This is a genomic window from Streptomyces sp. NPDC029122, assembly GCF_055569445.1.
This window is the reverse complement of sequence record NZ_JBVHWK010000013.1, coordinates 111,155-161,468: the sequence shown is the minus strand read 5'-3', so window position 1 is coordinate 161,468 and position 50,314 is coordinate 111,155. Positions and strand designations below refer to the sequence as shown.

44 protein-coding genes, 5 tRNA genes and 1 pseudogene are annotated in these 50,314 nt (G+C 72.1%); 39 read left to right on the top strand and 11 right to left on the bottom strand.

Going from position 1 to position 50,314, the window contains the following annotated elements; translation table 11 throughout:
• The first annotated feature begins 374 nt into the window (after nucleotides 1-374).
• The 7 genes from ACZ4WZ_RS17770 (at nucleotide 375) to ACZ4WZ_RS17740 (ending at nucleotide 1,826) form a co-directional block, all read left to right on the top strand.
• A complete protein-coding gene (locus tag ACZ4WZ_RS17770) occupies nucleotides 375-503 on the top strand; it encodes a DUF4241 domain-containing protein (protein WP_467891201.1) in 129 nt (42 codons plus the stop codon).
• A gap of 10 nt (nucleotides 504-513) precedes the next feature.
• Nucleotides 514-1,242, top strand: coding sequence for an HAD family hydrolase (locus ACZ4WZ_RS17765; RefSeq protein WP_467891198.1), 729 nt, complete (start codon nucleotides 514-516; stop codon nucleotides 1,240-1,242).
• 87 nt (nucleotides 1,243-1,329) lie between these two features.
• Nucleotides 1,330-1,401: transfer RNA gene (locus ACZ4WZ_RS17760), tRNA-Gln, on the top strand.
• 27 nt (nucleotides 1,402-1,428) lie between these two features.
• Nucleotides 1,429-1,501: transfer RNA gene (locus tag ACZ4WZ_RS17755), tRNA-Glu, on the top strand.
• A 61-nt stretch (nucleotides 1,502-1,562) separates the two neighbouring features.
• A tRNA-Glu gene (locus ACZ4WZ_RS17750) sits at nucleotides 1,563-1,638 on the top strand.
• 22 nt (nucleotides 1,639-1,660) lie between these two features.
• Nucleotides 1,661-1,732, top strand: a tRNA-Gln gene (locus ACZ4WZ_RS17745).
• A 21-nt stretch (nucleotides 1,733-1,753) separates the two neighbouring features.
• Nucleotides 1,754-1,826: transfer RNA gene (locus ACZ4WZ_RS17740), tRNA-Glu, on the top strand.
• Nucleotides 1,827-2,007: 181 nt separating this feature from the next.
• Here the strand turns inward: ACZ4WZ_RS17740 and ndgR are convergent.
• Nucleotides 2,008-2,724, bottom strand: a complete 717-nt coding sequence (gene ndgR, locus ACZ4WZ_RS17735; RefSeq protein ID WP_007266782.1) for an IclR family transcriptional regulator NdgR — start codon at nucleotides 2,722-2,724, stop codon at nucleotides 2,008-2,010.
• A 186-nt stretch (nucleotides 2,725-2,910) separates the two neighbouring features.
• On the opposite strand from ndgR, the gene leuC reads away from it, so the two are divergent.
• The 4 genes from leuC (at nucleotide 2,911) to ACZ4WZ_RS17715 (ending at nucleotide 6,134) form a co-directional block, all read left to right on the top strand.
• Nucleotides 2,911-4,335: a 3-isopropylmalate dehydratase large subunit gene (gene leuC, locus ACZ4WZ_RS17730; RefSeq protein ID WP_467891195.1), complete on the top strand. Its 1,425-nt coding sequence runs from the start codon at nucleotides 2,911-2,913 to the stop codon at nucleotides 4,333-4,335.
• A gap of 3 nt (nucleotides 4,336-4,338) precedes the next feature.
• Nucleotides 4,339-4,932, top strand: a complete 594-nt coding sequence (leuD, locus tag ACZ4WZ_RS17725) for a 3-isopropylmalate dehydratase small subunit (protein ID WP_467891192.1) — start codon at nucleotides 4,339-4,341, stop codon at nucleotides 4,930-4,932.
• A 137-nt stretch (nucleotides 4,933-5,069) separates the two neighbouring features.
• The gene (locus ACZ4WZ_RS17720) at nucleotides 5,070-5,297 is read left to right on the top strand and encodes an SCO5555 family protein (protein WP_007266785.1); all 228 of its coding nucleotides are present in this window, start codon (nucleotides 5,070-5,072) and stop codon (nucleotides 5,295-5,297) included.
• A 144-nt stretch (nucleotides 5,298-5,441) separates the two neighbouring features.
• A complete protein-coding gene (locus tag ACZ4WZ_RS17715) occupies nucleotides 5,442-6,134 on the top strand; it encodes an HU family DNA-binding protein (protein ID WP_467891189.1) in 693 nt (230 codons plus the stop codon).
• Between the two features lie 312 nt (nucleotides 6,135-6,446).
• On the opposite strand, the pseudogene cofC reads toward ACZ4WZ_RS17715, so the two are convergent.
• Nucleotides 6,447-7,109 (bottom strand): annotated as a pseudogene (gene cofC, locus ACZ4WZ_RS17710) (2-phospho-L-lactate guanylyltransferase); the annotation flags it as partial.
• Nucleotides 7,110-7,273: 164 nt separating this feature from the next.
• On the opposite strand from cofC, the gene ACZ4WZ_RS17705 reads away from it, so the two are divergent.
• Genes ACZ4WZ_RS17705 through ACZ4WZ_RS17695 form a run of 3 tightly spaced genes read left to right on the top strand, consistent with a single transcriptional unit; the run spans nucleotide 7,274 to nucleotide 10,230 of the window.
• The gene (locus tag ACZ4WZ_RS17705) at nucleotides 7,274-8,026 is read left to right on the top strand and encodes a lysophospholipid acyltransferase family protein (protein ID WP_467891186.1); all 753 of its coding nucleotides are present in this window, start codon (nucleotides 7,274-7,276) and stop codon (nucleotides 8,024-8,026) included.
• Nucleotides 8,023-9,033: an NAD(P)H-dependent glycerol-3-phosphate dehydrogenase gene (locus tag ACZ4WZ_RS17700; protein WP_467891184.1), complete on the top strand. Its 1,011-nt coding sequence runs from the start codon at nucleotides 8,023-8,025 to the stop codon at nucleotides 9,031-9,033. Before ACZ4WZ_RS17705 ends, ACZ4WZ_RS17700 begins: the two co-directional genes overlap by 4 nt.
• Nucleotides 9,034-9,072: 39 nt before the next feature.
• The gene (locus ACZ4WZ_RS17695; protein WP_467891181.1) at nucleotides 9,073-10,230 is read left to right on the top strand and encodes a D-alanine--D-alanine ligase family protein; all 1,158 of its coding nucleotides are present in this window, start codon (nucleotides 9,073-9,075) and stop codon (nucleotides 10,228-10,230) included.
• Between the two features lie 94 nt (nucleotides 10,231-10,324).
• On the opposite strand, the gene ACZ4WZ_RS17690 is transcribed toward ACZ4WZ_RS17695, so the two are convergent.
• Nucleotides 10,325-10,819 (bottom strand): DUF3515 family protein, encoded by a 495-nt coding sequence (locus ACZ4WZ_RS17690; protein ID WP_467891178.1) that lies wholly within the window; start codon nucleotides 10,817-10,819, stop codon nucleotides 10,325-10,327.
• Between the two features lie 23 nt (nucleotides 10,820-10,842).
• Nucleotides 10,843-11,076: an Lrp/AsnC ligand binding domain-containing protein gene (locus tag ACZ4WZ_RS17685; RefSeq protein ID WP_007266792.1), complete on the bottom strand. Its 234-nt coding sequence runs from the start codon at nucleotides 11,074-11,076 to the stop codon at nucleotides 10,843-10,845.
• Between the two features lie 245 nt (nucleotides 11,077-11,321).
• Here ACZ4WZ_RS17685 and ACZ4WZ_RS17680 point away from each other — a divergent pair, with 245 nt between their 5' ends.
• Nucleotides 11,322-12,302 carry a thiamine-phosphate kinase gene (locus ACZ4WZ_RS17680; RefSeq protein WP_467891175.1) on the top strand — a complete coding sequence of 327 codons (981 nt, stop codon included), beginning with the start codon at nucleotides 11,322-11,324 and terminating at the stop codon, nucleotides 12,300-12,302.
• Nucleotides 12,299-13,108: a bifunctional hydroxymethylpyrimidine kinase/phosphomethylpyrimidine kinase gene (gene thiD, locus ACZ4WZ_RS17675; protein ID WP_467891172.1), complete on the top strand. Its 810-nt coding sequence runs from the start codon at nucleotides 12,299-12,301 to the stop codon at nucleotides 13,106-13,108. Before ACZ4WZ_RS17680 ends, thiD begins: the two co-directional genes overlap by 4 nt.
• Before the next feature lie 129 nt (nucleotides 13,109-13,237).
• Here the strand turns inward: thiD and rpmB are convergent, their stop codons facing one another.
• A complete protein-coding gene (rpmB, locus tag ACZ4WZ_RS17670; protein ID WP_007266795.1) occupies nucleotides 13,238-13,423 on the bottom strand; it encodes a 50S ribosomal protein L28 in 186 nt (61 codons plus the stop codon).
• A gap of 241 nt (nucleotides 13,424-13,664) precedes the next feature.
• Here rpmB and ACZ4WZ_RS17665 point away from each other — a divergent pair, with 241 nt between their 5' ends.
• The 9 genes from ACZ4WZ_RS17665 (at nucleotide 13,665) to mutM (ending at nucleotide 23,624) form a co-directional block, all read left to right on the top strand.
• Nucleotides 13,665-15,317 (top strand): DAK2 domain-containing protein, encoded by a 1,653-nt coding sequence (locus ACZ4WZ_RS17665; protein ID WP_467891169.1) that lies wholly within the window; start codon nucleotides 13,665-13,667, stop codon nucleotides 15,315-15,317.
• 26 nt (nucleotides 15,318-15,343) lie between these two features.
• Nucleotides 15,344-18,568, top strand: coding sequence for a helicase-related protein (locus tag ACZ4WZ_RS17660; RefSeq protein ID WP_467891167.1), 3,225 nt, complete (start codon nucleotides 15,344-15,346; stop codon nucleotides 18,566-18,568).
• Nucleotides 18,569-18,641: 73 nt separating this feature from the next.
• Nucleotides 18,642-19,220, top strand: a complete 579-nt coding sequence (rsmD, locus tag ACZ4WZ_RS17655) for a 16S rRNA (guanine(966)-N(2))-methyltransferase RsmD (protein ID WP_467891164.1) — start codon at nucleotides 18,642-18,644, stop codon at nucleotides 19,218-19,220.
• Between the two features lie 29 nt (nucleotides 19,221-19,249).
• Nucleotides 19,250-19,729 (top strand): pantetheine-phosphate adenylyltransferase, encoded by a 480-nt coding sequence (gene coaD, locus ACZ4WZ_RS17650; RefSeq protein ID WP_388942099.1) that lies wholly within the window; start codon nucleotides 19,250-19,252, stop codon nucleotides 19,727-19,729.
• A 103-nt stretch (nucleotides 19,730-19,832) separates the two neighbouring features.
• Nucleotides 19,833-20,876: a DivIVA domain-containing protein gene (locus ACZ4WZ_RS17645; protein WP_467891160.1), complete on the top strand. Its 1,044-nt coding sequence runs from the start codon at nucleotides 19,833-19,835 to the stop codon at nucleotides 20,874-20,876.
• Between the two features lie 70 nt (nucleotides 20,877-20,946).
• Complete coding sequence (locus ACZ4WZ_RS17640; RefSeq protein ID WP_467891157.1) at nucleotides 20,947-21,657, top strand: YceD family protein; 711 nt, start codon at nucleotides 20,947-20,949, stop codon at nucleotides 21,655-21,657.
• A 2-nt stretch (nucleotides 21,658-21,659) separates the two neighbouring features.
• Nucleotides 21,660-21,833 (top strand): 50S ribosomal protein L32, encoded by a 174-nt coding sequence (gene rpmF / locus ACZ4WZ_RS17635; protein ID WP_003965982.1) that lies wholly within the window; start codon nucleotides 21,660-21,662, stop codon nucleotides 21,831-21,833.
• A gap of 19 nt (nucleotides 21,834-21,852) precedes the next feature.
• Complete coding sequence (gene rnc, locus ACZ4WZ_RS17630; protein WP_467891154.1) at nucleotides 21,853-22,674, top strand: ribonuclease III; 822 nt, start codon at nucleotides 21,853-21,855, stop codon at nucleotides 22,672-22,674.
• An 80-nt stretch (nucleotides 22,675-22,754) separates the two neighbouring features.
• Nucleotides 22,755-23,624 carry a bifunctional DNA-formamidopyrimidine glycosylase/DNA-(apurinic or apyrimidinic site) lyase gene (mutM, locus tag ACZ4WZ_RS17625; RefSeq protein WP_467891151.1) on the top strand — a complete coding sequence of 290 codons (870 nt, stop codon included), beginning with the start codon at nucleotides 22,755-22,757 and terminating at the stop codon, nucleotides 23,622-23,624.
• Here mutM and ACZ4WZ_RS17620 read toward each other — a convergent pair.
• Complete coding sequence (locus ACZ4WZ_RS17620) at nucleotides 23,597-24,001, bottom strand: winged helix-turn-helix transcriptional regulator (RefSeq protein WP_467891148.1); 405 nt, start codon at nucleotides 23,999-24,001, stop codon at nucleotides 23,597-23,599. The genes mutM and ACZ4WZ_RS17620 overlap by 28 nt on opposite strands.
• Before the next feature lie 135 nt (nucleotides 24,002-24,136).
• Between ACZ4WZ_RS17620 and ACZ4WZ_RS17615 the strand changes: the two genes are divergently transcribed.
• Nucleotides 24,137-24,748 (top strand): flavodoxin family protein, encoded by a 612-nt coding sequence (locus ACZ4WZ_RS17615; RefSeq protein WP_467891145.1) that lies wholly within the window; start codon nucleotides 24,137-24,139, stop codon nucleotides 24,746-24,748.
• Between the two features lie 57 nt (nucleotides 24,749-24,805).
• Here ACZ4WZ_RS17615 and ACZ4WZ_RS17610 read toward each other — a convergent pair whose 3' ends face one another.
• A complete protein-coding gene (locus ACZ4WZ_RS17610) occupies nucleotides 24,806-25,693 on the bottom strand; it encodes a CAP domain-containing protein (protein WP_467891143.1) in 888 nt (295 codons plus the stop codon).
• Between the two features lie 132 nt (nucleotides 25,694-25,825).
• On the opposite strand from ACZ4WZ_RS17610, the gene ACZ4WZ_RS17605 reads away from it, so the two are divergent.
• The 4 genes from ACZ4WZ_RS17605 (at nucleotide 25,826) to ACZ4WZ_RS17590 (ending at nucleotide 32,266) form a co-directional block, all read left to right on the top strand.
• Nucleotides 25,826-26,107, top strand: coding sequence for an acylphosphatase (locus tag ACZ4WZ_RS17605; protein ID WP_388942075.1), 282 nt, complete (start codon nucleotides 25,826-25,828; stop codon nucleotides 26,105-26,107).
• Nucleotides 26,108-26,456: 349 nt separating this feature from the next.
• Nucleotides 26,457-26,672, top strand: a complete 216-nt coding sequence (locus tag ACZ4WZ_RS17600) for a hypothetical protein (protein WP_467891140.1) — start codon at nucleotides 26,457-26,459, stop codon at nucleotides 26,670-26,672.
• Between the two features lie 209 nt (nucleotides 26,673-26,881).
• Nucleotides 26,882-30,646 carry an AAA family ATPase gene (locus ACZ4WZ_RS17595; protein WP_467891138.1) on the top strand — a complete coding sequence of 1,255 codons (3,765 nt, stop codon included), beginning with the start codon at nucleotides 26,882-26,884 and terminating at the stop codon, nucleotides 30,644-30,646.
• 186 nt (nucleotides 30,647-30,832) lie between these two features.
• A complete protein-coding gene (locus ACZ4WZ_RS17590; RefSeq protein WP_467891136.1) occupies nucleotides 30,833-32,266 on the top strand; it encodes a sugar porter family MFS transporter in 1,434 nt (477 codons plus the stop codon).
• Nucleotides 32,267-32,309: 43 nt separating this feature from the next.
• Here the strand turns inward: ACZ4WZ_RS17590 and ACZ4WZ_RS17585 are convergent, their stop codons facing one another.
• Nucleotides 32,310-33,296 carry an LLM class flavin-dependent oxidoreductase gene (locus tag ACZ4WZ_RS17585; RefSeq protein ID WP_467891133.1) on the bottom strand — a complete coding sequence of 329 codons (987 nt, stop codon included), beginning with the start codon at nucleotides 33,294-33,296 and terminating at the stop codon, nucleotides 32,310-32,312.
• 79 nt (nucleotides 33,297-33,375) lie between these two features.
• Nucleotides 33,376-34,869: a cytosine permease gene (locus ACZ4WZ_RS17580; RefSeq protein ID WP_467891131.1), complete on the bottom strand. Its 1,494-nt coding sequence runs from the start codon at nucleotides 34,867-34,869 to the stop codon at nucleotides 33,376-33,378.
• A gap of 146 nt (nucleotides 34,870-35,015) precedes the next feature.
• Between ACZ4WZ_RS17580 and ftsY the strand changes: the two genes are divergently transcribed.
• Nucleotides 35,016-36,242, top strand: coding sequence for a signal recognition particle-docking protein FtsY (ftsY, locus tag ACZ4WZ_RS17575; protein WP_467891128.1), 1,227 nt, complete (start codon nucleotides 35,016-35,018; stop codon nucleotides 36,240-36,242).
• A gap of 99 nt (nucleotides 36,243-36,341) precedes the next feature.
• Here ftsY and ACZ4WZ_RS17570 read toward each other — a convergent pair whose 3' ends face one another.
• On the bottom strand, nucleotides 36,342-37,010 hold the full coding sequence (locus ACZ4WZ_RS17570) for a bifunctional DNA primase/polymerase (protein ID WP_467891125.1): 669 nt from the start codon (nucleotides 37,008-37,010) through the stop codon (nucleotides 36,342-36,344).
• A 407-nt stretch (nucleotides 37,011-37,417) separates the two neighbouring features.
• Here ACZ4WZ_RS17570 and nsdA point away from each other — a divergent pair, with 407 nt between their 5' ends.
• From nsdA to ftsH, 6 genes are all read left to right on the top strand, one after another.
• Nucleotides 37,418-38,911: a transcriptional repressor NsdA gene (nsdA, locus tag ACZ4WZ_RS17565; protein ID WP_467891123.1), complete on the top strand. Its 1,494-nt coding sequence runs from the start codon at nucleotides 37,418-37,420 to the stop codon at nucleotides 38,909-38,911.
• A 262-nt stretch (nucleotides 38,912-39,173) separates the two neighbouring features.
• The gene (locus ACZ4WZ_RS17560; protein ID WP_467891120.1) at nucleotides 39,174-40,520 is read left to right on the top strand and encodes an ammonium transporter; all 1,347 of its coding nucleotides are present in this window, start codon (nucleotides 39,174-39,176) and stop codon (nucleotides 40,518-40,520) included.
• Nucleotides 40,517-40,855, top strand: coding sequence for a P-II family nitrogen regulator (locus ACZ4WZ_RS17555; RefSeq protein ID WP_361610247.1), 339 nt, complete (start codon nucleotides 40,517-40,519; stop codon nucleotides 40,853-40,855). The genes ACZ4WZ_RS17560 and ACZ4WZ_RS17555 overlap by 4 nt, the downstream gene beginning before the upstream one ends.
• Before the next feature lie 16 nt (nucleotides 40,856-40,871).
• Entirely contained in the window at nucleotides 40,872-43,304 is a 2,433-nt protein-coding gene (locus ACZ4WZ_RS17550; protein WP_467891118.1) for a [protein-PII] uridylyltransferase, read from the top strand.
• A 227-nt stretch (nucleotides 43,305-43,531) separates the two neighbouring features.
• On the top strand, nucleotides 43,532-45,103 hold the full coding sequence (ffh, locus tag ACZ4WZ_RS17545; RefSeq protein WP_467891116.1) for a signal recognition particle protein: 1,572 nt from the start codon (nucleotides 43,532-43,534) through the stop codon (nucleotides 45,101-45,103).
• 64 nt (nucleotides 45,104-45,167) lie between these two features.
• On the top strand, nucleotides 45,168-47,090 hold the full coding sequence (gene ftsH / locus ACZ4WZ_RS17540; RefSeq protein ID WP_467891114.1) for an ATP-dependent zinc metalloprotease FtsH: 1,923 nt from the start codon (nucleotides 45,168-45,170) through the stop codon (nucleotides 47,088-47,090).
• 40 nt (nucleotides 47,091-47,130) lie between these two features.
• Here ftsH and ACZ4WZ_RS17535 read toward each other — a convergent pair whose 3' ends face one another.
• On the bottom strand, nucleotides 47,131-47,808 hold the full coding sequence (locus ACZ4WZ_RS17535; RefSeq protein ID WP_467891112.1) for a methyltransferase type 11: 678 nt from the start codon (nucleotides 47,806-47,808) through the stop codon (nucleotides 47,131-47,133).
• A gap of 131 nt (nucleotides 47,809-47,939) precedes the next feature.
• On the opposite strand from ACZ4WZ_RS17535, the gene proS reads away from it, so the two are divergent.
• Both proS and ACZ4WZ_RS17525 read left to right on the top strand, forming a co-directional pair.
• Nucleotides 47,940-49,352 (top strand): proline--tRNA ligase, encoded by a 1,413-nt coding sequence (gene proS, locus ACZ4WZ_RS17530; RefSeq protein WP_467891111.1) that lies wholly within the window; start codon nucleotides 47,940-47,942, stop codon nucleotides 49,350-49,352.
• Between the two features lie 202 nt (nucleotides 49,353-49,554).
• Entirely contained in the window at nucleotides 49,555-50,151 is a 597-nt protein-coding gene (locus ACZ4WZ_RS17525) for a hypothetical protein (protein ID WP_467891108.1), read from the top strand.
• The last annotated feature ends 163 nt before the right edge of the window (nucleotides 50,152-50,314 follow it).

Here is a 50,314-nt window from a genome sequence, read left to right as displayed (position 1 = left end):
CCCCTCATCGCTCCCCCCCCCCCCCCCCACCCCCCCCCACTCCCCCCCCCCCCCCCCCCCCCCCCCCCCCCCCCCCCCCCTCTTCGTCCCCCCCCCCCCCCCCCCCCCCCCCCCCCACGGCGTTGCCGGAGGGGGACCCTGGGGTGCGGTCGCCTGCGACCCCTTCATCGGCCTCGGCGGGGGAGGGACGGCGCCCTTCACCGCCGAGGTGGTCCCCGGCCGCTACCGGGCCGAAACGGCCGTGGCCACCGTCATCACCCCGGCGGCCGCCCGCCCGGTGATCCAAGACACGAGGGCCCGCTCTGGGACGCCTTCGAGGAGGCCGGCCACGGCCCCGGCCCGCACCTGGCACGGGTGAGCACGGTCACGGCCCGGTGGCCTTCGGCTCCGGCTGGGGCGACGGCCGCTACCCCGCCTGGACCGGACGGGACGCGGACGGCGAGATCACCTGCTTCGTGACGGACTTCTTCGTCGTGCCCGCGCCCGGGGACGACGCGGCGTAGGCTCGGCGGCATGCCGATCCGCGCCGTGCTGTGGGACATCGACGACACCCTCTTCGACTACACGGGAGCCGACTCGGCCGGTCTGGCCGCCCATCTGCGCGCCGAGGGACTCGCGGAGCGGTACGGATCCCCTCCGGAGGCCCTCGCGCTCTGGCGCAGGCTCACGGAGCTCCACTGGGCGCGTTTCGCCGCGGGCGAGGCCACCTTCCAGGGCCAGCGGCAGGACAGGGTGCGGGACTTCCTCGGGGAGCCCGCCCTGACGGCGGCGCAGGCCGACGCCTGGTTCGACAGCTACGTCGGGCACTACAAGGCCGCCTGGGTCCTCTTCCCGGACGTCCTGCCCGTCCTGGAGTCCCTCGCCGGCACCCACCGGCACGGGGTGCTCACGAACTCCTCCGCCGCCAACCAGGACCCCAAGCTGCGCCACCTCGGGCTGCGCGACCGCTTCGAGGTGCTGGTCTGCGCCGCCGAGCTGGGGGTGAGCAAGCCCGACGCCGCCGCCTTCCTGGCCGCCTGCGAGGCGCTGGGGCTGCCGCCGGGCCAGGTCGCCTACGTGGGGGACCAGCCGGAGATCGACGCGCGGGGCGCGCGGGACGCCGGGCTCACGGCCGTCTGGCTCGACCGGGAGGGGGGCCGGGGGCCCGGTCCCGCCGGTGTGCACCGGATCGAGGGACTTGACCGGCTGCCCGAGCTCCTGGCTGCGGATACCCGTTTTGGAGCACGGTCAGGCATCCGGTAATGTTCTTTCTGCGCCGCCCGGGCGGGCCGAAAGGCCGGACACGGAGGCGCTTACCAAACGAAAGGCCCTCAGGGTCTTGAAGTTCGGTGGGCTATAGTGTAATTGGCAACACGAGGGTTTCTGGTTCCCTTATTCTAGGTTCGAGTCCTGGTAGCCCAGCGCAGTGCAGTAGTAACGCAGTGCTTTGCCCCCGTTGTGTAGCGGCCTAGCACGCCGCCCTCTCAAGGCGGTAGCGCCGGTTCGAATCCGGTCGGGGGTACAGATCCTTCCCGCGGGATCTCCAGGGTCGCTCCCGGAGGTCTTGATGCAGGATCGCTAGGGCCCCCGTTGTGTAGCGGCCTAGCACGCCGCCCTCTCAAGGCGGTAGCGCCGGTTCGAATCCGGTCGGGGGTACCAAGGTCTGGCAGGTCTAGACCATTGGGCTATAGTGTAATTGGCAACACGAGGGTTTCTGGTTCCCTTATTCTAGGTTCGAGTCCTGGTAGCCCAGCGCAGTACCGCAGTAAAGCTAGCCCCCGTTGTGTAGCGGCCTAGCACGCCGCCCTCTCAAGGCGGTAGCGCCGGTTCGAATCCGGTCGGGGGTACAAGAGGAGAGGCCCTCCGCGATCATCGCGGAGGGCCTCTTCCGTGTTTCCGGAGCCGCTGTGGGCCGGCGGGTGCCGGGTGCAAGTGCGGGCCCGGAGGCGCGAGTTCGGACGTGTGCGGCGTCGTACGCGCCCCCGGACCCGGGGGTTGGAGTGGTGGAGGTCTACGGCCGCGGACGGCTCAGCCGGAGCGGCGCAGGGCCTCCGTGAGACGGGCGGCCGCGTCTATGACGGCCTGGGCGTGCATGCGCCCCGGGTGGCGGGTCAGGCGCTCGATCGGCCCGGAGACCGATACGGAGGCCACCACCCGGTTCGAGGGGCCGCGTACGGGCGCCGAGACGGACGCCACGCCGGGCTCCCGCTCGCCGATCGACTGCGCCCAGCCGCGGCGCCGTACGCCGGACAGGGCCGTGGCCGTGAAGCGCGCGCCCTGCAGACCCCGGTGGAGCCGCTCGGGCTCCTCCCAGGCCATCAGGATCTGCGCGGCCGACCCCGCCTTCATCGGGAGGGTGGAGCCCACCGGGACGGTGTCCCGCAGGCCCGACAGCCGCTCGGCGGCCGCCACGCAGATGCGCATGTCGCCCTGACGACGGTAGAGCTGCGCGCTCTCGCCCGTCACGTCACGGAGGTGCGTGAGCACCGGTCCGGCCGTTGCCAGCAGGCGGTCCTCGCCGGCCGCGGCGGCAAGCTCTGCCAGCCGCGGACCGAGGATGAACCGGCCCTGCATGTCCCTCGCCACCATCCGGTGGTGTTCCAGTGCCACGGCCAGGCGATGTGCCGTGGGTCGTGCGAGCCCTGTCGCCGCGACCAGCCCGGCGAGGGTGGCCGGACCGGACTCCAGTGCGCTCAGTACCAGAGCTGCCTTGTCGAGAACGCCGACGCCGCTAGAGTTGTCCATGAAACGATATTCACGTCTCACACTGTGAAACGCAAGTTCAAATTTTCCAAGAACGAGCGAGTCTGTATGTGCGGGTCCACGAACCACTGGGTCCGAGCCGTCGTTCCGCCAGTGGGGTAGCGGGCGATCAGGCGCACCAGATCTCTAAAGAAGCGCCGGCACAACCGGCCGGCCGGAGGGAAAGCGATGGGTAGGACACTCGCGGAGAAGGTCTGGGACGACCACGTCGTCCGGCGCGCCGAGGGCGAGCCCGATCTCCTCTTCATTGATCTCCACCTGCTGCACGAGGTGACCAGCCCGCAGGCTTTCGACGGTCTGCGCCAGGCCGGCCGCAAGGTCCGCCGTCTGGACCTCACCATCGCCACCGAGGACCACAACACCCCCACCATCGACATCGACAAGCCGATCGCGGACCCGGTCTCCCGGGCCCAGCTGGAGACGCTGCGCAAGAACTGCGCCGAGTTCGGTGTCCGCCTCCACTCCCTGGGTGACGTCGAGCAGGGCGTCGTCCACGTCGTGGGCCCGCAGCTGGGCCTGACCCAGCCGGGCACGACCGTGGTCTGCGGCGACTCGCACACCTCCACGCACGGCGCGTTCGGCGCGCTGGCCTTCGGCATCGGCACCAGCCAGGTCGAGCACGTGCTGGCCACCCAGACCCTGCCGCTGGCCCGCCCCAAGACGATGGCGATTACTGTCACCGGTGAGCTGGCCGAGGGCGTCACCGCCAAGGACCTGATCCTGGCGATCATCGCCAAGATCGGCACCGGCGGCGGCCAGGGCTACATCCTGGAGTACCGCGGCGAGGCCATCGAGAAGCTGTCGATGGAAGCCCGCATGACCATCTGCAACATGTCGATCGAGGCCGGCGCCCGCGCGGGCATGATCGCCCCCGACCAGACCACCTTCGACTACCTGGAGGGCCGCGACCACGCCCCGACGGGCGAGGACTGGGACGCGGCGGTCGCCTACTGGAAGACGCTGCGCACCGACGAGGACGCGGTCTTCGACGCCGAGGTCGTCATCGACGGGGCCTCGCTGTCGCCGTTCGTCACCTGGGGCACCAACCCGGGCCAGGGCGCGCCGCTGTCGGCCAACGTCCCCGACCCGGCTTCGTACGAGGACGCTTCGGAGCGCCTCGCCGCCGAAAAGGCCCTGGAATACATGGGGTTGACGGCCGGGCAGCCGCTGCGCGAGATCAACGTGGACACCGTCTTCGTAGGTTCCTGCACCAACGGCCGCATCGAGGACCTGCGCGCCGTCGCCGGGATCATCGAGGGCCGCAAAGTCGCCGACGGCGTACGGATGCTGGTCGTCCCGGGCTCGGTCCGGGTCGCCCTGCAGGCCGTGGAGGAGGGCCTGGACAAGGTCTTCAAGGAGGCCGGCGCCGAATGGCGGCACGCGGGCTGTTCGATGTGCCTGGGCATGAACCCCGACCAACTGGCCCCGGGCGAGCGTTCCGCGTCCACCTCCAACCGCAACTTCGAGGGCCGGCAGGGCAAGGGCGGGCGCACCCACCTGGTCTCCCCCCAGGTGGCCGCCGCCACCGCGGTACTGGGCCATCTGGCCTCCCCCGCCGACCTGTCCGACGCCCCTGCCACCGCCGGAGTCTGAACCATGGAAGCCTTCACCACCCACACCGGCCGGGCCGTTCCGCTGCGCCGCAGCAATGTCGACACCGACCAGATCATCCCCGCCCACTGGCTGAAGAAGATCACCCGTGACGGGTTCGAGGACGGGCTGTTCGAGGCCTGGCGCAAGGACCCGGAGTTCGTCACCAACCGTCCCGAGCGGGCGGGCGCGACGGTCCTGGTCGCCGGTCCCGACTTCGGCACCGGATCCTCGCGCGAACACGCCGTCTGGGCCCTGCAGAACTTCGGCTTCAAGACGGTCATCTCCTCCCGCTTCGCCGACATCTTCCGCGGCAACTCGCTGAAGAACGGTCTGCTGACCGTCGTCCTGCCGCAGGAGACCGTCGACCGGCTGTGGGAGCTGACCGAGGCCGACCCCACCGCCGAGATCACCGTCGACCTGGTCGACCGCCAGGTCCGAGCCGAAGGCGTCGAGGCGGAGTTCGAACTCGACGACAACGCCCGCTGGCGTCTGCTGGAGGGTCTGGACGACATCTCGCTCACCCTTCAGAACGAAGCCGACATCGACGCGTACGAAAGCGGCCGCCCGGCCTTCAAGCCCCGCACGATTCGGCACTGATTCCAGCCTGATCAGCGCTTATTCACCTTTGGGTGATCACATCGGCAACACTGTGCCCCCCGCCTTCCGGCGGGGGGCACAGCCGTATGTTGAGGCCCCGTGAGGCGACAACTCGCCCCAGATGGCACAATCTGTGCATGGAACGCGACAGTCAACTCGAGCTCTACGAACTCGTCGCGGACCGGTTGAAAGAAGCACACGCAAGGGTGCGCGCACTGCAAGTCCCGGAGGGCGTAAGGATGACGCTGTCCCGGAAGCTGTTGGTCGTCACTGCCGCGGCGAAGCACGATCTGGCCGATGCGGCAAGGCGCCTGGACAGGTTGATGAAGGACCTCGACGAGGGTCGATTCCCTGAAGGCGACTGATGCGAAGGAACTCCGTAACGACCTACATCGTTGCGGCACTAGGGTGATTAGCCCGTTTCGTGTTTGATTTGCGGTATATATCCGCCTAACGTGCGAAATAAGCTTGAACACATTCGTTCTGGCGATGTCTCCGAAGGGGAAGACGTGAACAAGGCGCAGCTCGTAGAAGCGATTGCCGACAAGCTGGGCGGCCGCCAGCAGGCCGCGGACGCCGTCGACGCGGTACTGGACGCCATGGTCCGCGCGGTCGTCGCGGGCGACCGGGTCTCGGTCACGGGCTTCGGCTCGTTCGAGAAGGTCGACCGTCCGGCCCGCTACGCCCGCAACCCGCAGACGGGTGAGCGCGTCCGGGTCAAGAAGACCTCCGTCCCCCGTTTCCGCGCGGGTCAGGGCTTCAAGGACCTGGTCAGCGGCACCAAGAAGCTCCCCAAGGGCGACGAGGTCGCCGTGAAGAAGGCCCCGAAGGGCAGCCTGACCGGCGGTGCCTCCGCCACGGTCAAGAAGGCCGCCGCGAAGAAGGCCACCACGGCGAAGAAGACCACCGCGAAGACCACGGCCGCGAAGAAGACCGTGGCGAAGAAGGCCGTCGGGAAGAAGGCCGCGCCGACCGTCAAGAAGACCGCCGCGAAGACCACGGCCGCGAAGAAGGCCACGGGCACGGCGACGGCCAAGAAGGCCGCCCCGGCCAAGAAGACGGCGACGGCGGCCAAGAAGACCACCGCCACCGCCAAGAAGACCGCCCCGGCGGCCAAGAAGGCCACCGCGACGAAGGCGCCCGCCAAGAAGGCGGCGACGCGCAAGGCCACCGCGAAGAAGACCACGGCCCGCAACAAGTAAGGGCACGGTTAGACACGCCGGGCCGGCTTCCCCACCCGGGGAAGCCGGCCCGCGGTGCGTTCATCCCAGGTGGGTGGTGTACGGGCGGTGCGGTCAGAAGGTCTGCAGGGTCACCAGCGTGATCCGCAGCGACGGGCCCTCGCCCTCCGTCTCGATGCGCACCCGCTGCCCGGGCCGCAGCAGCCGCAGGCCCCCCGCGTCGAAGGCGGCGGCCTCGAAGGGCACCGGGGTGCCGTCGTCCAGCAGCACACTGCCGCTGCGGGTCTGGGAGTCGTACGTGTACGCGGTCGCCTGCATACGGGAACTGTATCGGGCCGTGTGCCGCCCCACCCCGAGGGTCAGGGCCGTCCGCAGGTCCGCCCCCGTGTCCACGTCCCGGCGTACGCTCTCCACACCCGCGACGGCTATTTCCACCGCCCCCGATGCCGAATGCCGGGCCCGGGAGGGGCCGCCGAACGAAGGTGCCAATTCCACGTCCGGTCCCGCGGAAAGCAGGGTGGTGCCGATTCCGGCCGCATCTGCCAGAAATGCCCTGGGAAAATGCCCCGCGATATCGAGCACACGTAGCAATTCCGGCGGCCGCAGCGCCGGCAGATCGGCGTTCATCGCGGCCACCGCCGCCCCGGGCCGCCCCGCCCGCACCGCCCGCGCCCCGTGGTCCAGCGCCGCGTTGAGCCCCGCGCCGGGGGCGTCCGGCAGGATCCGCGCTCCCAGCCGCGCCAGCTCCGCGCCCGCCACGGCGTCGTCCGTGACGACCACCACATCCGCGACCGAGGCGCAGGCCAGCGCCCCGGCCACGGTGTCCTGCGCGAAAGCCAGCGCGAGCCCCGGCCGGGACGCGCCCACGGCCGCCGCGAGACGGCTCTTGGCCAGCGCCAAGGGCTTCAGGGGGACCACCAGGCTCCATGCGGCGTTCGTGGCGGACCCCTTCCCTCCGGTGCGCTGCGGCACCCGCCCGACCCATCGGCAGGTCATGACCCGGTCATCACTCGGCCCATTGTCGCCCCCGAGCGGCCGCAGGGGGGCCTCGTGGTGCGAGCGGGGCGTACGGTGTCCTCGACAGAGACCGGACCCGGCGCGACACTTGTCCGGCCCCGAGGTGCCCAAGCCCCGCACCGGTCCTAGAGGAAGGTGTCCGAGTGTCCCGCCGCAGAATCGGCTTCTGGTACCGCCTGGCGGCGGTCATCGCAAAACCGCCGCTGGTAGTGCTCTTCAAGCGGGACTGGCGGGGAATGGACCACATTCCGGCCGACGGCGGATTCATCACCGCCGTCAATCACAACTCGTATCTGGATCCGCTCTCCTACGCGCACTTCCAGTACAACACCGGCAGGGTGCCGCGTTTGCTCGCCAAGGCAGGGCTCTTCAAGGTGCCTTTCGTCGGCATGATCCTGCGCGGATCCGGGCAGATCCCCGTCTACCGCGAGACCACCAACGCCCTGGACGCATTCCGGGCGGCCGTGGACGCGGTCGAGCGCGGTGAATGCGTGGCCTTTTACCCGGAAGGCACCCTCACCCGCGACCCGGAGATGTGGCCGATGGCCGGCAAGACCGGCGTCGCCCGCGTGGCGCTGATCACCAAGGCGCCCGTCATTCCCGTGGCCCAATGGGGCGCGAATCTCGCGATGCCGCCCTACGCCAAGGAGAAGAAGGTCCGGCTGTTCCCCCGCAAGACCCTCCAGGTCCTCGCCGGACCGCCCGTGGACCTCTCGGCCTACTACGACCGCGAGCCCACGCCCGAGGTCCTCAAGGGCGCCACCGAGGCCATCATGGCCGACATCACCAAGCTCCTGGAAGAGCTGCGGGGCCAGAGCGCGCCCGCGCAGCCGTACGACCACCGCAAGGCCAGGGCGCAACAGCGGCGCGACGCCGCGGGGGAGGGCAAGAAGTGACACGTCCCGTCAAGGCCGCCGTGTTCTCGGCGGGTTCCTGGGGCACCGCCTTCGGCATGGTGCTCGCCGACGCCGGCTGCGAAGTGACCCTGTGGGCCCGCCGCCGGGAGGTGGCCGACGCCATCAACACCGGACGCACCAACCCGGACTACTTCCCCGGAGTGGAGCTCCCGGCGAACCTCCGCGCGACCACGGACCCCGCCGAGGCCGCCCGCGGCGCCGACTTCACCGTGCTGTCCGTCCCCTCCCAGACCCTGCGCGGCAACCTCGCCGAATGGGGCCCGCTGCTGGAGCCCGACACCGTCCTCGTCTCCCTGATGAAGGGCATCGAACTCGGCACCGCCAAGCGGATGAGCGAGGTCATCGAGGAGGTGGCCAAGGTCCCCGCCGAACGCGTCGCCGTGGTCACCGGCCCCAACCTGGCCCGCGAGATCGTCGCCCGGCAGCCCGCCGCCTCCGTCGTCGCCTGCGTGGACGAGGCCGTGGCCCGGCGCCTCCAGGCCGCCTGCCACACCCCGTACTTCCGCCCGTACACCAGCACCGACGTCATCGGCTGCGAGCTCGGCGGCGCCGTCAAGAACGTCATCGGCCTGGCCGTCGGCATCGCGGACGGCATGGGCCTGGGCGACAACACCAAGGGCTCCCTCATCACCCGCGGGCTCGCCGAAGCGACCCGTCTGGGCCTGGCGATGGGCGCCGACCCGCTCACCTTCTCCGGGCTCGCCGGGCTCGGCGACCTCGTCGCCACCTGTTCCTCGCCGCTCTCCCGGAACCACACCTTCGGCACCAACCTGGGCCGCGGAATGACCCTGGCCGAGACCATCGCGGTCACCAGCCAGACCGCGGAAGGGGTCAAGTCCTGCCAGTCCGTGGCAGATCTGGCACGGCGGTACGGAGTGGACATGCCGATCACCGACACGGTCGTCGAGATCGTGCACCACGGCAAGCCCCCGCTGGTCGCGCTGAAGGAGCTGATGGGGCGCAGCGCCAAACCGGAACGTCGCTGACTCTGTTCCGGACGTGTGAGCGGGTACCCTCGTGGCGATATGAGCAGCGAGAACCTCCCCCAGACCCCTGAGCAGCAGGGCCGCAAGCCCCGCGTGGCCGTCGTGTTCGGCGGCCGCAGCTCGGAACACGCCATTTCGGTCGTCACGGCGGGCGCGGTGCTGCGCTCCATCGACCGCGCCAAGTACGAGGTGCTGCCCATCGGCATCACCACGGACGGCCGGTGGGCCCTGACCGCCGACGAGCCCGAGCGCATGGCCATCGCGGACCGGCAGCTCCCGAGCGTCGAGACGCTGCGGGAGTCCCCGGAGGGCACCGTCGTGCTCCCCGTGGACCCCGCCAGCCGCGAGGTCGTCTACACCGAGCCGGGCAGCGTCCCCAAGGCGCTGGGCGAGGTCGACGTGGTCTTCCCCGTCCTGCACGGCCCCTACGGCGAGGACGGCACCCTCCAGGGCCTCCTGGAGCTCTCCGGGATCCCCTACGTCGGCTCCGGCGTCCTCGCCTCGGCCGTCGGCCAGGACAAGGACTACATGAAGCGGGTGTTCACCTCCTTCGGGCTGCGCGTCGGCCCGTACGTGACCGTCCGCCCCCGCGAGTGGGAGGCCGACCCGGCCGCCGCCAAGGCGAAGATCCTGGACTTCGCCGGCGAGCACGGCTGGCCGCTGTTCGTCAAGCCCGCCCGGGCCGGCTCCTCCATCGGCATCACCAAGGTGGACGACCCCTCAGGGCTCGACGCGGCGGTCCAGGAGGCGCGCCGCCACGACCCGAAGATCATCGTGGAGGCGCTGCTGCGCGGCCGCGAGATCGAGTGCGGCGTCCTGGAGTTCGAGGACGGGCCGCGCGCCAGCGCCCCCGCCGAGATCCCCCCGGTCTCCAGCCACGACTTCTACGACTTCGAGGCGAAGTACATCGACTCCGCGTCCGGGATCGTGCCCGCCCCGCTGACCCCGGAGCAGACCGCCGAGGTGCAGCGGCTCGCGATCGAGGCCTTCGAGGCCGCGTCCTGCGAGGGCCTGGTGCGCGCCGACTTCTTCCTCACCGAGGACGGCGACTTCGTCATCAACGAGATCAACACCATGCCCGGATTCACGCCGATCTCGATGTACCCGCGGATGTGGCAGGAGTCCGGCATCGAGTACCAGGAGCTGGTGGACCTCCTGATCCAGGCGGCCCTGCGCCGCTCCACCGGACTGCGCTAGGCGCGCGTCCGGCCCCGTACAGCCGACCGCCCGCTGGGAGGAAACCCAGCGGGCGGCGGTGTGCGCGCGGCGGGGGACCGGGCGGCCCCCGCGGTCAGTACGAGGAGATCCCCACGGGGACGGTCCTCGCCACGGCCGTGGACAGACCGACCAGCATGCTCGCATCCGTGGCATGCTCCTTGGCGACCCGGATCTCCGTGTACGCCAGCCTCGCCCCGGTGGTGAACCGCAGACCGCCCTCCTCGGGCTTCTCCACCAGCCAGGCGACGCCATTGACCTCGACGCCGTCCTGCTGGGGATCCGCCATCTTGGGGGGTTTGGGGATACCGCACCGCAGTACGATCGCCGAGCCGCCCCACGCGGCGGTCAGATCCGACTCCGGTGAGGTGGGGGTCCGCGCCAGTCCGTCCACCGTTTCCGGGAGCTCCTTGTGCAGAGCGGCACAGAGCTCCGCGACCGCGGCGGGCGGAGCGGGCGGCGGATCCACCCGGCCTCCGGAATCCGCCGGGGCACAGCCCGCGAGGGCCAGCAAGGCCGGCACGGCGGGCAGGGCCAGTACACGGAGGGGCCGGCGGTGCAGCAATGACATCACCGGCCAAGACTAGACGGGGGCTACAGATGGACCACCGGGCAGGTCAGGGTGCGGGTGATCCCCTCCACCTGCTGGACCTTGGCGACCACCATGCGGCCGAGATCGTCGACGGTGTCGGCCTGGGCGCGCACGATCACGTCGTACGGCCCCGTCACGTCCTCGGCCTGGATCACCCCCGCGATCTTGGAGATGGACTCGGCGACGACCGACGCCTTGCCCACCTCGGTCTGGATGAGGATGTACGCCTGTACCACGGAACCTCCAGGGCGGCCACGAGGATCATTTCCCCTAACCTTCGGATGGGCCCGGGGACATCGGGCGGGCCCGGGGAAGAAGGGACGCCACGGTACCGCGTCGCCGCGTGCCACGGGGAGACCCGGGGGCCCGGCGCCACGCACAGCGGGGCGTACGCAGAGCAGAAGTTGACGTATCTGTTGACGGTACCCAGAGCTGTGACGGCTCGCGACCGCAAGCGGACTTGCCAAGAAGGGGCACAGCGATGAAGGGCACTGTGGGCGAGCTGGGGGAGTTCGGGCTCATTCGGGAGCTCACCTCACGGCTCACCACCACCCCGGCGGTCCGGCTCGGACCCGGCGACGACGCCGCGGTGGTGTCGGCCCCCGACCGGCGGGTCGTGGCCAGCACGGACATCCTGCTCGAGGGCAGGCACTTCCGCCGCGACTGGTCCACCGCGTACGACGTCGGCCGCAAGGCCGCCGCGCAGAACCTGGCCGACATCGCCGCCATGGGCGCCGTGCCCACCGCGCTGCTGCTCGGCCTCGTCGTCCCGGCCGAGCTGCCGGTCACCTGGCCCACCGAGCTGATGGACGGCATCCGCGACGAGTGCCAGGTCGCGGGCGCCGCCGTGGTCGGCGGCGACGTCGTACGGGGCGACACCATCACCGTCTCCATCACCGCCCTCGGGGACCTGCGCAACCACGAGCCCGTCCTGCGCTCCGGCGCCCAGCCCGGGGACGTCGTGGCCGTCACCGGCTGGCTCGGCTGGTCCGCGGCCGGCTTCGCGGTGCTCTCGCGGGGCTTCCGCTCCCCCCGGGCCTTCGTCGAGGCGCACCGGCGCCCCGAACCGCCCTACCACGCCGGCCCCGCGGCCGCCGGGCTCGGCGCCACCGCCATGACCGACGTCAGCGACGGCCTGATCGCCGACCTCGGGCACATCGCCGAGGCCAGCAAGGTCCGCATCGACGTGCGCTCGGGGGCCGTGGACATCCCGACCCAGATGCACGACATCGGCCAGGCCGTCGGCGTCGACCCGCTCCAGTGGGTGCTCACGGGCGGAGAGGACCACGCCATCGTGGCCACCTTCCCGCCGGACGTGAAGCTCCCGGCCCGCTGGAAGGTCATCGGGTCGGTCCAGCACCGCTCCGCGCTGCCCCAGGTGACCGTGGACGGCGCCCCCTGGACCAGCACCGGCGGCTGGGACCACTTCGGCGCCGACCCGGCCGACGGGGAAACCCCGTGAGCCCCTCCGGTGCGGTCCCGCCGGCGTGCCTGACCGTCGCCGGATCCGACTCCGGCGGCGGCGCGGGCGTCCAGGCCGACCTCAAGACCATGCTGGCGCTCGGCGTGCACGGCATGAGCGTGGTCACCGCCGTGACCGCCCAGAACTCCCTCGGCGTGCACGGCGTCTGGGAGCTGCCCGCCGAGGCCGTCACGGCCCAGTACCGGGCCGTGGTGGACGACATCGGCGTGCGGGCCGTCAAGACCGGGATGCTGTCCTCCGCCGTGCTGGTGGAGACGGTGGCGCGGCTGTTGGCGGACACCCCGGCGCCGGCCGTGGTGGACCCCGTCGGGGTCTCCAAGCACGGGGACGCGCTGCTGGCCGCCTCGGCGCTGGACGCCGTACGCCGGGAACTGCTGCCCCGGGCCACGGTGGCGACGCCCAACCTGGACGAGGTGGCCCAGCTCACCGGGCTGGCCGTGGAGACCGAGGACGACATGCGGCGGGCCGCCGACGCGATCCTCGGCTACGGCCCCCGCTGGGCGCTGATCAAGGGCGGCCACCTCGCCGCGCACGGCGACGAGGCCGTGGACCTGCTGAGCGACGGCTACCGGGAGCTGTGGCTGCGCGCGCCCCGGCACGACAACCGGCACACCCACGGCACCGGCTGCACGCTCGCCAGCGCGATCGCGGCGGGCCTGGCCAGGGGCCGGACCGTCCCGGAGGCCGTCACGGCGGCCAAGGAGTACGTCACCGGCGCCATCGCCGCCGGCTTCGCGCTGGGCGCGGGCATCGGACCGGTGGACCACGCCTGGCGGTGGCGCTGACCCCCCGGGCCGCCTCCTCGTGCCGGGAGGCGTCCCCTCAGGGTCCGGGCAAGGCAAAAGGCCGGTTCACCAGAGGTGAACCGGCCTTCTTGGCAACCGGAAAGGGCTGCGCTACGACGACGGGAGGCGTCAGCGCGAGACCTTGCCGGCCTTGATGCACGAGGTGCAGGCGTTGAGGCGCTTCGGCGTCCCATTGACCACGGCACGGACGCGCTGGATGTTCGGGTTCCAGCGACGCGAGGTGCGGCGGTGCGAGTGGGAGATGTTGTTGCCGAAGCTCGGCCCCTTGGCGCAAACGTCGCAGTTGGCAGCCACAGGTCACTCCAAGACTTCAGATGCAATTACGGTGGAATCCGGCACACCGTAATCAGAGATCTGAAGTGGCTTGCCGGACGAATGACCCGACTCTCGACGGGCAACCTGAGCAGCATACAACGACTGCTTGGGTCCGAGAAAACTACCACGACGGGGCCCTGCTCCGCCCCGGGCCCCCCGAGCGGAGGGCCCCCTTCGTTACGCTGCGGTGAACCCTGGCCCGCACAAGGAGGAACGCCCGGTGGCGCACGAGCCTGGCCCGCACACCCTCGACGCCGAAGCGGTGCGCACCTGGAGCTCACTGGCCCTGGCCGCACTGGGCCGGGCCCGCGAGGACATCGACGCGATCAACGTCTACCCCGTCGCCGACGCCGACACCGGAACCAACCTCTACCTCACCGCAGAGGCCGCCGACCGCGCCCTGGACGAGTCCCTCGCCGGAGTGACGGACCGCACAGCCGGACCCGCCTCCCTCGCCGAGGCCGTACGGGCCTACGCGCACGGCGCCCTCATAGGCGCCCGGGGCAACTCCGGGACCATCCTCGCCCAGCTGCTGCGCGGAGTCGCCGACGTCCTCGGCGCCGACCCCGGCGGCCACGGCCCGGGTCCGCTGCTCGCCCGGGCCCTCGGCCGCGCCGCCGAGGAGGCGTACCGGGCCGTCGCGCACCCCGTCGAGGGCACCATGCTCACCGTCGCCGGCGCCGCCGCGCGGGCGGCGGCCGCCGCCGGGACCGAGGCCGCCCCCGCCGCCGACGTCGCCCGGGCCGCCTACGAGGGGGCCCGCGCCGCCCTCGCCGAGACCCCCGGGCAGCTGCCCGCGCTGCGCAAGGCCGGAGTGGTCGACGCCGGCGGCTGCGGACTGGTCGCCGTACTCGGGGCCCTGTGGCAGGCCCTGTCCGGCCGGGAACCCGCCGCCGAACCGGTACGCGGCCCCGCCGTACCCGTACCCGTACCGCTGGACCCGGAGCCCTGCGACCTGGACCAGGGCGGTCCCGCGTACGAGGTGATCTACCTGCTGGAGGCCTCCGAAGAAGCCGTCGCCGGACTCCGCGCCGGCCTCGACCGGCTCGGCGACTCCCTCGTGGTGGTCGGCGGCGACGGGCTGTGGAACGTCCACGTGCACGTCGACGACCCCGGCGCGGCCGTCGAGGCCGGGGTGGTAGCCGGCCGGCCCTACCGCATCCGCATCACCCACTTCGGCGACCAGCGACGCCGCGCCACCGCCCCCCGCGCCCAGCGCGCCGTGGTCGCCGTCGTCCAGGGGGAGGGCCTGGCCGCCCTGTGCGACGAGGCCGGCGCCACCGCCGTGCCGGCCCGCCCCGGGGAACCGCCCGCCGTCTCCGAACTGCTCGACGCCGTCCGCCGGGCCCACGCCCGCGAGGTGGTCCTGCTGCCCGGCGGCCCCGAGCCGCGCGCCGCCGCGGCGGCCGCCGCCGAGCGGGCCCGCGCCGAGGGGGTACGGGTGGCCGTGATCCCCACCCGCTCGGCGGTCCAGGGCCTGGCCGCCCTCGCCGTGCACGACCCGGACGCCAGCTTCGACGAGGACGTCGTCGCCATGACCGCGGCCGCCGGCGCCACCCGCTACGGGGAACTCGCCGTCGCCGAACGGCAGTCCTTCACCTCCGCCGGCATCTGCCAGGCCGGGGACGTCCTCGGGCTCATCGACGGCGACGTCGCCGTCATCGGCGCCGGCCTGCCCGAGACCGCCGAGGCCGTCCTGGAGCGGATGCTCGGCTCCGGCGGCGAACTGGTCACCCTCGTCCTGGGACCCGACGTACCGGACACCCTCGCCGCGCGCCTGGAGGCGTACGTCCAGCACGCGCACCTGGCCGTCGACACCGTCACCTACCGCGGCGGCCGCTGGTCGGCACCCCTGCTCATCGGAGTCGAATAGCCGGCTTGTCAGCGCGATGGTGTGCAATGGAACACGTGCCCGCGCTCGACGAAGACCTCAAGAAGACCCTCGGCCCCGCCACCGCCAAGGTGCTGGCCGAGCAGCTCGGCCTGCACACGGCCCTGGACCTGCTCCACCACTACCCCCGGCGGTACGCCGAGCGCGGCGAGCTGACCTCGCTGGCGGACCTCGCCGACCAGCTCGACGAGCACGTCACCGTCGTCGCCCAGGTCGCCGACGCCCGCCTGCTGACCTACCAGGGCAGCCGCGGCGGGGGCAAGCGCCTCGAAGTCACCATCACCGACGGCAGCGGCCGCCTCCAGCTGGTCTTCTTCGGCGCGGGCGTCCACAAGCCGCACAAGGAGCTGCTGCCCGGCAGCCGCGCCATGTTCGCCGGGAAGGTCTCCCGCTTCAACCACAAGCTCCAGCTCGCGCACCCGGCGTACGAGCCCCTCGGCGCCGACGCCTCCGACCGGGACGCGGCCACCGCCTTCGCCGGCCAGCTGATCCCGATCTACCCGGCCTGCGCCAAGCTGGAGTCCTGGAAGATCGCCAAATGCGTGGACGCCGTACTGCCCCGCGCCCAGGAGGCCGTCGACCCGCTGCCGCCGGCCCTGCGTGAGGGGCGCGGACTGGTCCCGCTCCCCGAGGCCCTCCTCAAGATCCACCGGCCCGCCACCAAGGCCGACATCGAGGACGCCCGCCAGCGCCTGAAGTGGGACGAGGCCTTCGTCCTCCAGGTCGCGCTGGCCCGCCGCCGGCACGCAGACTCCCAGCTTCCGGCGGTCGCCCGCCGCGCCGCCCCCGGCGGCCTCCTCGACTCCTTCGACGCCAAACTGCCCTTCACCCTCACCGAAGGCCAGCAGACCGTCTCCAGGGAGATCTTCGACGACCTCGCCACCAGCCACCCCATGCACCGCCTCCTCCAGGGCGAGGTCGGTTCCGGGAAGGCGCAGCCGCTCGACGCCCTGGTCTTGACGCCGATGGGTTACCGCTCCATGGGCGATATCGCGGTCGGTGACGAAGTGGTGGTGCCGACGGGGGAGATCGCCGTCGTTGGGGGCGTCTTCCCGCAGGGGGAACGTGAGGTGTGGCGAATCGTCCTCTCGGACGGGAGCGCCGTCGAATGCGATGACGAACACCTGTGGATCGTGGGCACGAGCTGTGGATGGCACCGGGGCCAGGAGCCGAAGGTGATGACCACGAGGGAGATCCGAGCGGACCTGCACAAAGCCAACGGATCATCCAAGTGGTACCTGCCGGTGGCCGTACCGGTGGACCTCGCGAGCGGTGCCGACCAGCCGCTGGATCCCTACCTGGCGGGCGTTCTGATCGGTGCCGGCTCGTTCCGGCACAACCTGAGACTGTCCACCGCGGACGCCGAGATCTTCGCCGCCGTCGAGGCCGCTGTGGCCCCGGAGTGCGAGATGGCCCCCGTACCGGGATCCCGGTACGACTACACGATCCGGATGGTCGGCCCGGGGGACGGCACCCGGCGCAACCCCGTCATCCAAGCGATGCGTGACCTCGGTCTGTGGGGTGCGACCCCACATGCAAAGTTCGTCCCAGACGTTTACAAGAACGCGCCGCTCAAGGACCGCCTGGCTGTCCTCCAGGGGCTCATGGACGCCGACGGAACGCTGCACGCGGACGGTTTGAGCGTGTCGTTCCCCTCGGCGTCCCAGCGGCTGGCGGAGGACGTGGCCTGGCTCGTGAGGTCCCTCGGAGGCCGAGCGCGCGTGCTGCGGAAGAGGGACGCCTTCGACGTCTCGGTCGCCATGCCCGAGGAGTTCGCGCCGTTCAGACTGTCACGCAAGGCGGCACGCCTGCGGCCGCGGCCGAAGTACAACACTTTCCGCCGCGGCATCAGGGCTGTGGAGTACGTGGGGAGCAAGCCGGTGCAGTGCATCAGCGTCGAGCACCCGAGCCACGCCTACGTGACGGACAACTTCACCGTGACGCACAACACCATGGTGGCCCTGCGGGCCATGCTCGCCGTCGTCGACTCCGGCGGACAGGCCGCGATGCTCGCGCCCACCGAGGTGCTCGCCCAGCAGCACCACCGCTCGATCACCGAGATGATGGGCGAACTCGCCGAGGGCGGCATGCTGGGCGGCTCCGACCGGGGCACCAAGGTGGTGCTGCTCACCGGCTCCATGGGCACGGCCGCCCGCCGCCAGGCCCTGCTCGACCTGGTCACCGGAGAGGCGGGCATCGTCATCGGCACGCACGCCCTCATCGAGGACAAGGTGCAGTTCCACGACCTCGGCCTGGTCGTCGTGGACGAGCAGCACCGCTTCGGCGTCGAGCAGCGCGACGCGCTCCGCTCCAAGGGGAAGCAGCCCCCGCACCTGCTGGTCATGACCGCCACCCCGATCCCGCGCACCGTCGCGATGACCGTCTTCGGCGACCTGGAGACCTCCGTCCTCGACCAGCTGCCCGCCGGCCGCTCCCCGATCGCCACCCACGTGGTGCCCGCCAAGGACAAGCCGCACTTCCTCACCCGCGCCTGGGAACGGGTCCGCGAGGAAGTGGAGAACGGCCACCAGGCCTACGTGGTCTGCCCGCGCATCGGCGACGGCGAGGACGACCCCAAGGGCAAGAAGAAGGCCTCCGCCGAGGACGAGGCCGAGAAGCGCCCGCCGCTGGCCGTGCTGGAGATCGCCGAACAGCTCACGCGCGGCCCCCTCGCCGGACTGTCCGTCGAGGTCCTGCACGGGCGCATGGACCCCGCGGACAAGGACGACGTCATGCGCCGCTTCGCCGCCGGCGAGGTCAAGGTGCTGGTCGCCACCACCGTCATCGAGGTCGGGGTGAACGTCCCCAACTCCACCGTCATGGTGATCATGGACGCGGACCGCTTCGGCGTCTCCCAGCTCCACCAGCTGCGCGGCCGCGTCGGCCGGGGATCCGCCCCGGGCCTGTGCCTGCTGGTCAGCGAGATGCACGAGGCCAGCCCCGCCCGCGCCCGGCTCGCCGCCGTCGCCGCCACCCTCGACGGCTTCGAACTCTCCCGGATCGACCTGGAACAGCGCCGCGAGGGCGACGTCCTCGGGCAGGCCCAGTCCGGCGTGCGCTCCTCGCTGCGCATGCTCGCCGTCATCGAGGACGAGGAAGTCATCGCCCAGGCCCGGGAGGAGGCCGCCCGCGTGGTCGCCGCCGACCCCGGGCTGGAACACCTGCCGGGGCTGCGCACCGCGCTCGACGCCCTGCTGGACACCGAGCGCGAGCAGTACCTGGAGAAGGGCTGAGGCGCACGACCTATCGTTGGAGGCCAGACGGAGGTCCCAGAACCTCCCCCGACCGCCCAGCGAAGGACCCCAGATGACCCGCGTGATCGCCGGCACCGCCGGCGGCCGGCGGCTGGCCGTGCCGCCCGGCACCGGCACCCGCCCGACCTCCGACCGGATGCGCGAAGGGCTCTTCTCCACCTGGGAGTCCCTGCACGGAGTCGAAGGCTCCCGGGTGCTCGACCTCTACGGAGGCTCCGGCGCCGTCGGGCTGGAGGCCCTCTCCCGGGGCGCCGCCCACACCCTGCTGGTCGAGGCCGACGCCAAGGCCTCCAAGGCCATCCGGGACAACATCAAGACCCTGGGCCTGCCCGGCGCCGAATTCCGGGCGGGCAAGGCCGAGCAGATCGTGGCCGCGGCCGCGCCCGGGGACCCGTACGACATCGTCTTCCTGGACCCGCCGTACGCCGTCGAGCACGGCGATCTTGGCGAGATCCTGCTCACACTCCGGGCCAATGGCTGGCTCACCGGCGATGCGCTCGTCACCGTGGAGCGCAGCACCAGGAGCGGTCCGTTCCCGTGGCCGGAGGGGTTCGAGCCGCTGCGTTCGCGCAAGTACGGCGAAGGCACCCTTTGGTACGGTCGCGCCGCCTTCACCAGCGAAGACTCATGATGCCCGCACGGGAGACCGAGGGAGTTCAGTTGCGCCGCGCCGTCTGTCCGGGGTCGTTCGACCCCATCACCAACGGGCACCTCGACATCATCGGCCGGGCCTCCAGGCTCTACGACGTCGTGCACGTCGCCGTGATGATCAACCAGTCCAAGAAGGGGCTGTTCACCGTCGAAGAGCGGATCGACATGATCCGCGAGGCGACCGCCGACTACGGCAACGTCGAGGTCGAGTCCTTCCACGGACTGCTCGTCGACTTCTGCAAGCAGCGGGACATCCCCGCCATCGTCAAGGGCCTGCGCGCCGTCAGCGACTTCGACTACGAACTCCAGATGGCCCAGATGAACATGGGCCTCTCCGGAGTCGAGACCCTGTTCGTGCCGACCAACCCCACCTACAGCTTCCTGTCGTCCTCCCTGGTCAAGGAGGTCGCCGCCTGGGGCGGCGACGTCGCCCACCTGCTGCCCGCGCACGTCCACGCGGCACTGGTCGAACGGCTGCGCGCGAAGTGACCCGGGGCGGACGGGCCGGACTTCACCGGCTCGTCCCGCCCGCGCGTCCGGGGGGCCCTACAGTCGTCTCGTCAGTCCGAGGCAGAGAGAGCGCGAGCCCCCCATGGACGTACAGAAGAAGCTGGACGAGATCGTCGCGGCCGTGGGCGGCGCCCGCTCCATGCCGATGTCGGCCTCCTGCGTGATCAACCGCGCGGAACTCCTCGCGCAGCTCGAAGAGGTACGCCAGGCCCTGCCGGACTCGCTCGCCCAGGCCCGGGAGCTCATCGGCGGGCGCGAGCAGATGGTCGAGGAGGCCCGCCGGGAGGCGGAGCGCATCATCGAGTCCGCGCACGCGCAGCGCGGCTCCCTGATCTCCGACACCGAGATCGCCCGCCGCTCGCAGGACGAGGCCGACCGGATCCTGGCGGAGGCCCGCCGGGAGGCCGCCGAAATCCGGGCCGAGGCCGACGAGTACGTCGACAGCAAGCTCGCCAACTTCGAGGTCGTGCTCAGCAAGACCATCGGCTCCGTCGACCGCGGCCGCGAGAAGCTCCTGGGCCGCGGCCCGGGAACCGACGGGCAGGACCCCACCGGCTCCGACGACACGGACGCCCCCGAGCCCAGCCCGGACCCGCGGATCCGGCGTGAGCAGGCGGACGCGTACGTGGACCGGAAGCTGGCGACCTTCGAGGCGGTGCTGGCCAAGACCCTGGAGGCCGTCGGACGGGGCCGGCAGAAGCTCCTGGGCCGGGCCCCCGCGGACGACCTGGGCGCGCACATGGCCGCCCAGGACGCCGCCGGGCCCCAGGGGACCCGGCCGTCCAGCGACGCGGAGTTCCTGGCCGGCCTCGCGGAGCCGGGCCCCGGACCGCTGCCGCTCCCGGACCGGCCGGAGCCCGTGTACGACACCTACGCGGCGGCCTACGCGGCCCCGTACCCCGGCCAGCCGGTCCACCCCCAGCAGGACGGCTACGCCTACCAGGACCCGTACGCCGGCTACCAGCAGCAGCCGGACCCGTACGGGGGCTACCAGCAGCAACCCGACCCCTACGCCGCGTACCAGCAGCCGCAGCACCCTCCGCGGCCCGCCCTCGACGAGACCAGCTTCTTCGACACGAGCATGATCAACGTGGACCAGCTGCGCCAGTACGAGCAGGGGCGTTAGGGGGCGGATTGGGCTCAGGGCGAAGCGCCGGGTATCCTGGCTGTTCGGTCGCGCCTATGCGTCGCGATCCATGCTGCCCGTGAGCGGCGGAATCTTTGATCTTCAGCGATCTGTGAAAGCAGGAACGGCCCTGAACACCCGCCTCGACCACCGCAACCCCCTCGTGTTCGACACGCACGAGCTGGGGCGGCGTCCTGGCGCCATGCAGCGGCTGTCCCGCGAGATCGCGGCGCCGGCGGACTTCGGTCTCGTCGACGTCATCGGAGTGCCGGAAGGCGCCCCGATGAAGCTCAACCTCCGTCTCGAGTCGGTCATGGAAGGGGTGCTTGTCACAGGCACCGTCCGTGCATCGGCGGTGGGGGAGTGCGTAAGGTGTCTGGAGACCGTCGAGCGCGAGCTCAAGACGGACTTCCAGGAGATGTTCTCGTACCCTGACGCCGACGACCGGGGCCGCGCCAAGGCGGAGCCGGCCGACGACGCCGAGGACGACGAGGACATGCTCTTCCTCGAGGACGGCTTGTTCGACCTCGAACCCGTGCTGCGTGACGCGGTGGTGCTCGCACTGCCGATGCAGCCGGTGTGCCGGGAGGACTGTCTCGGACTGTGCCCCGATTGCGGGCTCAGCCTGAACGACGACCCGGAGCACCACCACGACGCCGTCGACATCCGTTGGGCGGCTTTGCAGGAACTCGTCGTGACCGATCAGGACGACGAGAAGGACAACATGAGCGGCACTGCATCTGACGACGTTCAGAGCGCCGCCGAGAAGCAGGAGAAGTAGCCGTGGCTGTTCCGAAGCGGAAGATGTCGCGCAGCAACACGCGCCACCGCCGGTCGCAGTGGAAGGCTGCGGTCCCCACCCTGGTTTCGTGTGAGCGTTGCCAGGAGCCGAAGCTCCAGCACATCGCGTGCCCGAGCTGCGGCACCTACAACAAGCGCCAGGTCCTCGAGGTCTGAGCGGCTGGTGAGAGGCGCAATGTCTGAGCTGTCCAACGCTGAGAAGCAGGCAGACAGTAACAACGCGGCCTCGTCCCACACGCTTCTGGAAGGGCGGCTCGGGTACCAACTCGAGTCCGCCCTTCTGGTGCGTGCGCTGACCCACCGTTCGTACGCGTACGAGAACGGCGGTCTGCCCACCAACGAGCGGCTGGAGTTCCTCGGGGACTCCGTGCTCGGCCTGGTGGTCACGGACACGCTGTACACCACCCACCCCGATCTGCCGGAAGGCCAGCTGGCCAAACTGCGGGCCGCGGTGGTCAATTCTCGTGCGCTGGCGGAGGTCGGGCGCGGCCTCGAACTCGGCTCCTTCATCCGGCTCGGCCGGGGCGAAGAGGGCACGGGTGGCCGGGACAAGGCTTCCATCCTCGCCGACACCCTCGAAGCGGTGATCGGCGCGGTCTACCTCGACAAGGGCCTCGACGCGGCCTCGGAGCTGGTCCACCGGCTCTTCGACCCGCTCATCGAGAAGTCCTCCAACCTCGGTGCCGGCCTGGACTGGAAGACCAGTCTCCAGGAGCTCACGGCGGCCGAGGGCCTCGGCGTACCGGAATACCTGGTCACCGAGACGGGACCGGACCACGAGAAGACCTTCACAGCTGCCGCCCGCGTCGGTGGTGTCTCGTACGGCACCGGTACCGGCCGCAGCAAGAAGGAAGCGGAGCAGCAGGCCGCGGAGTCCGCCTGGCGCGGCATCCGCGCCGCCGCGGACGAACGGAAGGCGGCGGAAGCCGCAGCCGCCGCCGCGCCGGCACAGGACGACGGGGCGCCGACGCCCGCCGATCCGGTGCCGGACGCCTGACCGCTTCCCTTCCGCAGTGACCCCGTCGCACCCCGGTGCGGCGGGGTTTCCTGTTCGACGCCCCTTCCAGGAGGAACACCATGCCCGAGCTCCCCGAAGTCGAAGTGGTGCGGCGCGGGCTGGAGCGCTGGGTGGCCGGGCGGACCGTCGAGGCGGTGGAGGTGCTCCACCCCCGGGCCGTCCGCAGGCACCTCGCGGGCGGCCCCGACTTCGCGGCGCGCCTGGCCGGCCGGACCATCGGGACGCCGCGGCGCCGGGGCAAGTACCTGTGGCTGCCCCTGGAGGGGTGCGAGCTGTCCGTCCTCGGCCACCTCGGGATGAGCGGGCAGCTGCTGGTGCAGCCGGCCGGCGCCCCCGACGAGAAGCACCTGCGCATCCGGCTGCGCTTCGCCGACGACGTGGACACCGAGCTGCGCTTCGTCGACCAGCGCACCTTCGGCGGGCTCTCGCTGCACGAGACCGTCCCCGGCAGCGACGAGGGCCTGCCGGACGTGATCGCCCACATCGCCCGCGACCCGCTGGACCCGCTCTTCGACGAGGTGGCCTACCACCTGGCGCTGCGCGCGAAGCGCACCACCGTCAAACGGGCGCTGCTGGACCAGTCGCTGATCAGCGGGGTCGGCAACATCTACGCCGACGAGGCCCTGTGGCGGGCGAGGCTGCACTACGAGCGCCCCACCGCCACCCTCACCCGCCCCCGGAGCGCGGAACTCCTCGGCCATGTGCGCGAGGTCATGAACGCCGCGCTCGCCGTCGGCGGGACCAGCTTCGACAGCCTGTACGTCAACGTGAACGGCGAGTCCGGCTACTTCGACCGCTCCCTCGACGCGTACGGGCGCGAGGGCGAGCCCTGCCGCCGCTGCGGCACACCGATGCGGCGGAGGGCGTGGATGAACCGGTCCAGCTACTTCTGCCCGCGCTGTCAGCGGCCGCCGCGCGCCGTGTCGTAGGCCCCCCGCGAGACGAGCACCTCGTCCATGCTGCCCTCCAGGAAGTGGATCAGGGCGAGCAGGCGGTCCGCGACCTCGCGGCCCAGGGGGGTCAGCTCGTAGTCGACGCGGGGCGGGTTGGTCGGCTGCGCCTCGCGCAGGACGATGCCGTCGCGCTCCAGGGCGTGCAGGGTCTGGGAGAGCATCTTCTCGCTCACGCCGTCGACACGGCGGCGCAGCTCGTTGAAGCGGCAGGGGCCCTCGCGCAGCGCGCCCACGGTGAGGCTGCCCCAGCGCCCGGTGACGTGCTCCAGGGTTTCCCGCGAGGGGCAGGCGCGCGCGAAGACGTCGAACGGCAGGTCGGCCGGGCCGGCTTCGGTACAGGCTGGGTTCTCCATACCGCAAGCGTACCCCCGGGTAGCGCTAACTGTCTGCTTGCGCTTTCTAAAAGTTAGTGCTTCTCTTTCTTCGGCGCGGTCATGCGCCGCGCCCCGGTCGCACTGCGGCGCCCCACGCTCTCCAGGAGAACAGCCATGTCCGCGAACGCCCCCGCCCCCGTCGTCTCCATCGCCTACCACTCCGGCTACGGGCACACGGCCGTCGTCGCCGAAGCCGTGAGGGCGGGAGCAGCCGCCACCGGCGCCACGGTCCACCTGATCAAGGTCGACGAGATCACCGAGACCGAATGGGCGCTGCTGGACGGCTCGGACGCGATCATCTTCGGCTCGCCCACCTACATGGGCACCGCTTCCGGCGCCTTCCACGTCTTCGCCGAGGCCACCTCGAAGCGCTGGTTCGGTGACGTGTGGCAGGACAAGGTCGCCGCGGGTTTCACCAACTCCGCCTCCAAGGCCGGAGACAAGCTGAACACGCTGCAGTTCTTCCAGATGCTGGCCTCCCAGCACGGCATGAGCTGGGTCAGCCTGGGCCTGAAGCCGGGCTGGAACTCCACCACCGGCAGCGAGTACGACCTCAACCGCCTCGGCTTCTCCTCCGGCGCGGCGGCCCAGACCAACTCGGACGAGGGGCCCGAGGGCGTCCACAAGGCCGACCTCGCCACCGCCGAGCACCTGGGCCGGCGCGTCGCCGAGCACGCCCGCGTGGTCGTGGCGGGCCGGGCGGCCCTGGCGGCGGCCGCGGTCTGACGGCCGCGCGCCCGACCGGGGCCCGGCGGGGCTACGACATGGCCCTCGGGGGGCCGGTCAGAAGCCGAATTCCTGGGTCCACCAGGGGCCGCCGGAGCCGAAGTGGACACCGACGCCCAGGGTGCGGAATTCGCAGTTGAGGATGTTCGCCTTGTGGCCCGGGCTGTTCATCCAGGCCTGCATCACGGACCTCGCGTCCCCCTGGCCGCGTGCGATGTTCTCGCCGCCCATGCCGGAGATCCCCGCGTTCTGGGCCCGCTGCCAGGGGGAGTTCCCGTCCGGGTCGGTGTGGTCGAAGAAGCCCCGTACGGCCATGTCCTTGCTGAAGGCGCCCGCCAGCGCCGCGAGCGGCGGGTTCGCCCGGACCGGTACGCACCCGGCCTGGGCGCGCTCCTGGTTCACCAGGGCGAGCACCTCGGCCTCCTCGGCGGAGTGTCCGTCGGCGGCCGTCGGTGCCACCGGCTTGGGCGCGGCGGGGGGCTTGGGCGCGGCGGGCTTCGGGGCCGCCGGCTTGGGGGCCGCCGGCTTCGGGGTGCTCTTCTCCGGCGCCTTCGTGGAGGCCAAGGGGGACGGGGAGGCGGAGGCCGTGGGCGAAGCCGACGGGGAAGGGGGCGGGGAAGGGGAGGCCGAGGGGGTGGGGGAGGCCGAGGGGGTCCCCGGGGCCGCGCTCGCCGGGGCCGAGGAGGCCCGCCCCGAGAGGTTCGCCAGGCCGTTCGGCTGCTCCGCCCGCTTGCCGGAGGCTGCGGGCGACGGCTCGGCGCGGGCCTCCGTCTTCTCCCCGGCGCCCGTGCCGACGTACGGGAAGGAGCCCCCGACCGGGACGAACCCGGTCGTCACGGCCGCCGTACCGAGGGCCACCGCCACGGACGCGCCGAGCAGCCCGGTGCGCACGGCGGTGCGCTTGGCGCCGCGCCGAGGTGCGGCGTGGAGTCGGTGGCGTCCCATGGGTGCCGTGCCTTCCCTTTGCAAGATCAAACTTTGCTCACCCGAACGAGTGACTCATTGGTGGGGGACTGTAGCCGATGGGCCCAGGGGGGCGATGAGCCTCCAAACGCTTTGCCCGGTTAGCGTTCATGCATGAATGAAGACGTCCGTATGACCGCCTGGGTGCGCGGCCGTGTACAGGGAGTGGGCTTCCGCTGGTTCACCAGGGCCAATGCATTGGAGATCGGCGGGATGACCGGCTTCGCGCTGAACCTCGACGACGGCCGAGTGCAGGTCGTGGCGGAAGGTCAACGTGAGAATTGCCACCGGCTCCTGGAGTGGCTCCGCTCCGGCGACACGCCCGGGCGGGTGGACGGGGTGACGGAGATCTGGGGCACACCGCGCGGAGGCTACGACGGCTTCGAGATCCGGTGACCGGGCGGCCCGTCACGGACCGATTCGAGGTCCGGAACACCGGCACCCGGTCGGATCTGCGCATTCGCCGCCGACACGTTGCCGCGGCGGTCGATCCGTGGAAGGCTCGGTCACGAGGTTGATCTCTCCGCCCCTCGCGCGGACCGGGCCGCCCGCCGATACGGGGCGTGATCGTGTTGACCGTCAAACTTTTTGGTGAGACGCTGGAAGCCCCGCGCACCTGAGCTGTTTGGCAGTGGTGGCACTGGCTAGTGCAGTGACTGACCGTCGCTGCCGGACATCCGCGGGTGCGATTCCCTCACGACCCACACCGCTTCGGTCGGTCACTCAGTGTGGAGGACCATCCATCATGGCAAAGGCGCTTCTCGGTTACGTCGGCGGTTCCGACCCGCGACTCCTCGCCGAGATGCGACGGCTCCAGCAGCGCGTCCAGGACCTCGAGTCCGAACTCGGACGGATCCAGTCCGAGAACGACGCTCTGACGGCGGCCGCCGCACAGCACGGAGACTCGCTGCTCGACGGCATCGAGATCGACGTACCCAAGGCGGAGCCTGCGCTCACCTGATCCGCGCTCACTCGTCACTCGATTCCAGCCCCGAATGATCTGCAAGGGACGCCTCGGCGTCCCTTCTTTCTTTCCACCGGCTGTCCACCGGGCTGCCGCGCCGCGTCTTCCGGGGCCATTGGGCCAGGTGGGGGAGTGATCCCTCCAACGTCTGATGTGCCCTGCACCTTCATGGGTGAAACCGGACGTGAAAGGTAGAGTCCGGCGGCGTGCACCTCAAGTCCCTGACCCTGCGTGGCTTCAAATCCTTCGCCTCCGCCACCACCCTGCGCTTCGAACCCGGGATCACCTGCGTCGTCGGCCCGAACGGATCCGGCAAGTCCAACGTGGTGGACGCGCTCTCCTGGGTCATGGGGGAGCAGGGAGCCAAATCCCTGCGCGGCGGAAAGATGGAAGACGTCATCTTCGCGGGCACCACGGGACGCCCGCCGCTCGGACGGGCCGAGGTCTCCCTCACCATCGACAATTCCGACGGCGCGCTCCCCATCGACTACGCCGAGGTCACCATCACGCGGATCATGTTCCGCGGCGGCAGCAGCGAATACCAGATCAACGGCGACACCTGCCGGCTCCTCGACATCCAGGAGCTGCTCTCCGACTCCGGCATCGGCCGCGAGATGCACGTCATCGTCGGACAGGGACAGCTCGACTCCGTCCTGCACGCCGACCCGACGGGCCGGCGCGCCTTCATCGAGGAGGCCGCGGGCGTACTGAAGCACCGCAAGCGCAAGGAGAAGGCGCTGCGGAAGCTCGACGCGATGCGGGCCAACCTCGCGCGGGTGCAGGACCTGAGCGACGAACTGCGCCGTCAGCTCAAGCCCCTGGGCCGGCAGGCGGCGGTGGCCCGCCGGGCCGCCGTGATCCAGGCCGACCTGCGTGACGCGAAGCTGCGGCTGCTCGCCGACGACCTGGTGGCGCTGCGGAGCGCGCTGGACGCGGAGATCGCCGACGAGGCCGCCCTGAAGGAGCGCAAGGAGTCCGCCGAGCGGGACCTCGCGGACGCGCTGCGCCGGGAGGCCGAGCTGGAGGAAGCGGTACGCCGCCTCGCGCCCCGGCTCCAGCGGGCCCAGCAGACCTGGTACGAGCTGTCGCAGCTGGCCGAGCGGGTGCGCGGGACGGCCTCCCTGGCCGAGGCCCGGGTCAGGAGCGCCTCCGCGCCGGTGGAGGAGGAGCGGCGCGGCCGGGCCCCCGAGGAGCTGGAGCGGGAGGCCGCGCGGATCCGGGAGCAGGAGGCGGAGCTGACCGCCGCGCTGGAGGCGGCCGAACGGGCGCTGGAGGACACCGCCGCGCACCGGGCCGGGCTGGAGCGCGCCCTCGCCGAGGAGGAGAGGCGGCTGCGGGACGCCGCACGGGCCATCGCCGACCGGCGCGAGGAACTGGCCCGGCTCACCGGGCGGCTGGGGGCGGCCCGGTCGCGGGCGGGCGCCGCGCAGGCGGAGATCGAGCGGCTGGTGGCGGCCCGGGACGAGGCGGAGGCCCGGGCGGTGGCCGCGCGGGAGGAGTACGAGGCACTGGCCGCTGAGGTCGGCGGGCTCGAGGACCCTTCGGTGGAGGAGGAGTACGAGGCGGCGAAGGCCGGGCTGACCGGGGCGGAGGCCGCGCTCGCGGCGGCCGGGCGGGCGCTGGCCTCGGCGGAGCGGTCCCGTGCGGCCGTGTCGGCGCGGCGGGACGCGCTCGCGCTGGGGCTGCGGCGCAAGGACGGGACGGGGGCGCTGCTGGCCGCGCGCGAGCGGCTGGCGGGGCTGCTGGGACCGGCGGCGGAGCGGGTGACGGTGGCGCCGGGGTACGAGGCCGCGGTGGCCGCCGCGCTGGGCTCCGCCGCCGACGCGGTGGCCGTGGCCTCGGCGGGGGCGGCGGCCGGCGCGATCCGGCACCTGCGGGAGGCCGACGCGGGGCGGGCGACGTTCCTGATCGCCCCGCCCGCCGCCGCCGTGATCCCCGGGCAGACCCCGGTGGGCCCCGCCGCCCCGGGCGGTGCAGGCCTGCCCGGGCAGGCGCGCGGCCCCGAGGCCGGTGCCGGGGCCGGCGCCGGGCCCGCCGTCGAGGGATGCCCCCAGCCCGCCGCCGGGGCCGCCCCGGCCCCCGGCCACCGTGCGGGTCAGCCGCTCCCGTGCGGGCCGGGCCCCGAGCCCCGGACGGCGGCTGCGTCGGCGGTGGCGGCGGGGACGCCCGCGTACCTGGAGGCCGCTTCGCTCGTGCACGGGGACGAGGAGGTGCGGCGGGCCGTGGCGTGGGTGCTGCGGGAGCACGTCGTGGTCGGGAGCCTGGAGGAGGCCGAGGCCGTCGTCGCCGCGCGGCCGGACCTGGTCGCGGTGACCGCCGACGGGGACGTGCTCGGCGCCCACCTCGCGCACGGCGGCTCGGCGGGCGCGCCCAGCCTGATCGAGGTGCGGGCCGCCGTCGACGAGGCGGCGGCGGAACTGGAGCGGCTGGACGCCGAGTGCCGGGAGCTGGCCGCGGCCGAGGAGGTCGCCCGGCGGCGGCGCGCCGAGGCGGCCGCCCACGCCGAGGAGCTGGCGGAGCGGCGCCGGGCCGGGGAGCGGGCCCGGGCCGGGGTCGCCCAGCAGCTCGGCCGGCTCGCCGGGCAGGCGAAGGGGGCTCTGGGCGAAGCCGAGCGCAGCGCCCGGGCGGCGGCCACCGCCCAGGAGGCGCTGGAGCGGGCGCGGGCCGACGTGGAGGAGTGCGCGGAGCGGCTCGCGGTGGCGGAGGAGCTGCCGCTGGCGGAGGAGCCCGACACCTCGGCCCGGGACCGGCTCTCCGCCGACGGAGCGAACGCGCGGCAGACCGAGATGGAGGCCCGCCTGCAGCTGCGTACCCACGAGGAGCGGGTGAAGGGCCTGGCCGGCCGGGCGGACGCGCTGGACCGGGGCGCCCGCGCCGAACGCGAGGCCCGGGCGCGGGCGGAACGGCGCCGGGAGCGCCGGCGGTACGAGGCCGAGGTGGGCCGGGCCGTCGCCGAAGGGGCGCGGCAGCTGCTGGCGCACCTGGAGGTGTCCATCGGCCGGGCGGAGCTGGAGCGGACGGCCGCCGAGCAGGCCAAGGGGCTGCGCGAGCAGGAGCTCGGCGAGGCCCGCGGCCGGGGCCGTGACCTCAAGGGCGAGCTCGACAAGCTCACGGACTCCGTGCACCGGGGCGAGGTGCTCGGCGCGGAGAAGCGGCTGCGGATCGAGCAGCTGGAGGCGCGGGCGCTGGAGGAGCTGGGTGTGGATCCGGCCGCTCTGGTGGCGGAGTACGGGCCCGACCAGCCGGTTCCGCCGTCCCCGCCCGCCGAGGGCGAGGTGCTGCCGGAGGATCCGGAGCACCCCCGCAACCGGCCCGGTCCCTTCGACCGCGCCCGGCAGGAGAAGCGGCTGAAGGCGGCCGAACGGGCCTACCAGCAGCTGGGCAAGGTGAACCCGTTGGCGCTGGAGGAGTTCGCGGCGCTGGAGGAGCGCCACCAGTTCCTGAGCGAGCAGCTGGCGGACCTGAGGAAGACCCGGGCCGATCTCCTTCAAGTGGTGAAGGAGGTCGACCAGCGGGTCGAGCAGGTCTTCACCGAGGCGTACCGCGATACCGCCCGGGAGTTCGAGGGGGTTTTCTCGCGGCTGTTCCCCGGCGGCGAGGGACGTCTGGTGCTCACCGACCCGGACGACATGCTGGCCACCGGCGTGGACGTCGAGGCCCGGCCGCCCGGCAAGAAGGTCAAGCGGCTGTCTCTGCTGTCGGGCGGCGAGCGGTCGCTGACGGCCGTGGCGCTGCTGGTCTCCATCTTCAAGGCGCGGCCCAGCCCGTTCTATGTGATGGACGAGGTCGAGGCGGCCCTGGACGACACCAACCTCCAGCGGCTGATCCGCATCATGGAGGAGCTCCAGGAGAGTTCGCAGCTGATCGTCATCACGCACCAGAAGCGGACGATGGAGGTGGCCGACGCGCTCTACGGCGTCTCGATGCAGGGCGACGGAGTCTCGAAGGTGATCAGCCAGCGGCTCCGCTGAGCCTCACACTCCTTCAGGAAGTGAAATCAAGACCCCGTACGCGACCTTAATGAGACCTTCACATCACCTATTGACTTCAGGAAATGAACACATAGGCTCTGTGCTGCCTCCCGCCTTCCGGTGGTGCCCGATCTTGACCTGTGCGCCACTGAGGAGAACGGACACAAACCCCCCACGGAGCACACCTTGAGCAGCAGCACAGCGCAGGCACCGGCACCCGGCGGCGGACGCGCGTCCCAGCCCGACCACCTCGGGCACGTCATCTTCATCACCGCGGCCGCCGCGATGGGCGGTTTCCTCTTCGGATACGACAGCTCCGTCATCAACGGGGCCGTCGTCGCCATCCGCGACCGCTTCGACATCGGATCGGCCGCGCTGGCCCAGGTGATCGCCGCCGCGCTGATCGGCTGCGCGCTCGGCGCCGCCACCGCGGGCCGCATCGCCGACCGGATCGGCCGCATCCGCTGCATGCAGATCGCCGCCGTCCTCTTCACGGCGAGCGCCATCGGCTCGGCCCTCCCGTTCGCGCTCTGGGACCTCGCCATGTGGCGCGTCATCGGCGGCTTCGGCATCGGCATGGCGTCCGTCATCGGCCCCGCCTACATCGCCGAGGTGTCCCCGCCCGCCTACCGGGGCCGGCTGGCCTCCTTCCAGCAGGCCGCCATCGTCATCGGCATCGCCATCTCGCAGCTGGTCAACTGGGGCATCCTCAACCTCGCCGACGGTGACCAGCGCGGGAAGGTCGGCGGGCTGGAAGCCTGGCAGTGGATGCTCGGCGTGATGGTGGTCCCGGCCGTGCTCTACGGGCTGATGTCCTTCGTCATCCCCGAGTCCCCCCGCTTCCTGATCTCCGCGGGCCGCACCGCCGAGGCCCGGAAGGTGCTGGCCGAGGTCGAGGGCGTGCACGTCGACCTGGACGGGCGCGTCGCCGAGATCGAGGCGGCCATGCGCTCCGAGCACAAGTCCACCTTCAAGGACCTGCTCGGCGGCCGCTTCGGCCTGATGCCCATCGTCTGGATCGGCATCGGCCTCTCGGTCTTCCAGCAGCTCGTCGGCATCAACGTGATCTTCTACTACAGCTCCTCGCTGTGGCAGTCCGTCGGCATCGACCCGACCAGCTCGTTCCTCTACTCCTTCACCACGTCGATCATCAACATCATCGGCACGGTGATCGCGATGATCTTCGTCGACCGGATCGGCCGCAAGCCGCTCGCGCTGATCGGCTCGGCGGGCATGGCCGTCTCCCTCGGCCTCTGCGCTTGGGCCTTCTCGTACAAGACCGGCACCGGCGACAGCATCTCCATGCCCGACACCCAGGGCACGGTCGCCCTGATCGCCGCGCACGCCTTCGTGCTCTTCTTCGCCCTGTCCTGGGGCGTGGTGGTCTGGGTGCTGCTCGGCGAGATGTTCCCGAACCGGATCCGGGCCGCCGCCCTCGGTGTCGCAGCCGCGGCCCAGTGGGTCGCCAACTGGATCATCACCGTCACCTTCCCGAACCTGTCGGACTGGAACCTGTCCGGGGCGTACGTCATCTACACGGTCTTCGCCGTGCTCTCGATCCCGTTCATCCTCAAGTGGGTGCCGGAGACCAAGGGCAAGGCGTTGGAGGAGATGGGGTAACAACTCCCCGCCACCACCCCTCCCTCCGCGGTGCTGCCCCGGCTCAGTCCTTGAGCCGGGGCAGCACCTTTTCGCACAGCAGCCGGAGACCGCGCCAGCCCTCGTCCACCGGCATGCCCCCGCACAGCGGGTGCAGCACCAGGTTCCCCGCCTCGCCCGCGGCTCGGGCGTACGCCACCGCCTGCTCCGGGGTCAGGACCCGGTAGACACCCTCCGCGCGCAGCCCCTCCACCGAGCGCGCGGCCGACCGTACGGCGCTGCGGATCTCCCGGGACTGCCACGAGGCGTACGTGGCCGCCTCGTGCAGGAAGCGCTCCCCGTGCTCCGCCCACACCCGGTCAGGGTCCTCCGCGACGTGCAGCAGCGGGGTCTCGGCCGCGGGCATCATGCAGAAGCCCTCCGTGCCGTGCTCCGCGAGCTGCTCCCGGTAGTACGCCTCCAGCTCCGGCAGGTGGGCGCTGGGGAAGAAGGGCAGGCCCAGCCGCGCCGCCCGGCGGGCCGCCGCCCTGGAGCTGCCGCCGACCAGCAGCAGCGGGTGCGGCCGGGTGAAGGGGCGCGGGGTGACCCGCACCGTCCTGCCGCGGAAGGCGAACGGCTCGCCGGTCCACGCCTTCAGCAGGGTCTCCAGCAGCTCGTCCTGGAGCCGGCCGCGCCGGCCCCACTCCACGCCCTGCCGCGCGTACTCCTCCGGCCGGTAGCCGATCCCCGCCACGGTGACCAGCCGGCCCCCGCTCAGCAGGTCGAGCACCGCGATCTCCTCGGCGGCCCGCAGCGGGTCGTAGAGCGGCCCGATGATCGCCGAGACGGTGACCGCGATCCGGCGGGTGGCGCCGAAGACCGCGCCGGCGAAGGCGAAGGGGGAGGGCAGCCAGTTGTCGGGGACGCCGTGGTGCTCCTCCGTCTGGACGGTGTCGATCCCGTGGCCGTCCGCGTACTTCGCCATCTCCAGCGCCGCCTGGTAGCGGGCGCTGAGGCTCTCGGGGGTGCCGTCCGGGTCGACGAGGTTGAACCGGACCACGGTGACGGGCATGGAAGGGTCCCCCTTCGCCGGATGCGCCCCCGCGCCGGATGCGGCGGGGCGGGCGAGGGGGACCTTAGCTGACACAGCCTCAGTTGGACAGGGCTCCGGCAGGCTCGGGCTCCCCGCCCGACACCGGCGCCGCCGGGGCCGGGGTGCGCGGCAGTACGGCGTACAGCGCGGCGGAGACGAGGATGCCGGTCACCCAGCCGAGGCCGTTCCGCCCGATCCAGGTCGAGGCGAGCGGCCCGCTGAACCAGTCCACCTTGGTGAAGAGCAGCCCCGCCACCAGGGCCGCGCCCCAGGCCGTCATCGCCTGCCAGGCGAAACCGCCCCGGTACCAGTAGGCGCTGCCCGGCGTGGTGTCCAGCAGCGCGGCGCCGTCGTAGGAGGTGCGGCGCAGCATGTCCACGCCGAAGACGCCGATCCAGGCGGAGAAGGCCACGGCCAGCAGGGTCAGGAAGGAGATGAACGAACCGAAGAAGCTGGTCGCCACCACCATCAGCAGGAAGCCGAAGACCAGGCTGATGGCGGCGTTGACGCTGACCGCCCAGGTCCGCGGCACCTTGATGCCCAGGGTCTGCGCGGTGAAGCCGGCCGAGTACATCGACATCGAGTTGATCAGCAGCATCCCGATCAGGGCGATCAGCAGGTAGGGCACCGCGATCCAGGTCGGCAGCAGTTCACCGATGAAGGAGACCGGGTCCTGCGCGCTCGCCAGGTCCGGCGTGCCGACGGCCATCACCGCACCCATCAGCACCATCGGCAGGACCACCACGCCCGCACCGCCGATCGTCGCGCCGACCATGCCCCGGGCGGAGGCGGTGCGGGGCAGGTAGCGGGTGAAGTCCGGGCCGGACGGCACCCAGCTGATGCCGCCCGCCGCGATGGTGCCGATGCCCGCGACCATCATCGCCGTGGAGCCCGCCGGCTTGCCGAAGACGGCGGACCAGTCGGTGGTGAAGAGCAGGTAGCCGAGGACGAGCACGCTGAAGCCGCCGAAGAGGTACGTCGACCACTTCGAGCAGACGCGCAGCGCGTTGATGCCGAGCCCCGAGACCACGAAGGTGCAGCCCACGAAGAAGAGCAGGGTGACGACGATGAGCGCGGTGTTGCTCTTCACGCCGAACAGCAGGTCGAGGACCGTCAGTACGGCGTAGGCGCCGCTGACCGCGTTGATGGTCTCCCAGCCCCAGCGCGCCACCCAGATCAGGGAGCCGGGGAAGAGGTTGCCGCGCTGGCCGAAGACGGCGCGCGAGAGCGCCATGCCCGGCGCGCCGCCGCGCTTTCCGGCGATGGAGATCAGGCCGACGATCCCGTACGAGACCACGGGCGCGGCGAGCGCGACGACGAGCACCTGCCAGATGTTGAGCCCGTTGAAGATCACCAGCCCGGCGCCCATGGTGAGCAGCAGCACGCTGATGTTCGCGGCGACCCAGGTGGGGACCAGCTCGCGCACGCGGCCGGTGCGCTCGGCGTCGGGCACGGGCTCCAGCCCGCGGGTCTCGGCTGCGGTCTTGCCGGTGGCCTGGGCTGCGGTCTCGGCGGGGGCCGGTATCGCGCCGGCTGCGGGCTCGGCGGGCATGCGGTTGCTCCGTGGGGCGTGCGGGGACGGGGGAGTGCCGCCCATCATCGTAGATTTGCGCCGAAAACCATAAATAGAGCCTTAGGACCCGGTACGGCCGCCGAGGTCCGGGCTCCGGGGTCGCCGTGGCCGATACTGGGAGCGTTATGGAAATCCTCATCCTTGCCGTAGTCATCGCCCTGGTCGCGGTCGGCGCGATCAGCGGCCTCGTGGTCAGCAGCCGCAAGAAGAAGCAGCTGCCCCCCACGGCGCCGCCGGCCACGCCGACCATCACTGCCCCGCCCGCCGAACCGCAGGTGGGGGAGGACTCCGCACCGACGGTCGAAGAGCCGCGCCGGACCATCGAGGAGGTCGTGCTCCCCGAGGCGGAGACCGCGGCCCCCGAGACTCCCGTCGCGGAAGCGCCCGTCGCGGAGGCCGCCCCGGCCGCGCCCGAGATCGAGGTGCCCGAGCCCACCGCCGGCCGTCTGGTCCGGCTGCGCGCGCGGCTCGCCCGTTCGCAGAACTCGCTCGGCAAGGGGCTCCTGACGCTCCTGTCGCGCGAGCACCTCGACGAGGACACCTGGGAGGAGATCGAGGAGACCCTCCTGATCGCCGACGTCGGTGTCGCGCCGACGCAGGAGCTGGTGGACCGGCTCCGCGAGCGGGTCAAGGTGCTCGGCACCCGCACCCCCGCCGAGCTGCGCACCCTGCTGAAGGAGGAGCTGCTGACCCTGGTCGGCACCGACTTCGACCGCGCCGTGAAGACCGAGAGCGGCACCGACACCCCGGGCGTCGTCATGGTCGTCGGCGTCAACGGCACCGGCAAGACCACCACCACCGGCAAGCTCGCCCGGGTGCTCGTCGCCGACGGCCGCAGCGTGGTGCTCGGCGCCGCCGACACCTTCCGCGCCGCCGCCGCCGACCAGCTCCAGACCTGGGGCGAGCGCGTGGGCGCCCGTACCGTCCGCGGCCCCGAGGGCGGCGACCCCGCCTCCATCGCCTACGACGCGGTCAAGGAGGGCATCGCCGAGGGTGCCGACGTGGTGCTCATCGACACCGCCGGCCGGCTGCACACCAAGACCGGCCTTATGGACGAGCTCGGCAAGGTCAAGCGCGTCGTGGAGAAGCACGGCCCGCTGGACGAGATCCTGCTGGTCCTGGACGCCACCACCGGCCAGAACGGCCTGACCCAGGCGCGCGTCTTCGCCGAGGTCGTGGACATCACCGGCATCGTGCTGACCAAGCTCGACGGCACGGCCAAGGGCGGCATCGTCATCGCCGTCCAGCGCGAGCTGGGGGTCCCGGTCAAGCTCGTCGGCCTCGGCGAGGGCCCCGACGACCTGGCCCCCTTCGAGCCGGAGGCGTTCGTCGACGCCCTCATCGGCGACTGAGGCGGCCTCCACCGCCGGAGGGTCCGTCCCGAGGATCTGCGCAGACCAGTGCCCCCGCGTCCGTCCAGGACCCGGGGGCACTGCCGTGGGCGGGGGCCGTCAGCGGCGGAAGCGGTGGCAGGTGTAGGCGAGGGTGCCGAGCAGCAGCCGGGCCTGCGGGGGGCCGCCCGCGCTGTCCAGCGCGGGTCCGCGCAGCCAGGCCGCCGGGCCCAGGCCCGCGCGGTCGGAGGGCGGGGCGGTCAGGAAGGCGCCGTGGCCCAGGGCGCGCAGGTCCAGGTCGGCGTCGTCCCAGCCCATCCGGTACAGCAGCTCCGGCAGCTCGGCGGCGGCGCCCGGGGCGACGAAGAACTGGGCCCGGCCGTCCGGGGTCGCCGTCACGGGCCCGAGCGGCAGGCCCATCCGTTCCAGCCGGACCAGGGCGCGCCTCCCGGCCTCGGCGGAGACCTCGATGACGTCGAAGGCGCGGCCGACCGGGAGCATGATCGCCGCGCCCGGATACTCGCCCCAGATCTCGGAGACCTCGTCCAGGGTGGCGCCTCCCGGGACGGTCGGGGCGAAGTCCAGCGGGTGAGCCCCCGGCGCGCCGCAGTTCGTATGACCGCAGGAGCAGTCGCGGCCCGGACCCGCGGCGCGGGCCCCGGGGACCGCGTCCCAGCCCCAGAGCCCGGTGTACTCCGCCACCGTCGTGCACTCCGCGGTCCGCCCGCGGCGCCGGACGCCGGAACGGAACTCCTTGGTGCTGCGGCTGCCGCCGATCGTGAAGCCCATGCCCATGCCCCCTCCAACGGGTCGGACGCGCCGGTGGTTACGACGTCGGCGAGACCTGTCGGAGGCCGGGCGGGGCGCGCCTTCCACCGAGGACGCCCGGCGCACTCCCCGCCGCGCGCGCCCCGAGCGCACTCCTGTCCAACCATTGCCGTTTCGCCTTGGTGTCAAGTCAATCGCGCCCGGCCGCCGACGAGTTCATTCAAAGGGGTGGCGAATGGTGGCGTTTCCGGAATCGACCTCGCTGACGGGGTGATCGTAGGATTACTTTCGGTGCACGAAGCCGGCCGACGGGCCCGTCCGTGGGTATGCCGGAGGCAATCGGTGGAGGACTTGTGAAGGTCCCTGGTCACGCCGGCCGCTCCGGTCAGGGTTTCGTGTGAAGAGGCGATGCGGATGGGGGCGTTCCAGTGAGCGGCAACGGCGCAAGCGGAGCGAGCGGCGGATCCGCTGTCCGGAACGAACAGCTGACCTCGTGGTTCGTCCGCAGCGGCTGGTCCAAGGGCGAACTCGCCCGCCAGGTCAACCGCCGTGCCCGGCAGATGGGCGCCCACCACATCAGCACCGACACCTCCCGCGTGCGCCGCTGGCTCGACGGTGAACAGCCCCGCGAACCCGTGCCGCGCATCCTCTCGGAGCTCTTCTCCGAGCGCTTCGGCTCCGTCGTCGCCATCGAACAGCTCGGCCTGCGCACCGCCCACCAGACCCCCTCCGTCTCCGGCGTCGACCTGCCCTGGGCGGGCCCGCAGACCGTGGAACTGCTCAGCGAGTTCTCCCGCAGCGACCTGATGCTCGCCCGCCGGGGCTTCCTCGGGACCTCGCTCGCCCTCTCCGCCGGCCCCGCCCTCATCGAGCCCATGCAGCGCTGGCTCGTCCCGGCCCCGGCCGCCGACCTCGGACCGCGCCCCGAGAACGGGCCGTCCGGCGCGCTCGGCGGACACCGGCCGCCCCGGCTGTCCGAGCCGGAGCTCGACCTCCTCGAAGCCACCACGGTGATGTTCCGCCAGTGGGACGCCCAGTGCGGCGGCGGACTGCGCCGCAAGGCCGTCGTCGGCCAGCTCCACGAGGTCACCGACCTGCTCCAGGAGAGCCACCCGGCCCCGGTCGCCAAACGGCTCTTCAAGGTCGCCGCCGAACTGGCCGAACTCGCCGGCTGGATGAGCTACGACATCGGCCTGCACCCCACCGCGCAGAAGTACTTCGTCCTCGCCCTGCACGCCGCGAAGGAAGCCGGCGACAAGCCCCTGGGCTCGTACATCCTGTCCGGCATGAGCCGGCAGATGATCCACCTGGGCCGCCCCGAGGACGCGCTGGAGCTCATCCACCTCGCCCAGTACGGCAGCCGCGACTGCGCCGGACCGCGCACCCAGGCCATGCTGTACGCGATGGAGGCCCGGGCCTACGCCAACATGGGCCAGCCCAGCCGCTGCAAGCGGGCCGTGCGCATGGCCGAGGACACCTTCTCCGACGTCGGCTTCGACGGCGAGCCCGAACCGGACTGGATCCGCTTCTTCTCCGAGGCGGAGCTCAACGGCGAGAACTCCCACTCCTACCGGGACCTGGCCTACGTGGCCGGGCGCAGCCCCACCTACGCCTCCCTCGCCGAGCCGGTGATGGAACGGGCCGTGGAGCTCTTCGCCAAGGACGAGGAGCACCAGCGCTCGTACGCCCTGAACCTCATCGGCATGGCCACCGTCCACCTGCTCCAGCGCGAGCCGGAACAGGCCACCGTCCTCGTGGACCAGGCCCTCGACGTGGCCAGAAAGGTACGGTCCGAACGGGTGAACACCCGGCTTCGCAAGACCGTCGACACGGCCGCCCGTGAATACGGGGACGTGGCCGAGGTGGTCCGGCTGACCGACCTCCTCGCCTCCCGGCTGCCCGAGGCCGCCGAGGCCGTCTGAGTCCGCTCCCGGCGCGGGCGGGCCCCTGACCCGGGCCCGACCCGCCCCTGACCCGTACATGACTCCGACCGGACCCGCACTTCACCGGTTCATGGAGGCGTAACACGCCAGACCTCTTCGTCATCGGCGCGAAACACCCAGCGGCGCCGCCGGAAACCCTCCTGCGCGAATCTCAGGGCCAATAACCGGCCAGACCTTACGCCGCCGCTCAGGTTTCCCACGATCGCCCGCACGCGAACGTACCGACGACGAGGAGACGCCGATGGCATCAGCCATCACGACCCTCGCAGCAGACGCCCCGACCCTGTCTGCCGCGAACACCGGGTTCATGCTCATCTGCTCCGCCCTGGTCATGCTGATGACCCCGGGACTCGCCTTCTTCTACGGAGGCATGGTCCGCGTCAAGAGCAGCCTCAACATGCTGATGATGAGCTTCATCAGCCTGGGGATCGTCACGATCCTCTGGGTCCTCTACGGCTTCAGCCTCGCCTTCGGCACCGACACGGGCTCGCTGATCGGCTGGAACTCCGACTACGTCGGCCTCAGCGGCATCGGCCTCACCGAGCTGTGGGACGGCTACACCATCCCGGTCTACGTCTTCGCCGTCTTCCAGCTGATGTTCGCCGTCATCACCCCCGCCCTGATCAGCGGCGCCCTCGCCGACCGCGTCAAGTTCAGCGCCTGGGTGCTCTTCACCGCCCTGTGGGTCACCGTCGTCTACTTCCCCGTCGCCCACTGGGTGTGGGGCTCCGGCGGCTGGCTCTTCGAGCTCGGCGTCATCGACTTCGCGGGCGGCACCGCCGTCCACATCAACGCCGGCGCCGCCGCCCTCGGCGTCATCCTGGTCATCGGCAAGCGCGTCGGCTTCAAGAAGGACCCGATGCGCCCGCACAGCCTGCCCCTCGTGATGCTCGGCGCCGGCCTGCTGTGGTTCGGCTGGTTCGGCTTCAACGCCGGATCCTGGCTCGGCAACGACGACGGCGTCGGCGCCGTCATGTTCGTCAACACCCAGGTCGCCACCGCCGCCGCCATGCTCGCCTGGCTCGCCTACGAGAAGCTGCGCCACGGCTCCTTCACCACCCTCGGAGCCGCCTCCGGCGCCGTCGCCGGCCTCGTCGCCATCACCCCGGCCGGCGGCTCCGTCAGCCCGCTCGGCGCGATCGCCGTCGGCGCCATCGCCGGTGTGCTGTGCGCCATGGCCGTCGGCCTGAAGTACAAGTTCGGCTACGACGACTCCCTCGACGTCATCGGCGTCCACCTGGTCGGCGGCATCGCCGGCTCCCTCCTCGTCGGCTTCTTCGCCACCGGCGGCGTCCAGTCCGACGCCAAGGGCCTCTTCTACGGCGGCGGCCTGGAGCAGCTCGGCAAGCAGGCCATCGGGGTCTTCGCCGTCCTCGCCTACTCCCTCGTCGTATCCGCGATCCTGGCCTTCCTCCTCGACAGGACCATGGGCATGCGGGTCGCGGAGGACGTAGAGGTCTCCGGCATCGACCAGGTCGAGCACGCCGAGACCGCCTACGACTTCAGCGGCGCCGGCGGCGGGATCTCCGCACGGAACACCGCCGCACCCGCCCCCGCAGCCGCCGCGCACAAGAAGGTCGACGCATGAAGCTGATCACCGCCATCGTCAAGCCCTACAAGCTGGACGAGATCAAGGAAGCCCTCCACGCCTTCGGAGTCCAGGGCCTCACCGTCTCCGAGGCCAGCGGCTACGGACGCCAGCGCGGCCACACCGAGGTCTACCGGGGCGCCGAGTACACCGTGGACCTCGTACCGAAGATCCGCATCGAGGTGCTCGTCGAGGACGAGGAGGCCGAAGAGCTCATCTCCGTCATCGTCAGCGCCGCCCGGACCGAGAAGATCGGCGACGGCAAGGTGTGGAGCGTCCCCGTGGACTCGGTCGTCCGGGTCCGCACCGGCGAGCGCGGCGCCGACGCGCTCTAGACGACGGGAGCCCCGGGTGACGAGCGTCGAAGAGACCACGCAGGACGACCCGGCCGGCTCCGGTCCCGGCGGCTACGCCGCGGCCCGGCTGCGACTCCTCCAGGAGGAGTCGCGGTCCGGGCCTTCCCGGCGTTCCGCCCTCTCCGGGCTGACCGACCAATGGCTGAACGCACAGTTCACGCGGGCCGCACGGGAGACCGGCGTACGGGGAGCCGCCCTCGTCGCCGTCGGCGGCTACGGACGCGCCGACCTCTCCCCGCGCAGCGACCTCGACCTGCTGCTGCTCCACGACGGCAAGGCGCGGCCCGCCGAACTGAGCGCGCTCGCCGACCGGCTCTGGTACCCCGTGTGGGACCTCGGCCTCGCCCTCGACCACTCCGTACGCACCCCCGGCGAGGCCCGCAAGACCGCCGCCGAGGACCTCAAGGCCCACCTCGGACTGCTCGACGCGCGGCTCGTCTCCGGCGACGCCGGACTCCTGGCCGGGCTGCGCACCTCGGTGCTCGCCGACTGGCGCAACCAGGCCGCCAAGCGGCTCCCGCAGCTGCACGCCCTGTGCCGGGAGCGGGCCGAACGGGCCGGGGAACTGCGCTTCCTGCTGGAACCCGACCTCAAGGAGGCGCGCGGCGGCCTCCGCGACGCCACCGTCCTGCGGGCCGTCGCAGCGTCCTGGCTGGCCGACGCCCCGCGCGAGGGACTGGCCGAGGCCCGGCGGCGGCTGCTGGACGCGCGCGACGCGCTGCACCTGGTGACGGGCCGGGCCACGGACCGGCTCGCCCTCCAGGAACAGCCCCAGGTCGCCGCCCGGCTGGGACTGCTCGACGCCGACGCGCTGCTGCGCGAGGTGTACGAGGCCGCGCGGGTGATCGCGTACGCCGGAGACGTCACCTGGCGGGAGGTCGGGCGGGTGCTGCGCGCCCGGGCCGCCCGGCCGAGACTGCGCGGACTGCTCGGGAACCGGGGCACGGCGGCACCCGAGCGGGCGCCGCTGGCCGACGGGGTGGTGGAGTCCGACGGGGAGGCCGTACTGGCGCTGGCCGCGCGGCCCGAGCGGGACCCCGTGCTGCCCCTGCGGTTCGGGGCGGCCGCCGCGCAGGCGGGCCTGCCCGTCTCGCTGCACGCCGTACGGCGGCTCGCGGCGCAGGCCAGGCCGCTGCCCGTGCCGTGGCCGGCGGAGGCGCGGGAGCAGCTGCTGACCCTGCTGGGGGCGGGCGAGCCGATGGTGGGGGTGTGGGAGGCGCTGGAGGCCGAGGGGCTGATCAGCCGGCTGCTCCCCGACTGGGAGCGGGTGCGCTGCCGCCCCCAGCACAACCCCGTGCACACCTGGACGGTGGACCGGCACCTGATCGAGACGGCGGTGCGGGCCTCGGCGCTGGCCCGCCGCGTGGGCCGGCCCGACCTGCTGCTGATGGCGGCCCTGCTGCACGACATCGGCAAGGGCTGGCCCGGCGACCACTCCCTGGTGGGCGAGACCATCGCCCGCGACATGGCCGGGCGGGTCGGCTTCGACGCGGAGGACGTCGCCGTGCTGGGCACGCTCGTACGCCACCACCTGCTGCTCGTGGACACCGCGACCCGGCGCGACCTGGACGACCCGGCGACCGTACGGGCCGTCGCGGACGCCGTCGGCTCCCTCTCCACCCTGGAGGTCCTGCACGCCCTGACGGAGGCCGACGCCCTGGCCACCGGCCCGGCCGCCTGGAGCACCTGGCGGGGCTCGCTGGTCGCCGACCTCGTGGGGCGGGTCGCCGCCGTGCTGCGCGGCACCCCGCCCGCCGGAACCGAGCCGGAGATCCCGACCACCGAACAGGAACGCCTGGCGGTCGAGGCGCTGCGCACGGGCGAGCCGGTGCTCGCGCTGCACGCCCGCCAGGAGGAGGACGACGCCGTCGGGGTCGAGCTGGTCGTCGCCGCCCCGGACCAGCCCGGGGTGCTGCCGGCCGTGTCCGGGGTGCTGGCGCTGCACCGGCTGACCGTGCGGGCCGCCGACCTGCGCTTCCTGGAGCCGCCGGGGCTGACGGGCGAGGTGCTCGTACTGCGCTGGCGGGTGTCGGCGCAGTACGGGGCCCTGCCGCAGGCCGCGCAGCTCCGGACCGACATGGTGCGGGCGCTGGACGGCACCCTGGACGTCCCGGCGAAGCTGGCCGCCCGCGAGGCGGCGTACCCCCGGCGGCGGGGCGTGGTCCCGCCGCCGCCCCGGGTCACGGTGGTGCCGGAGGTCTCCTCCCTGGCCACCGTCCTGGAGGTGCGGGCACCCGACGCGGTGGGGCTGCTGCACCGGATCGGGCGGGCCCTGGAGGCGGCGGGGGTGCGGGTGCGCAGCGCGCACGTCTCGACGCTGGGCGCGAACGCGGTGGACACGGTGTATGTGACTGCGCCGGACGGCAAACCGCTGCCGCACGCGGACGGGGTGGCGCTGGCCGGGCGAGTGGAGTCAGCCCTGACGTGACCATGACCTTCACCACCACGGCGCCGTTGAGCACGGCGTGCTCCCCGCCACTGCGGGGATGATCCACCGGGACAGCAAGTCCTGAAGATCGTCAACGACCGTGCTCCCCGCATCCGCGGGTTACGACCCCGCCCGCCCATTCCGGAAGGCGGGGTCGATTCATTTGCGGGGCCGGATACTCTGGAGGGCGATCCACCGCCCCCGACCCCCAAGGACCAACGAGCGCCGTGTTCGATACTCTCTCCGACCGCCTGGCGAATACTTTCAAGGGCCTCCGTGGCAAGGGGCGCCTCAGCGAGCAGGACATCGACGCGGCGGCGCGGGAAATCCGTATCGCTCTCCTTGAGGCCGACGTTGCCCTCCCGGTCGTCCGCTCCTTCATCGCGAACGTCAAGGAACGCGCGCGCGGCGAAGAGGTCAGCAAGGCGCTGAATCCTTCGCAACAGGTGCTCAAGATCGTCAACGACGAACTCGTCACCATCCTCGGCGGCGAGACCCGCCGGCTGCGCTTCGCCAAGACCGCGCCCACCGTGATCATGCTGGCCGGTCTCCAGGGTGCCGGTAAGACCACCCTCGCCGGAAAGCTCGGTCACTGGCTGAAGGGGCAGGGCCACGCCCCGCTCCTCGTCGCCTGCGACCTCCAGCGCCCCAACGCCGTCAACCAGCTCTCCGTCGTCGCGGAGCGCGCCGGCGTCGCGGTCTACGCGCCCCAGCCCGGCAACGGCGTCGGCGACCCGGTCCAGGTGGCCAAGGACTCCGTCGAGTACGCGCGCACCAAGCAGTTCGACGTCGTGGTGGTGGACACGGCCGGCCGTCTGGGCATCGACGCCGAGCTCATGCAGCAGGCGGCCGACATCCGCGACGCGGTTTCGCCGGATGAGATCCTCTTCGTCGTCGACGCCATGATCGGCCAGGACGCGGTCAACACCGCCGAGGCCTTCCGTGACGGCGTCGGCTTCGACGGCGTGGTGCTTTCCAAGCTCGACGGCGACGCCCGCGGCGGTGCCGCGCTCTCCATCGCGCACGTCACCGGCAAGCAGATCATGTTCGCCTCGAACGGCGAGAAGCTCGACGACTTCGACGCCTTCCACCCCGACCGCATGGCGGGCCGGATCCTCGACATGGGTGACATGCTCACCCTCATCGAGCAGGCCGAGAAGACCTTCAGCCAGGCCGAGGCCGAGAAGATGGCGGCCAAGCTGGCGAAGGGGCCGAAGGAGTTCACGCTCGACGACTTCCTGGCCCAGATGGAGCAGGTCCGCAAGATGGGCTCCATCTCCAAGCTCCTCGGCATGCTGCCGGGCATGGGCCAGATCAAGGACCAGATCAACAACATCGACGAGCGGGACGTCGACCGCACCGCCGCGATCATCAAGTCGATGACCCCGGCCGAGCGCCAGGACCCGCACATCATCAACGGCTCGCGCCGCGCCCGTATCGCCAAGGGCTCCGGTGTCGAGGTCAGCGCCGTGAAGTCGCTCGTGGAGCGCTTCTTCGAGGCCCGCAAGATGATGTCCCGCATGGCCCAGGGCGGCGGGATGCCCGGCATGCCCGGCATCCCGGGCATGGGCGGCGGCCCCGGCCGGCAGAAGAAGCAGGTCAAGCAGGCCAAGGGCAAGCGCAAGAGCGGCAACCCGATGAAGCGCAAGGAAGAGGAGGCCGCCGCCGCGGCCCGCCGCGAGCAGGGCCCTCAGCCCGGCGCTCCGGCCGCGGGCGGCAGCCCGTTCGGGCTCCCCGCCGGCGGCCAGCCCGGCCAGGACTTCGACCTGCCGGACGAGTTCAAGAAGTTCATGAAGTAGCCGTGAGGGGGAGGGGCGATTTGTCGCTTATGGTCGGCCGGGAGGACGGCATAAGGAGGCCCACGTGCCCAGCCCCACCCCCGTACCGCCACGCGACCGGGCCGACACCCCCTGGCGCTCGGAGGGCGCCCCGCCCGCCCCGCCCGCCAAGCGGAAGATGCCCGGCGGCGGCTGGCGCGGACTGGTGCTCGCCGCCCTGATCGTCTTCCTGCTGACCAACCTCGTGCTGTCCTTCTACAACGAGGGCGACGAGCCGACGATCTCGTACACGGAGTTCAGCAAGCAGGTCGGCGACGGCAACGTCTCGAAGATCTACTCCAAGGGCGACGCCATCCAGGGACAGCTCAAGAGCGAGCGGCCCGTCCCCGGCGGAAAGGGCGACTACACCAAGTTCGTCACCCAGCGCCCCGCCTTCGCCGACGACCAGCTGTGGTCCAGCCTCACGGCCAAGGGCGTCACGGTCACCGCCTCCCCGGTGGTCGTGCAGCGCAGCTTCCTGGCCAACCTGCTCATCTCGCTCGCCCCGATGCTGCTCCTGGTCGGCCTGTGGCTGCTCATCGCCCGCCGGATGGGCTCGGCGATGGGCGGGATGGGCGGGCTGGGCCGCAAGGGTCCGCCCAAGCCCGTGGAACTGCAGGCCGGCGCCCCGCGCACCACCTTCGACGACGTCGCCGGCATCGACGAGGTCGAGGGCGAGCTGAACGACGTCGTCGACTTCCTCAGGAACCCGCAGCGGTACCGCGACATGGGTGCCCGGATGCCCGGCGGCGTCCTCCTCGCCGGCGCGCCCGGCACCGGCAAGACCCTGCTCGCGCGGGCGGTCGCGGGTGAGGCCGGGGTGCCGTTCTTCTCCGCGTCCGCGTCCGAGTTCATCGAGATGATCGTCGGGGTCGGCGCCTCCAGGGTCAGGGAGCTCTTCGCCGAGGCGCGCAAGGTGGCCCCCGCCATCGTCTTCATCGACGAGATCGACACCATCGGCCGGGTGCGCGGCGGCGGCGCGGCCATGGGCGGCCACGACGAGCGCGAACAGACCCTCAACCAGATCCTCACCGAGATGGACGGCTTCTCCGGCTCCGAGGGCGTCGTCGTCCTCGCCGCCACCAACCGGGCCGACGTGCTCGACCCGGCCCTGACCCGGCCCGGCCGCTTCGACCGCACGGTCGTGGTCTCCCCGCCCGACCGCGGCGGCCGCGAGGCCATCCTGCGCATCCACACCCGCGACATCCCGCTCGCCCCCGGGGTCGACCTCGCCCAGGTGGCCCGCACCACCCCCGGGATGACCGGAGCCGAGCTCGCCAACCTGGCCAACGAGGCCGCGCTGCTGGCCGTCAAGCGCAAGCAGCGGGAGGTCACCCAGGCGGACCTCTCCGACGCCCTGGAGAAGGTCCAGCTGGGCGCGGAACGGCCCCTGGTGATGCCGCTGGAGGAGCGGCGCCGCACCGCCTACCACGAGAGCGGCCACGCCCTGCTGGGCATGCTCCAGCCGGGCGCCGACCCCGTACGCAAGATCACCATCGTGCCCCGGGGCCGGGCCCTCGGCGTCACCCTCTCCACCCCGGACGCGGACCGGTACGCGTACACGGAGGAGTACCTCCGGGGCCGCGTCATCGGCGCGCTCGGCGGCATGGCGGCCGAGGAGACCGTCTACCACGTGGTCACCACCGGCGCCGAGAACGACCTCGAACAGGTCACCAACATCGTCCGGGGAATGGTCGGCCGCTGGGGCATGAGCGAGCGCGTCGGCAAGCTGACCGCCATCCCGTCCGACGGACAGGGCCCGTACGGCCTGTCCGCCGCCCCCACCACCCTCGACACCGTGGACCACGAGATGCGGCGGATCGTGGACGAGTGCTACGAGGAGGCCTGCCGCCTGCTGCGCGAGCACCGGCCGAAGCTCGACGCCCTGGCCGAGGCCCTCCTGGCGGCCGAGACCCTGGACGAGCAGGCGGCGTACGCGGCGGCCGGCATCCCCCGCCTCGCGAAGTAGGCGGCGCCCCCGCCCCGCGAGGCGGGCGGCACCGCCCGGGTCAGGCCACGCGGGTGACGACGTAGCGGAAGATGTTCGGCAGCCAGACGGCGCCGTCGGCCCGCTCGTACGGGTGAAGGGCCTCCGACAGCTCCTTCTCCGCCTGGCCGGGATCCGCCGCGCCGTACAGCCCCGTCGACAGCAGACCGCGTACCGCGCTGTCCACGTCCGCGTACCCGAACGGGCAGAACACCCGCCCCGACCCGTCGGGGACCAGCCCCGCCCGCGCCGCCAGCGCGTCCAGGTCCAGGGCCGCCGGGCCGCCGCCCAGCACCGCCGGCACCGTGCACCGCTCCGGCGGGCCCCAGCCGGCCAGCACCACCGCGCCGCCCCGCCGGACCGCCGGCAGGGCCGCCGCCAGGGCGCCCGGGGAGGGCGCGAAGGCCAGCAGGACGTCGTAGGGCCGCGCGGGGGGCACCGGGGGAACCGGCACCACCTCCAGCAGCCGCTCGCGGGCCAGCGCCCGGCGGGCCGGATCCGCCTCCACGCCGGTGGCGGCGGCACCCCGCCCGCCGGCCAGCAGCAGGGCCAGCCCGGCCCCGCAGTCGAGGCCCAGCAGCCGGTCACCCGGCCCGATCTCCAGCCGGTCGTAGACCGCCTCGTACAGCGGTACCAGCATCCGTTCCTGGATCTCCGCCCAGTCCCGGGCGACGAGCGTCGCCGTCGGCGTCGGTGTCATCGAAAGAGCGCTCCTGATTCCGTGTCGCCCCCATGCCCCCGTTGCCAGGGAACTCCCCATTCGCCCCCGCGTCCAGAGGAGCGCGCCACCCGATTCACGCTCGACCCGCCCGGCGCCGTACCATTCGCGCCATGGCAAAGGCACCCGTTCTCACCCCGCAGGCGGAGGATTTCCCCCGCTGGTACCAGGATCTGATCAACAAGGCCGAGCTGGCCGACAACGGTCCGGTCCGCGGCACCATGGTCATCCGTCCGTACGGCTACGGCCTGTGGGAGCGGATGCAGCAGGAGATGGACGCCCGCATCAAGGACGCCGGCGCCCAGAACGCGTACTTCCCGCTGTTCATCCCGCAGTCGTACCTGACGCGGGAAGCCGAGCACGTCGAGGGCTTCGCCCCCGAGCTCGCGGTCGTCACCCACGGCGGCGGCAAGGAGCTGGAAGAGCCGGTCGTCGTCCGGCCCACCTCCGAGACGATCATCAACGACTACTTCTCCAAGTGGGTCCAGAGCTACCGGGACCTGCCTCTGCTGATCAACCAGTGGGCCAACGTGGTGCGCTGGGAGATGCGCCCCCGCGTGTTCCTCCGTACGAGCGAGTTCCTTTGGCAGGAGGGCCACACCGCCCACGCCACGTACGAGGACGCCCGCGACTACGCCGCCCGCATCCACCGCGACGTCTACGGCGACTTCATGACGAACGTGCTCGGCATCGACGTCGTGCTCGGCCGCAAGACCGCCAAGGAGCGCTTCGCCGGCGCCATCAACACCCTCACCCTCGAGGGCATGATGGGTGACGGCAAGGCCCTCCAGATGGGTACGAGCCACGAGCTCGGCACCAACTTCGCCAAGGCCTTCAACACCCAGTACCTCTCGAAGGAGGGCCAGCAGGAGCTGGTCTGGCAGACCTCGTGGGGCGTCTCGACCCGCATGGTCGGCGGTCTGATCATGTCCCACGGCGACGACAACGGCCTGCGGGTGCCGCCGCGCCTGGCGCACGTCCAGGTCGTCGTCATGGCGATCAAGGGCGACGAGGCCGTGGCGAAGGTCCGCGAGCTGGGTGCCCAGCTCAAGGCCGCGGGCATCCGCGTCCACGTCGACGACCGCGTCGACACCCCCTTCGGCCGCCGCGCGGTGGACTGGGAGCTCAAGGGCGTACCGGTGCGCATCGAGATCGGCCCCCGCGACCTGGAGGCCGGCACCGCGATGCTGGCCCGCCGGATCCCGGGCGGGAAGACCCCGGTGCAGATCGACGCCCTCGCCGACCTGCTGCCCAAGGTGCTCGACGAGGACCAGGCGCAGCTGCTGCGCGAGTCCCGCGAGCGCAGGGAGTCCCGTACGAGCGACGTGACCACGATCGAGGAGGCCGCGGAGGCCGCGATCGCGGGCGGCTGGGCGCGCATCCCGTGGGCCGACCTCGGCCCCGAGGGCGAGGCCAAGCTGGGCGAGCAGGCCGTCTCGGTCCGCTGCCTGATCGCCGAGGACGGGTCCGTTCCGGTGGCTGACGACGCCCCCGGTACGCTCGCGATCGTCGCGCGCTCCTACTGATTTCCCCTGACGCCCCTGGCGTGCGGCGGCGGCCGCACTCCGGGGGCGTCGGCGTCGATAGTCCTCCTTACGTACCGACTCATCCGGGGATATGCGCACCCGTCCTCGCTAGGACGCATCAGACTGAACTGACTGGTACGTGCAAAAAATTTGGAATGGCCCGGAATCGGAACACCGGGGCACCCCGGCTCGTTGTCACGACGTGAGCACGACACCACCTGTTCTCGCCGCAGAGCTGGCGCAGGCGTGGGCCGACATTCAGCGGTACCACCCCGAGCTGCCTGACCTTGCCGCGCCCGAGTCCCTGATCGGAGAGTCCTCGTCCGCCTGCGGCGCCGAGCTCTCCTTCGAGCGACTGCTGCACGAGGCAGTCCACGGCATCGCGGCCGCCCGCGGAGTGCGCGACACCTCGCGCGCCGGCCGCTACCACAACCGCAGATTCCTCGCGATCGCCGAGGAGATGGGGCTCGACCATTCCGAGGAGCCGCACGCCAGCAGCGGGTTCTCCCTGGTCACCCTCAATCCCGAGGCCAAGAGGCGTTACCGTCCCACCATCGAGCGGCTCCAGCGCGCCCTGAAGGCGCATACGGCGGCCACCTCGGCCGACACCAAGCGCAGCTTCCGGGGCCCGGCCGCCCGGCACGGCTCCTCGGGCGGTGGCGTACGGGTCAAGGCGGTCTGCGACTGCGGCCGCAACGTCCGGGTGGTCCCCTCCGTGCTGGCCCAGGCGCCGATCGTGTGCGGCGGCTGCATGAAGCCCTTCCGGATCCCCGAGGTCGCCACCGCGGCCGCCTCCTGACGCGACGCCCCCCGGCGGGGCGGTGACGTGCCCGGACCGGGGGGCGGGGGAGGGGGGGGGGGGGGGGGGGGGGGGGGGGGGGGGGGGGGGGGGGGGGGGGGGGGGGGGGGGGAGGGGGGGGGGGGGGGGGGGGGGGGGGAGGGAGGGGGGGGGGGGCCGGGGC

Excerpts from the sequence above, each read along its gene's own strand:
- ACZ4WZ_RS17765 (WP_467891198.1), top strand. The coding sequence starts at position 514 with ATGCCGATCCGCGCCGTGCTGTGGGACATCGACGACACCCTCTTCGAC.
- ndgR (WP_007266782.1), bottom strand. The coding sequence starts at position 2,724 with ATGGACAACTCTAGCGGCGTCGGCGTTCTCGACAAGGCAGCTCTGGTA.
- leuC (WP_467891195.1), top strand. The coding sequence starts at position 2,911 with ATGGGTAGGACACTCGCGGAGAAGGTCTGGGACGACCACGTCGTCCGG.
- leuD (WP_467891192.1), top strand. The coding sequence starts at position 4,339 with ATGGAAGCCTTCACCACCCACACCGGCCGGGCCGTTCCGCTGCGCCGC.
- ACZ4WZ_RS17720 (WP_007266785.1), top strand. The coding sequence starts at position 5,070 with ATGGAACGCGACAGTCAACTCGAGCTCTACGAACTCGTCGCGGACCGG.
- ACZ4WZ_RS17695 (WP_467891181.1), top strand. The coding sequence starts at position 9,073 with ATGAGCAGCGAGAACCTCCCCCAGACCCCTGAGCAGCAGGGCCGCAAG.
- ACZ4WZ_RS17690 (WP_467891178.1), bottom strand. The coding sequence starts at position 10,819 with ATGTCATTGCTGCACCGCCGGCCCCTCCGTGTACTGGCCCTGCCCGCC.
- ACZ4WZ_RS17680 (WP_467891175.1), top strand. The coding sequence starts at position 11,322 with ATGAAGGGCACTGTGGGCGAGCTGGGGGAGTTCGGGCTCATTCGGGAG.
- ACZ4WZ_RS17660 (WP_467891167.1), top strand. The coding sequence starts at position 15,344 with ATGGAACACGTGCCCGCGCTCGACGAAGACCTCAAGAAGACCCTCGGC.
- rsmD (WP_467891164.1), top strand. The coding sequence starts at position 18,642 with ATGACCCGCGTGATCGCCGGCACCGCCGGCGGCCGGCGGCTGGCCGTG.
- ACZ4WZ_RS17645 (WP_467891160.1), top strand. The coding sequence starts at position 19,833 with ATGGACGTACAGAAGAAGCTGGACGAGATCGTCGCGGCCGTGGGCGGC.
- ACZ4WZ_RS17640 (WP_467891157.1), top strand. The coding sequence starts at position 20,947 with ATGCTGCCCGTGAGCGGCGGAATCTTTGATCTTCAGCGATCTGTGAAA.
- rnc (WP_467891154.1), top strand. The coding sequence starts at position 21,853 with ATGTCTGAGCTGTCCAACGCTGAGAAGCAGGCAGACAGTAACAACGCG.
- mutM (WP_467891151.1), top strand. The coding sequence starts at position 22,755 with ATGCCCGAGCTCCCCGAAGTCGAAGTGGTGCGGCGCGGGCTGGAGCGC.
- ACZ4WZ_RS17620 (WP_467891148.1), bottom strand. The coding sequence starts at position 24,001 with ATGGAGAACCCAGCCTGTACCGAAGCCGGCCCGGCCGACCTGCCGTTC.
- ACZ4WZ_RS17615 (WP_467891145.1), top strand. The coding sequence starts at position 24,137 with ATGTCCGCGAACGCCCCCGCCCCCGTCGTCTCCATCGCCTACCACTCC.
- ACZ4WZ_RS17610 (WP_467891143.1), bottom strand. The coding sequence starts at position 25,693 with ATGGGACGCCACCGACTCCACGCCGCACCTCGGCGCGGCGCCAAGCGC.
- ACZ4WZ_RS17605 (WP_388942075.1), top strand. The coding sequence starts at position 25,826 with ATGAATGAAGACGTCCGTATGACCGCCTGGGTGCGCGGCCGTGTACAG.
- ACZ4WZ_RS17600 (WP_467891140.1), top strand. The coding sequence starts at position 26,457 with ATGGCAAAGGCGCTTCTCGGTTACGTCGGCGGTTCCGACCCGCGACTC.
- ACZ4WZ_RS17585 (WP_467891133.1), bottom strand. The coding sequence starts at position 33,296 with ATGCCCGTCACCGTGGTCCGGTTCAACCTCGTCGACCCGGACGGCACC.
- ACZ4WZ_RS17580 (WP_467891131.1), bottom strand. The coding sequence starts at position 34,869 with ATGCCCGCCGAGCCCGCAGCCGGCGCGATACCGGCCCCCGCCGAGACC.
- ftsY (WP_467891128.1), top strand. The coding sequence starts at position 35,016 with ATGGAAATCCTCATCCTTGCCGTAGTCATCGCCCTGGTCGCGGTCGGC.
- ACZ4WZ_RS17570 (WP_467891125.1), bottom strand. The coding sequence starts at position 37,010 with ATGGGCTTCACGATCGGCGGCAGCCGCAGCACCAAGGAGTTCCGTTCC.
- ACZ4WZ_RS17560 (WP_467891120.1), top strand. The coding sequence starts at position 39,174 with ATGGCATCAGCCATCACGACCCTCGCAGCAGACGCCCCGACCCTGTCT.
- ACZ4WZ_RS17555 (WP_361610247.1), top strand. The coding sequence starts at position 40,517 with ATGAAGCTGATCACCGCCATCGTCAAGCCCTACAAGCTGGACGAGATC.
- ACZ4WZ_RS17535 (WP_467891112.1), bottom strand. The coding sequence starts at position 47,808 with ATGACACCGACGCCGACGGCGACGCTCGTCGCCCGGGACTGGGCGGAG.
- proS (WP_467891111.1), top strand. The coding sequence starts at position 47,940 with ATGGCAAAGGCACCCGTTCTCACCCCGCAGGCGGAGGATTTCCCCCGC.